The organism is Sphingomonas sp. (assembly GCF_042095875.1).
Classification (GTDB): Bacteria; Pseudomonadota; Alphaproteobacteria; order Sphingomonadales; family Sphingomonadaceae; genus Sphingomonas.
Window position 1 is genome coordinate 1 of record NZ_JBELMJ010000010.1, and the last position, 56,517, is coordinate 56,517.

At 69.4% G+C, this 56,517-nt stretch carries 51 protein-coding genes (1 of these 51 only partly in view); 30 read left to right on the forward strand and 21 right to left on the reverse strand.

Features of this window, described 5'->3' with window-relative positions; all coding sequences use genetic code 11:
- From ACFDS6_RS05485 to ACFDS6_RS05495, 3 genes are all read left to right on the forward strand, one after another.
- The coding region (locus tag ACFDS6_RS05485) for a F0F1 ATP synthase subunit gamma (RefSeq protein WP_375271109.1) at nt 1-839 on the forward strand (839 nt) is incomplete at its 5' end.
- A 24-nt stretch (nt 840-863) separates the two neighbouring features.
- Nucleotides 864-2,351 (forward strand): F0F1 ATP synthase subunit beta, encoded by a 1,488-nt coding sequence (gene atpD / locus ACFDS6_RS05490; protein WP_375271110.1) that lies wholly within the window; start codon nt 864-866, stop codon nt 2,349-2,351.
- A complete protein-coding gene (locus ACFDS6_RS05495; protein ID WP_375271111.1) occupies nt 2,351-2,605 on the forward strand; it encodes an ATP synthase F1 subunit epsilon in 255 nt (84 codons plus the stop codon). The genes atpD and ACFDS6_RS05495 overlap by 1 nt, the downstream gene beginning before the upstream one ends.
- 203 nt (nt 2,606-2,808) lie before the next feature.
- Here ACFDS6_RS05495 and ACFDS6_RS05500 read toward each other — a convergent pair whose 3' ends face one another.
- Together ACFDS6_RS05500 and ACFDS6_RS05505 are read right to left on the reverse strand one after the other, a co-directional pair.
- Nucleotides 2,809-3,708 (reverse strand): tyrosine recombinase XerC, encoded by a 900-nt coding sequence (locus tag ACFDS6_RS05500; protein ID WP_375271112.1) that lies wholly within the window; start codon nt 3,706-3,708, stop codon nt 2,809-2,811.
- A gap of 20 nt (nt 3,709-3,728) precedes the next feature.
- Nucleotides 3,729-4,445 carry a DUF4197 domain-containing protein gene (locus tag ACFDS6_RS05505; RefSeq protein WP_375271113.1) on the reverse strand — a complete coding sequence of 239 codons (717 nt, stop codon included), beginning with the start codon at nt 4,443-4,445 and terminating at the stop codon, nt 3,729-3,731.
- A gap of 107 nt (nt 4,446-4,552) precedes the next feature.
- Between ACFDS6_RS05505 and ACFDS6_RS05510 the strand changes: the two genes are divergently transcribed.
- Nucleotides 4,553-6,718 carry a primosomal protein N' gene (locus ACFDS6_RS05510; protein WP_375271191.1) on the forward strand — a complete coding sequence of 722 codons (2,166 nt, stop codon included), beginning with the start codon at nt 4,553-4,555 and terminating at the stop codon, nt 6,716-6,718.
- Between the two features lie 859 nt (nt 6,719-7,577).
- Here ACFDS6_RS05510 and ACFDS6_RS05515 read toward each other — a convergent pair.
- The 5 genes from ACFDS6_RS05515 to rsmI form a co-directional block, all read right to left on the reverse strand.
- Nucleotides 7,578-8,180, reverse strand: coding sequence for a DedA family protein (locus ACFDS6_RS05515; protein ID WP_375271114.1), 603 nt, complete (start codon nt 8,178-8,180; stop codon nt 7,578-7,580).
- 58 nt (nt 8,181-8,238) lie between these two features.
- Nucleotides 8,239-9,204: a glutathione synthase gene (gene gshB / locus ACFDS6_RS05520; RefSeq protein WP_375271115.1), complete on the reverse strand. Its 966-nt coding sequence runs from the start codon at nt 9,202-9,204 to the stop codon at nt 8,239-8,241.
- 543 nt (nt 9,205-9,747) lie between these two features.
- Nucleotides 9,748-10,128, reverse strand: coding sequence for a YraN family protein (locus ACFDS6_RS05525; RefSeq protein WP_375271116.1), 381 nt, complete (start codon nt 10,126-10,128; stop codon nt 9,748-9,750).
- Between the two features lie 79 nt (nt 10,129-10,207).
- Entirely contained in the window at nt 10,208-11,266 is a 1,059-nt protein-coding gene (locus ACFDS6_RS05530) for a serine hydrolase domain-containing protein (RefSeq protein WP_375271117.1), read from the reverse strand.
- Nucleotides 11,267-11,329: 63 nt separating this feature from the next.
- On the reverse strand, nt 11,330-12,178 hold the full coding sequence (gene rsmI / locus ACFDS6_RS05535) for a 16S rRNA (cytidine(1402)-2'-O)-methyltransferase (protein WP_375271118.1): 849 nt from the start codon (nt 12,176-12,178) through the stop codon (nt 11,330-11,332).
- On the opposite strand from rsmI, the gene ACFDS6_RS05540 reads away from it, so the two are divergent.
- Nucleotides 12,177-13,382, forward strand: coding sequence for a penicillin-binding protein activator (locus tag ACFDS6_RS05540; RefSeq protein WP_375271119.1), 1,206 nt, complete (start codon nt 12,177-12,179; stop codon nt 13,380-13,382). The genes rsmI and ACFDS6_RS05540 overlap by 2 nt on opposite strands.
- Before the next feature lie 52 nt (nt 13,383-13,434).
- Here the strand turns inward: ACFDS6_RS05540 and hemW are convergent, their stop codons facing one another.
- A complete protein-coding gene (hemW, locus tag ACFDS6_RS05545) occupies nt 13,435-14,625 on the reverse strand; it encodes a radical SAM family heme chaperone HemW (protein WP_375271120.1) in 1,191 nt (396 codons plus the stop codon).
- A gap of 20 nt (nt 14,626-14,645) precedes the next feature.
- Here hemW and ACFDS6_RS05550 point away from each other — a divergent pair, with 20 nt between their 5' ends.
- Together ACFDS6_RS05550 and ACFDS6_RS05555 are read left to right on the forward strand one after the other, a co-directional pair.
- The gene (locus ACFDS6_RS05550) at nt 14,646-15,203 is read left to right on the forward strand and encodes a CAP domain-containing protein (RefSeq protein ID WP_375271121.1); all 558 of its coding nucleotides are present in this window, start codon (nt 14,646-14,648) and stop codon (nt 15,201-15,203) included.
- 62 nt (nt 15,204-15,265) lie between these two features.
- Nucleotides 15,266-16,753 (forward strand): aminotransferase class I/II-fold pyridoxal phosphate-dependent enzyme, encoded by a 1,488-nt coding sequence (locus ACFDS6_RS05555; protein ID WP_375271122.1) that lies wholly within the window; start codon nt 15,266-15,268, stop codon nt 16,751-16,753.
- A gap of 668 nt (nt 16,754-17,421) precedes the next feature.
- Here the strand turns inward: ACFDS6_RS05555 and ACFDS6_RS05560 are convergent.
- The 4 genes from ACFDS6_RS05560 to rph all read right to left on the reverse strand — a co-directional run bounded on the left by ACFDS6_RS05560 (nt 17,422) and on the right by rph (nt 19,572).
- Entirely contained in the window at nt 17,422-17,781 is a 360-nt protein-coding gene (locus ACFDS6_RS05560; RefSeq protein ID WP_375271123.1) for a hypothetical protein, read from the reverse strand.
- Between the two features lie 58 nt (nt 17,782-17,839).
- Complete coding sequence (locus ACFDS6_RS05565) at nt 17,840-18,124, reverse strand: hypothetical protein (RefSeq protein WP_375271124.1); 285 nt, start codon at nt 18,122-18,124, stop codon at nt 17,840-17,842.
- A 111-nt stretch (nt 18,125-18,235) separates the two neighbouring features.
- Nucleotides 18,236-18,862 carry an RdgB/HAM1 family non-canonical purine NTP pyrophosphatase gene (rdgB, locus tag ACFDS6_RS05570; protein ID WP_375271125.1) on the reverse strand — a complete coding sequence of 209 codons (627 nt, stop codon included), beginning with the start codon at nt 18,860-18,862 and terminating at the stop codon, nt 18,236-18,238.
- A complete protein-coding gene (gene rph / locus ACFDS6_RS05575; protein ID WP_375271126.1) occupies nt 18,859-19,572 on the reverse strand; it encodes a ribonuclease PH in 714 nt (237 codons plus the stop codon). Before rph ends, rdgB begins: the two co-directional genes overlap by 4 nt.
- A gap of 141 nt (nt 19,573-19,713) precedes the next feature.
- Here rph and ACFDS6_RS05580 point away from each other — a divergent pair, with 141 nt between their 5' ends.
- The 5 genes from ACFDS6_RS05580 (at nt 19,714) to ACFDS6_RS05600 (ending at nt 25,104) form a co-directional block, all read left to right on the forward strand.
- Entirely contained in the window at nt 19,714-20,214 is a 501-nt protein-coding gene (locus ACFDS6_RS05580) for a DUF6438 domain-containing protein (protein ID WP_375271127.1), read from the forward strand.
- Between the two features lie 52 nt (nt 20,215-20,266).
- The gene (gene hrcA / locus ACFDS6_RS05585) at nt 20,267-21,310 is read left to right on the forward strand and encodes a heat-inducible transcriptional repressor HrcA (protein ID WP_375271128.1); all 1,044 of its coding nucleotides are present in this window, start codon (nt 20,267-20,269) and stop codon (nt 21,308-21,310) included.
- 30 nt (nt 21,311-21,340) lie between these two features.
- Complete coding sequence (gene grpE, locus ACFDS6_RS05590) at nt 21,341-21,889, forward strand: nucleotide exchange factor GrpE (protein ID WP_375271129.1); 549 nt, start codon at nt 21,341-21,343, stop codon at nt 21,887-21,889.
- Between the two features lie 109 nt (nt 21,890-21,998).
- Complete coding sequence (locus ACFDS6_RS05595) at nt 21,999-23,222, forward strand: threonine synthase (protein WP_375271130.1); 1,224 nt, start codon at nt 21,999-22,001, stop codon at nt 23,220-23,222.
- Between the two features lie 82 nt (nt 23,223-23,304).
- On the forward strand, nt 23,305-25,104 hold the full coding sequence (locus ACFDS6_RS05600) for an aspartyl protease family protein (protein WP_375271131.1): 1,800 nt from the start codon (nt 23,305-23,307) through the stop codon (nt 25,102-25,104).
- A gap of 47 nt (nt 25,105-25,151) precedes the next feature.
- On the opposite strand, the gene ACFDS6_RS05605 is transcribed toward ACFDS6_RS05600, so the two are convergent.
- On the reverse strand, nt 25,152-26,165 hold the full coding sequence (locus ACFDS6_RS05605; RefSeq protein ID WP_375271132.1) for a Gfo/Idh/MocA family protein: 1,014 nt from the start codon (nt 26,163-26,165) through the stop codon (nt 25,152-25,154).
- Entirely contained in the window at nt 26,158-27,123 is a 966-nt protein-coding gene (locus ACFDS6_RS05610) for a zinc-binding dehydrogenase (RefSeq protein WP_375271133.1), read from the reverse strand. Before ACFDS6_RS05610 ends, ACFDS6_RS05605 begins: the two co-directional genes overlap by 8 nt.
- A gap of 261 nt (nt 27,124-27,384) precedes the next feature.
- Here ACFDS6_RS05610 and ACFDS6_RS05615 point away from each other — a divergent pair, with 261 nt between their 5' ends.
- From ACFDS6_RS05615 to ACFDS6_RS05625, 3 genes are all read left to right on the forward strand, one after another.
- Nucleotides 27,385-28,491 (forward strand): PAS domain-containing protein, encoded by a 1,107-nt coding sequence (locus ACFDS6_RS05615; RefSeq protein WP_375271134.1) that lies wholly within the window; start codon nt 27,385-27,387, stop codon nt 28,489-28,491.
- Nucleotides 28,488-28,940 carry a response regulator gene (locus ACFDS6_RS05620; RefSeq protein ID WP_375271135.1) on the forward strand — a complete coding sequence of 151 codons (453 nt, stop codon included), beginning with the start codon at nt 28,488-28,490 and terminating at the stop codon, nt 28,938-28,940. Before ACFDS6_RS05615 ends, ACFDS6_RS05620 begins: the two co-directional genes overlap by 4 nt.
- A 122-nt stretch (nt 28,941-29,062) precedes the next feature.
- Nucleotides 29,063-29,356, forward strand: coding sequence for a CsbD family protein (locus ACFDS6_RS05625; protein WP_375271136.1), 294 nt, complete (start codon nt 29,063-29,065; stop codon nt 29,354-29,356).
- A gap of 39 nt (nt 29,357-29,395) precedes the next feature.
- Here the strand turns inward: ACFDS6_RS05625 and ACFDS6_RS05630 are convergent, their stop codons facing one another.
- Both ACFDS6_RS05630 and ACFDS6_RS05635 read right to left on the reverse strand, forming a co-directional pair.
- Nucleotides 29,396-29,947, reverse strand: coding sequence for a PRC-barrel domain containing protein (locus ACFDS6_RS05630; protein WP_375271137.1), 552 nt, complete (start codon nt 29,945-29,947; stop codon nt 29,396-29,398).
- 12 nt (nt 29,948-29,959) lie between these two features.
- A complete protein-coding gene (locus tag ACFDS6_RS05635; protein ID WP_375271138.1) occupies nt 29,960-31,837 on the reverse strand; it encodes a YhjD/YihY/BrkB family envelope integrity protein in 1,878 nt (625 codons plus the stop codon).
- A gap of 171 nt (nt 31,838-32,008) precedes the next feature.
- Here ACFDS6_RS05635 and ACFDS6_RS05640 point away from each other — a divergent pair, with 171 nt between their 5' ends.
- The 3 genes from ACFDS6_RS05640 (at nt 32,009) to ACFDS6_RS05650 (ending at nt 32,846) form a co-directional block, all read left to right on the forward strand.
- Nucleotides 32,009-32,293, forward strand: coding sequence for a hypothetical protein (locus ACFDS6_RS05640; RefSeq protein ID WP_375271139.1), 285 nt, complete (start codon nt 32,009-32,011; stop codon nt 32,291-32,293).
- A gap of 71 nt (nt 32,294-32,364) precedes the next feature.
- Nucleotides 32,365-32,637 (forward strand): hypothetical protein, encoded by a 273-nt coding sequence (locus ACFDS6_RS05645; protein WP_375271140.1) that lies wholly within the window; start codon nt 32,365-32,367, stop codon nt 32,635-32,637.
- Nucleotides 32,638-32,681: 44 nt separating this feature from the next.
- Nucleotides 32,682-32,846 (forward strand): hypothetical protein, encoded by a 165-nt coding sequence (locus ACFDS6_RS05650; protein ID WP_375271141.1) that lies wholly within the window; start codon nt 32,682-32,684, stop codon nt 32,844-32,846.
- 112 nt (nt 32,847-32,958) lie between these two features.
- On the opposite strand, the gene ACFDS6_RS05655 is transcribed toward ACFDS6_RS05650, so the two are convergent.
- Nucleotides 32,959-33,132 carry a hypothetical protein gene (locus tag ACFDS6_RS05655; protein ID WP_375271142.1) on the reverse strand — a complete coding sequence of 58 codons (174 nt, stop codon included), beginning with the start codon at nt 33,130-33,132 and terminating at the stop codon, nt 32,959-32,961.
- Between the two features lie 157 nt (nt 33,133-33,289).
- Between ACFDS6_RS05655 and ACFDS6_RS05660 the strand changes: the two genes are divergently transcribed.
- The 4 genes from ACFDS6_RS05660 (at nt 33,290) to ACFDS6_RS05675 (ending at nt 40,741) form a co-directional block, all read left to right on the forward strand.
- Nucleotides 33,290-33,865 (forward strand): GDSL-type esterase/lipase family protein, encoded by a 576-nt coding sequence (locus ACFDS6_RS05660; protein ID WP_375271143.1) that lies wholly within the window; start codon nt 33,290-33,292, stop codon nt 33,863-33,865.
- Between the two features lie 88 nt (nt 33,866-33,953).
- Nucleotides 33,954-36,383, forward strand: a complete 2,430-nt coding sequence (locus ACFDS6_RS05665; protein WP_375271144.1) for a DUF3772 domain-containing protein — start codon at nt 33,954-33,956, stop codon at nt 36,381-36,383.
- A gap of 35 nt (nt 36,384-36,418) precedes the next feature.
- On the forward strand, nt 36,419-39,859 hold the full coding sequence (locus tag ACFDS6_RS05670; RefSeq protein WP_375271145.1) for an amidohydrolase family protein: 3,441 nt from the start codon (nt 36,419-36,421) through the stop codon (nt 39,857-39,859).
- 66 nt (nt 39,860-39,925) lie between these two features.
- The gene (locus ACFDS6_RS05675) at nt 39,926-40,741 is read left to right on the forward strand and encodes a rhodanese-related sulfurtransferase (RefSeq protein WP_375271146.1); all 816 of its coding nucleotides are present in this window, start codon (nt 39,926-39,928) and stop codon (nt 40,739-40,741) included.
- Nucleotides 40,742-40,874: 133 nt separating this feature from the next.
- Here ACFDS6_RS05675 and ACFDS6_RS05680 read toward each other — a convergent pair whose 3' ends face one another.
- The 3 genes from ACFDS6_RS05680 to ACFDS6_RS05690 form a co-directional block, all read right to left on the reverse strand.
- Nucleotides 40,875-41,495 (reverse strand): glutathione S-transferase family protein, encoded by a 621-nt coding sequence (locus ACFDS6_RS05680; protein WP_375271147.1) that lies wholly within the window; start codon nt 41,493-41,495, stop codon nt 40,875-40,877.
- Nucleotides 41,492-42,367, reverse strand: a complete 876-nt coding sequence (gene yghU / locus ACFDS6_RS05685; protein WP_375271148.1) for a glutathione-dependent disulfide-bond oxidoreductase — start codon at nt 42,365-42,367, stop codon at nt 41,492-41,494. The genes ACFDS6_RS05680 and yghU overlap by 4 nt, the downstream gene beginning before the upstream one ends.
- Nucleotides 42,368-42,767: 400 nt before the next feature.
- Nucleotides 42,768-44,630, reverse strand: coding sequence for an ABC-F family ATP-binding cassette domain-containing protein (locus ACFDS6_RS05690; protein ID WP_375271149.1), 1,863 nt, complete (start codon nt 44,628-44,630; stop codon nt 42,768-42,770).
- Nucleotides 44,631-44,817: 187 nt separating this feature from the next.
- Between ACFDS6_RS05690 and uvrC the strand changes: the two genes are divergently transcribed.
- The 6 genes from uvrC (at nt 44,818) to leuB (ending at nt 53,460) form a co-directional block, all read left to right on the forward strand.
- Nucleotides 44,818-46,734 carry an excinuclease ABC subunit UvrC gene (gene uvrC / locus ACFDS6_RS05695; protein WP_375271150.1) on the forward strand — a complete coding sequence of 639 codons (1,917 nt, stop codon included), beginning with the start codon at nt 44,818-44,820 and terminating at the stop codon, nt 46,732-46,734.
- An 81-nt stretch (nt 46,735-46,815) separates the two neighbouring features.
- A complete protein-coding gene (locus ACFDS6_RS05700; RefSeq protein ID WP_375271151.1) occupies nt 46,816-49,614 on the forward strand; it encodes a DUF3857 domain-containing protein in 2,799 nt (932 codons plus the stop codon).
- An 81-nt stretch (nt 49,615-49,695) separates the two neighbouring features.
- Complete coding sequence (locus ACFDS6_RS05705) at nt 49,696-50,649, forward strand: polysaccharide deacetylase (protein ID WP_375271152.1); 954 nt, start codon at nt 49,696-49,698, stop codon at nt 50,647-50,649.
- Entirely contained in the window at nt 50,646-51,527 is an 882-nt protein-coding gene (locus ACFDS6_RS05710; RefSeq protein WP_375271153.1) for a GNAT family N-acetyltransferase, read from the forward strand. The genes ACFDS6_RS05705 and ACFDS6_RS05710 overlap by 4 nt, the downstream gene beginning before the upstream one ends.
- A 123-nt stretch (nt 51,528-51,650) precedes the next feature.
- Nucleotides 51,651-52,382, forward strand: a complete 732-nt coding sequence (recO, locus tag ACFDS6_RS05715) for a DNA repair protein RecO (protein WP_375271154.1) — start codon at nt 51,651-51,653, stop codon at nt 52,380-52,382.
- A 28-nt stretch (nt 52,383-52,410) separates the two neighbouring features.
- Nucleotides 52,411-53,460: a 3-isopropylmalate dehydrogenase gene (gene leuB / locus ACFDS6_RS05720; RefSeq protein WP_375271155.1), complete on the forward strand. Its 1,050-nt coding sequence runs from the start codon at nt 52,411-52,413 to the stop codon at nt 53,458-53,460.
- 276 nt (nt 53,461-53,736) lie between these two features.
- On the opposite strand, the gene ACFDS6_RS05725 is transcribed toward leuB, so the two are convergent.
- On the reverse strand, nt 53,737-54,984 hold the full coding sequence (locus ACFDS6_RS05725) for a glycosyltransferase family 39 protein (protein ID WP_375271156.1): 1,248 nt from the start codon (nt 54,982-54,984) through the stop codon (nt 53,737-53,739).
- 238 nt (nt 54,985-55,222) lie between these two features.
- Between ACFDS6_RS05725 and ACFDS6_RS05730 the strand changes: the two genes are divergently transcribed.
- Nucleotides 55,223-56,428 carry a trans-sulfuration enzyme family protein gene (locus ACFDS6_RS05730; RefSeq protein WP_375271157.1) on the forward strand — a complete coding sequence of 402 codons (1,206 nt, stop codon included), beginning with the start codon at nt 55,223-55,225 and terminating at the stop codon, nt 56,426-56,428.
- A 20-nt stretch (nt 56,429-56,448) separates the two neighbouring features.
- Nucleotides 56,449-56,517 carry the 5' end (the start) of a Co2+/Mg2+ efflux protein ApaG gene (apaG, locus tag ACFDS6_RS05735; protein WP_375271192.1) on the forward strand. 321 nt of this gene lie beyond the right edge of the window, so the window shows 69 of its 390 coding nt (coding positions 1-69); its start codon is at nt 56,449-56,451; its stop codon lies beyond the right edge, outside the window.

Consider the following 56,517-nt stretch of genomic DNA (forward strand, 5'->3'; position numbering starts at 1 on the left):
AGAAGATCACCAAGGCGATGAAGATGGTCGCCGCCGCCAAGCTGCGCCGCGCGCAAGAAGCGGCGATGGCCGGTCGCCCCTATGCCGAGCGGATCGAGAGCGTGGTCGCCAGCCTTGCCGCGCGTGCTGGCGGTGAGGGTGCCTCGCCGTTGCTCGCGGGCACCGGCCGCGATCAGGTCCACATGCTGGTGGTCGTCACCTCCGAGCGTGGCCTGGCTGGCGCATTCAACACCAACATCGTCCGCGCCGCGCGTCGCAAGGCCGAGGAGCTGGAAGCGGCGGGCAAGACCGTCCGCTTCTACACGGTTGGCCGCAAGGGTCGCGTGATCAAGCGCTTCTACCCGACCGGCGTCGTCGCCGACCACGACCTGTCGACGATGAAGGTCGCGCGCTTCGATGAGGCAAAGGCGATCGCCGACGATCTGCTCGCGCGCTACGAGGCCGGCGAGTTCGACGTCGCGCACCTGTTCTACGCCAAGTTCCAGTCGGCGCTGGTGCAGATCCCAACCGCGCAGCAGATCATCCCCGTGTCGGTCCCGACGCGCGATCCCAAGCTCGCCCCCACGCTGTCGAACGACGGCGACGCCGCGGTCGAGTATGAGCCGGGCGAGGAGCAGATCCTCGCTGATCTCCTGCCGCGCAACGTCGCGGTGCAGGTGTTCCGCGCGCTGCTGGAGAACGCCGCGTCGGAGCAGGGCAGCCGCATGAACGCGATGGACAATGCGACCCGCAACGCCGGCGACATGATCAATCGCCTATCGATCCAGTACAACCGCACGCGCCAGGCCGCGATCACGACCGAGCTGGTCGAGATCATCTCCGGCGCCGAAGCGCTCTAAGCATTCAGAAGCAGGAACCAGAACATGGCAACCGTCCCCGACGCCAACATCTTTGATGATCGCCCCAACGTGTCGGGCAGCAACAATGTGGGTCGCATCAGCCAGGTGATCGGCGCCGTCGTCGACGTGTCGTTCGACAACCACCTGCCCGCGATCCTCTCGGCGCTCGAAACCGACAATAACGGCAACCGCCTCGTACTCGAGGTCGCGCAGCACCTGGGCGAGAACACCGTCCGCACGATCGCGATGGACTCGACGGAAGGGCTGACCCGCGGTCAGAACGTGACCGACACGGGCAACCAGATCACCGTGCCGGTCGGCCCGATGACGCTCGGCCGCATCCTGAACGTTGTCGGCGAGCCGATCGACGAGCGCGGGCCGGTGCAGACTGACCTGCGCGCGCCGATCCACGCCTCCGCCCCGCTGTTCGTCGACCAGTCGACCGAGAGCGCGATCTTGGTCACCGGCATCAAGGTCATCGACCTGCTGGCTCCTTACGCGAAGGGCGGCAAGATCGGCCTGTTCGGCGGCGCCGGCGTCGGCAAGACCGTGCTGATCCAGGAGCTGATCAACAACATCGCCAAGGGGCATGGCGGCACCTCGGTGTTCGCGGGCGTGGGTGAGCGTACCCGCGAGGGCAACGATCTCTACCACGAATTTCTCGACGCGGGGGTCATCGCCAAGGACGAGGCGGGCAACGCGATCAGCGAGGGCTCGAAGGTCGCGCTGGTGTACGGCCAGATGAACGAGCCCCCTGGGGCACGCGCTCGCGTGGCCCTTTCCGGTCTCGCCATCGCCGAGTATTTCCGCGACCAGGAGGGCCAGGACGTGCTTTTCTTCGTCGACAACATCTTCCGCTTCACGCAGGCGGGCGCAGAGGTGTCGGCGCTGCTCGGCCGTATTCCGTCGGCGGTGGGTTACCAGCCGACGCTGTCGACCGACATGGGCGCGCTGCAGGAGCGGATCACCTCGACCAACAAGGGGTCGATCACCTCGGTGCAGGCCGTGTACGTGCCCGCGGACGATCTGACCGATCCGGCGCCGGCGACCTCGTTCGCGCACTTGGACGCGACCACCGTGCTCAACCGCGCGATCTCGGAGCTGGGCATCTACCCGGCGGTCGATCCGCTCGACTCGACCAGCCGCGTGCTCGAGCCGCGCACGGTCGGCCAGGATCACTACGAGACCGCCCGCGCGGTGCAGGCGACGCTGCAGAAGTACAAGTCGCTGCAGGACATCATCGCCATCCTCGGCATGGACGAGCTGTCCGAAGAGGATAAGCTGACCGTCAGCCGCGCGCGCAAGATCCAGCGCTTCCTCAGCCAGCCGTTCCACGTCGCCGAGGTGTTCACCAACATACCCGGCAAGTTCGTCCAGCTCGACGACACGATCCGCAGCTTTAAGGCGGTGGTGAACGGCGAGTACGATCACCTGCCCGAGGCGGCGTTCTACATGGTCGGCGGCATCGACGAGGTCGTCGCCAAGGCCGAGAAGCTGGCGCAGGACGCGTAATGGCGCTGCACTTCGAACTGGTCACGCCCGAGCGCCTCGTGCGCTCGGACGAGGTCTATATGGTGACCGTGCCGGGCACCGAGGGCGACTTCGCGGTGCTCGAAGGCCACGCGCCGCTGATGGCGACGATCCGCGACGGCAACGTGCTGGTGCAGAAGAGTGCCGGCGCCGCGCCCGAGACGATCGCGATCCGCGGCGGTCTGGCCGAAGTCAACGCGCGCGGTCTGACCGTCCTCGCCGAGCACGCCGACTGATCGCCATTGCAGCGGAGCCGCCGCGACGTGCTCCGCTGCGACGTGTTCGTGCGCCATCTACGAGGCCCGGCCTGTCCTACCCGGAACGCGGTCGCTAGCGAAGCGGGATGACCAGGCACTGCCCTCGCACACGCATGTGGAAAACATGCGTGTGAACCTCCACTTCCTCCACTTCGCAAGTTTGCAACTGTTGCGCTCGCGCGTCAGGCGCGCGGATGCGCGTTGCGATACACGTCCAGCAGGTGCGCGGTGTCCACCTGCGTGTAGATCTGCGTCGAGCTGAGGCTCGCGTGGCCGAGCAGCTCCTGCAACGCGCGCAGGTCCGCCCCGCGCCCGAGCAGGTGCGTCGCGAAACTGTGGCGCAGCGCGTGCGGCGTGGTGCGGTCGGACAAGCCCAGTCGGCCGCGCGCGCGCTGCACCTTGACCCGCACGACGCCCGCCGCCAGCGCACCGCCGCGCACCCCGCGGAACAGCGGCTGCTCGCGCGCCACCGGCCAGGGCACGCGCGCGACGTAATCCTCGATCGCCGCGCGCAGCTCGGGCAGCAGCGGTACCACCCGCGTCTTCGCGCGCTTGCCGGTGACGACCAGCGTCTCGCCCAGCGGCAGGGCAGCGCCGGTCAGCGCCAGTGCCTCGCCGATGCGCAGCCCCGCGCCGTACAGCAGCAGCAACACCGCCCAGTCGCGCGCGGCGACCCACGGCTCGTCGCTCTCCTCCGCCACCTCGTTGGCCAGCGACACGGCCTCCGCGGGTGCGACCGGGCGCGGCAGCCCTTTCTTGACGCGCGGCCCTTTAAGGGTCGGGGCGGCTCCGGCACCGTTCGCCCATTCCAGGAACGCCCGCACCGCGGAGAGTTCGCGCGCTGCCGACGCGTTGGTCAGTCCGCTCCCGCTCGCTACGACCCCGCGGCGCCGCGCCAGATAGGCGCGCAGGTCCGATGCCGCGACCCGCGCGAGCGCCGCGCGGTCCACCGGCGCTCCCCAATGCTCGGCGAGGAAGTGCGTGAAGCGCTCGGCCGTGGTGCGATAGGCGCGAACCGTGTGGACCGAGCGGCGCCGCTGCTGCGCGAGGTAAAGGCTGAAGGCGAGAGCCGGTTCGTCCATGCGCTCACCTCTAGCGGGTGTCAGCCGAGCAGGCGACCGGCCGCGAACACCGACTCGACCAGCGGATCGCGCGCCGACTGCGGATCGGCGCGGATCGCCGACTCCTCGCGCCCGATCGCGCGCCACAAACCGCGTGCCGCCTGCGTCGTCACGACCCGCTGCAATCCGACGACGTTGACGCCCGTCGCGGCACCGATCACCGGGCCGAGCACGCCGTCGCTGCCGAAGCTGCGCAGCGTCTCGCCGACTTCGGGCAGCATCGCGTCGATGATCCGCGGGCCGATCGCGCGCTCGAGATAGTCGGTGCCCGCGGTAGGACCGCCCCGCGCGATCCCGACCGCGTCGGAGAAGCTCAGGTCGCGGATCGAATCGAGGATCACCGGCGCGGCGCGGTCGGCCGCCTCACCCGCGGCGTCGTTGACCAGCCGGAGCATTTGGTCCTGCACCGTCCGCGAGCGCAGCAGCGCGCCGAGCACCGCGCCCGATCGATGCCCTGGTGTCTCAGGGATGGTGACGCGCGCGAGCGCGTCGTTCAGGTAGCCGTTGTCCTGCACCAGCCGTGTCACCGCGCGCTGCGTCGAGATCGTCAGCAGGCGGCGCAGCGCCTCGTCGAGCCCGCCGCTCGTCCCGATCGTCGCGCAACCGGCCAGCAACGCGGCCGAGCCGAGCACCGCACCGACCACGAACCCGCGCCGGCTCGCCGTCGCCGTGTCGCACTCCAGAGCCATCGGAGTCATCGAACATCTCCCTGTACCAGGCCGCGTCATCGCGCTGTTCCAGCTAACGGCGGCTGAACGAGTTCGCGGTTTCGCGAGTCGTCGGCACTTCCTACATGACCGTCGCCATGTCGCGCGCCCGTGTCCTCGTTCTGAACTCCGCGCTAGGCCCGCTCGACTACCGCGTGCCGTACGGCATGTCGGTCGAGCCGGGCTCGATCGTGGTCGCGCCGCTCGGCCCTCGTCAGTTGATGGGGGTAGTGTGGGAGGCGGAGCGGCTGCCGTCCGACGCGGAAGTCGGCGACAACCGCTTGCGCAACCTGCTCGGCGTCGCCGACGTGCCCGCGATCAGGGCGCCGCTCAGGCGATTGGTCGAGTGGACCGCGGACTATTACCTCGCGCCACCCGCCGCGGTGGTGCGGATGGCGCTGTCCTCGACCGCGCTGGAGGGATCGCGCACCGCGACCGAGTATCGCGCGACCGGCGACGTGCCCGACCGGCTGACACCGCAGCGCGCGCAGGCGCTGGAGCGGATCGGCGAGCGACAGGGGCTCATCCGCGAACTCGCCAGCATCGCCGAAGTGAGCGACGCGGTGATCCGCGGGCTGGTCAAGGCGGGCGCGATCGAGGCGGTGGAGATCGATATTGACAGCGCCTATCCCGAGCCCGACCCGATGCACGCGCCGCCCGATCTATCGGAGGAGCAGGCTGGCGCCGCGGCGCGGCTCGTCGGCGACGTGGCGGCGCGCGCCTTCGCGCCGACGCTACTCGACGGGGTGACGGGATCGGGCAAGACCGAGGTCTATTTCGAAGCGGTGGCCGAGGCGATCCGGCAGGGGCGGCAGGCATTGGTGCTGCTGCCCGAGATCGCGCTCACCGAACCGTTCCTGAAGCGCTTTCACGATCGCTTCGGCTGCGAGCCGGTCGCGTGGCACTCGGGCCTGCGTGCCACGCAGCGCCGCCGCGCGTGGCGCGCGATTGCCGGCGGCGAGGCGCGCGTGACGGTGGGCGCGCGCTCAGCCTTGTTCCTGCCCTACGCCGATCTCGCGCTGATCGTCGTCGACGAGGCGCACGAGACGAGCTTCAAGCAGGAGGACGGCGTCCACTATCACGCGCGCGACGTCGCCGTGATGCGGGCCAAGTTCGAGGGCTGCCCGGTGATCCTCGCCTCTGCCACGCCCGCGATCGAGACGCAGCAGCAGGTCGAGCGCGGACTCTACGCCGAGGTCAGGCTGCCGCAGCGGTTCGGTCCGGCGCAGATGCCCGCTATCGAGGCCATCGACCTGATCGCCGAGCAACCGCCGCGCGGGCGCTGGCTCGCCCCCAAGCTTGTCGCGGCGATCGACGAGACGCTCGCGAAGGGCGAGCAATCGCTGCTGTTCCTCAACCGCCGCGGCTACGCGCCTCTGACCCTGTGCCGGACCTGCGGCCACCGCTTCCAGTGTCCGAACTGCACCGCCTGGATGGTCGAGCACCGGTTGACGCGACGGCTCGCCTGCCATCACTGCGGCCACGTCGAGCCGGTGCCGCGGTTATGCCCCGAGTGTCACAACGAGGACACATTGGTCGCGTGCGGTCCCGGCGTCGAGCGGATCGCCGACGAGGTCGCGGCACTCTGGCCGGAGGCGCGCACGGCGCTGGTCACGTCCGACACGATCTGGTCGCCCGCGAAGGCGGCGGAGTTCGTCGGGCGGATGGAGGCGGGCGCGATCGACATCGTCGTCGGCACGCAACTCGTCACCAAGGGCTATCATTTTCCGAACCTGACCCTGGTCGGGATCATCGACGCCGACCTGGGGCTTGAGGGTGGCGATCTGCGCGCGTCCGAGCGGACGTTTCAGCAGATACGCCAGGTGTCAGGCCGCGCGGGGCGAGGGGAGAAGCCCGGGCGCGTCTTCATCCAGACGCACAATCCGGGCGCGCAGGTCATGCAGGCGCTGGTCACCGGCGACGCCGACGCCTTCTACGCCGCCGAGGTCGAGGCACGTCGCGACGCGGGCGCCCCGCCGTTCGGCCGCTACGCCGCAATCATCGTATCGAGCGAAGACAAGGGTGCTGCGCACGATACCGCTGTCTCGATTGGTCGCGCCGCGCCCGAGGTGGAGGGCATGCACGTCTACGGTCCCGCACCCGCGCCGCTCGCCATGCTGCGCGGCCGGCACCGCTTTCGCCTGCTCGTGCACGCGAGGCGAACGTTGGACGTACAGGACGTGATTCGCGCGTGGTTGGGGGCGCTTACCTGGTCGGCGAAGGTGCGGGTGGCTGTCGATGTCGATCCGTACAGCTTTGTTTAGCTGACGCGGTGGTGGATCGCAGCGTACGTTGCGTACTGCTGAAGCACTTAGCTGCACCACCAGCCTAGTGACTTTGGCAATCGTGTCGAATGTCGTGGTGATTGTAAGAACCGTGAGGCTGTTACTCTACCAAGCGTGAGAGCGCACCGCTGTTTAGCCGATTAAGTGTGTGGGTTGGCGTTAACTCGATCCATTCTGAACACAATCAGAAATGCGGACTTGCCAGAACGAGTTAGGAACGGGCAGTGAACAATCCGCGTACAACCTCTTTTCAGCTACTCGTAGAAGGTGCTGCTGCCTGCTTCCGTAGACCGGAGTTCACGCAGGATTTTATCTCGTACGACATCATGCCACCCTTTGCGCCAAGCGCATACTAAACTCCTTATATCTGCCGCACGGCGAGGATTGGCTCGTCCGCTACATTGAGGTCTTGAAGCCGATACGGTTCAGACAGGATTGATTAGGTGGCACCCGTCAGGAACGCCGAGCACTGGTGCTTGAGCACGTGCAATATGTCATCGCTGCCAATCTTGTCGGGGCGATCCATGTCGCCGACCATCAGCTCTAGTTCGCCGAGGCGACTGCCGCCAGTCCGTCTGTGCGCCTTGGCTTGGCGAGCTTCCCCGGCACGGTTCGCCTGCTCCAAGAAAACGATTGGGAAAATCAGGCATTCATGCCCGTAAATGCATGACCTTGGTTGGATGTTATTTGAAATATGTAATCCAGAGACGAATCTACCTAGCTTCTTCCGCGCGCAACTGCGCAATGGGCGGGTCGATCTGTCTGATGATCTACTAATTGCTGTTTGACTAACGCGAGCGTGCGGGTTTCTATTGAAACAAATAGCGGTACGTAGATATCAATTATCGCGGGGACGCCACGTGATCACGCGGTAGCCGTAAAGGAGCATTGCGGCGATCATCAGCAAAAGCCCAACTGGGCCGATGTACTTATCTAGTTCGGCGAAGCGGGTGCCGAGGTAGTAGCCGGCGCCGCCTAGGACCATGTTCCAGATCGTTGAGCCTGCGAAGGTCCAGAGCATGAAGCGCCACAACGGCATGCACGTCATGCCGGCAGGGAGCGAGATCATGGTGCGGAACGTCGGCATGAAGCGGAACACGAACACGACCCAGCCACCCTGCCGTTGGAAGAAGGTGTGTATCCGTTCCACGTCGTCCCACTCGAGCGTCAGCCAGCGGCCGTGGCGCTCGACGAAGGGGCGGAAGCGGGCATAGCCGAGGCGGCGGCCGACTTCGTACCAGAACAGATTGCCGATCGTCGTGCCGGCCGTGCCCCACAGGACGAGCGGGATCATGTCCATCTGCCCGCGCGCGACCGCGATGCCGCCCAGGCCCATGATGACCTCGGATGGGATCGGCGGGAAGATGTTCTCCAGCGCCATGAGCAGGAAGATGCCGAGATAGCCGCCCCAGGCGATCCAATCGACGATGAAGTCGGTCACGGGAGCGTCCGGTCGATCAGCGCAGAGGTCACGGTGACGGGCAGCGGCGGCGGGTTCGTCAGCGCGCTGCCACGCGACGCTCGATCGCATCCCAGATGAGCGCGGCGACGTCGGTGCCGTCGAATTGCTCGATCGCGACGATGCCCGTCGGCGAGGTGACGTTGATCTCGGTCAGCCACTCGCCGCCGATCACGTCGATGCCGACGAAGATCAGCCCGCGGCGCTTCAGCTCGGGGCCGAGTGTGTCGCAGATCTCGCGCTCGCGCGGCGTGAGCTCTGTCTTCTCGGCCGAGCCGCCGACCGCGAGGTTGGAGCGGATCTCGCCCGCGCCGGGCAGCCGGTTGATCGCGCCGGCGACCACGCCGTCGACCAGCACGATGCGCTTGTCGCCCTTCGCCACGTCGGGGAGGAAGGCCTGCACCATGTGCGGTTCGCGCCAGGTCTGGTTGAAGACCTCGAACAGCGCGGACAGGTTGAGGCCGTTCTCCTCGACCTTGAAGATCGCCTTGCCGCCATTGCCGTGGAGCGGCTTGACGACGATCTGACCGTGCTCGGCAAGGAAGGCGCGCGCTTCGTCCAGGCCGCGGGTGACGAGCGTCGGCGGCATGAAGCGCGCGTAGTCGAGGACGAACACCTTCTCCGGTGCGTTGCGGACCTGGGCGGGATCGTTGACGACGAGCGTGCGGTCGGCGATCCGTTCGAGCAGGTGGGTGGCGGTGATGTAGCCGAGGTCGAACGGCGGGTCCTGGCGCATCAGCACCACGTCGGCCGTGTCGCCGAGGTCGAGGCTGACGGGATCGCCGAAACGGAAGTGATCGCGGGCACTCGCGCTGGTCGGGGGCTGCACGGTGACCGGGTGCGCCCTGGCCCAGAGGCGACCGTCGGACCAGTTGAGGTCTTCGGCACCGTAGTGGAACAGCCGGTGGCCGCGTGCCTGCGCGGAGAGCATCAGCGCGAAGGTCGAATCGCCCGCGACGTTGATCTGGTCGAGCGGGTCCATCTGGACGGCGACGGTGAGCGACATGGTTCCTCCGGGCAGGCTTGGTTCGCTGACCTAGGCGGGGGCGGCGCGATTGTCACCCGCTCGGCGGACAAGCGGAAAGTGAGGCGAAGGTGAGACCAAGGCGACCCGCGACGCCGGAAGGTGAGGCTAAGGTGAGGCCAAGACGCGGCGATCGATCCGGTGTTCAGGCCGGCGCGACGCTGCTGCGCGTCGTCGCCGGACGCGAGCGAGCGACGCGAGCGCGACGATGGTAAGCGGCACGCGAGGCTGGTTCCGTTCGCGACCGAGCCGGGCGTGGGGAGGGTAGCGGCGATGAGAAAGGGCGACCTGGTCGTCTATCCGGTGCTGGGACATGTAGGACAGCGGCTCGTCACCGTGCTGGTCCGAGTCCGGTGCTGCGGTGAGAAGCCGTGGCCGCACGGGTTTGGCTAACGAGCACGAGCAGCGCGATCAGAAGATGGTGGTGAGTGGAGGGTCGATAACGAGCACGATTTACGCGCGTTGATTTGGTCGATTGGCGGTGCGTGATCCGCTTCAAGCGCGACGCCTCGATCGGCTCATCTTTCACCCTATCCAAGCATTCTCGATGTGGCGCGGGCGGGTGCCGGGGGCGAGGAGGAGCACGTCGACGCGGATGTCGTCGCCGGCGAGCGCGTAGCGCGGCATCAGCAGTTCGGCCGCGGCGGCGACGCGGGCGAGGCGGCGCTGGTCGATCGCGTGGTCGAGTTCGGCGGCGGTGCGGCGCAGCTTGACCTCGACGAAGGCGACGAGGTTGCCGCGGCGCGCCACCAGATCGACCTCGCCCGCGGGCGTGCGGACGCGGCGGTCGAGGATGCGCCAGCCCTTGAGCCGCAGCCACCAAGCGGCGAGCCGCTCACCGCGGCGCCCGCTCGTCTCCGCGGCGCGGCGCTGTTCGGGGGAGCGGTCGGATGTGGGGCGGGGCATCGGGCGAGGGTGCGCGCGGGTCGCGATGCCGGCAAGCCGAAAAGCGCGGCGCGCTATCAGGCGCGATCGATGGATCGGGTCAAGCGCGTGCGATCGCCTCGATCCAGTGGCCGATCGCCTGCTGGTCCATGTCGCTGGTGTTGAAGACGACGATCGTCTCACCCCGGCCGATCCGATGCGCGACATGGGCGCGGTAGCCGCCGACCTTGCCCGTTTCCCAGCCCCATCGCTCGCCGTCGATCAGGTGAACGCGCCCGCCGAGCGCGTAATCCTGCTCGGGCCAGCGCACCGTCGCCAGCGCCTGGCGCGACGCGGCGGACAGGAAGCGTTGATCGAATATGCCCTGCGCGGCGCGAACCGCGTCGGCGAGCGTCGTTGCGACGTTCCCGGTCGCGGCAACGAAGGCTGGTGCCGCGGGCATCTTGCGCGTGGGCGGAGCGGTGTTCGCGTAAGCGGCGGCGAGGCGCGGCATCGCGGCGGAACCGAGTTGCGCGAAGCCGGTGTCCGCCATGCCGAGCGGACGAAAGACTAGGGAGGCGACCGCGTCGGCGAAGGGGCGGCCGGTCACGCGTTCGACGATCGCGGCGACGATCACCCAATTGAGTGCGGCATAGTCCCAGCCGGTGCCGGGCGCGAAGGCGAGGTCGCCGCCGGCGAAGCGCGCGACGATGGCCGCCGGGATCGCGGCCGCGCGGCGCAATTCGGGCTCGACGGCGAGCTGCCGGGTGAGCAGGTCGGGGATGCCGCTGGTGTTCGACAAGAGGTGAAGCAAGGTGACCTGCGCGCCCGTGTCGCCGCGGAAATCGGGCAGGTAGGTCGTGATCGGCACGCCGAGCGAGAGGCGATGCTGGTCGACGAGGCGGAGCACGGCCGCGCTGCTCAGCCATTTGGAAGCCGAGCCGCACTTGAACTGCGTCGCGGGCGTAATCGCCACATCGTTCTCGCTGTCGGCCATGCCGACGCAACGGATATGCTCGATCCTACCCGAACGCCCGTAGCCGATCGCGCCGCGGAAGTCGGCGGGAAGCGCCAGCGCGTCGATCGCGGCGCGCCTGGGATCGCGCGCGGTGCCGGCGTACCCGTAGGAGGGGAGCGCGAGCGCCATTCCGCCGCCGACCAACGCGCGCCTGCTCAACATTTCCGTGCCTCCCGGTTCTCGCCTGATTGCCGCCGCGACCTCGTCACCCGCGCGCGGCGGCGGTCAACGCTCGCCCTTCAGTTCCAGCGCGCGGGCGTAGAGCGTGCGGCGGTCGAGGCCGAGCGCGCGGGCGACCTCGCCGGCGGCCTTGGCGGCGGGGAGGCGGGTGAGCGCCTCGGTGAGCGCGGTGTCGGCGTCGGCGTCGCTCGCGGGGGCGGCGGGTTCGGGCGGGGCGACGACGACGACGATCTCGCCCCTGGGCGGCGCGTCGGCGTAGCGCGCGGCGAGGGTGGAGAGGCGGCCGGTGACGGCTTCCTCGAACTTCTTGGTGATCTCGCGCGCGACCGCCGCCTCCCGGTCGCCCAGGCCATCGGCGAGCGCGGACAGGCAGGCGGACAGGCGCGGGCCGCTCTCGTACATGACCAGCGTGGCGCGGACGGCGGCGACCTCGGCGATCGCCTCGGCGCGGGCGTGCTGTTTCGACGGCAGGAAGCCGAGGAAGAAGAAGCGATCGGTCGGCAGCGCGGCGAGCGTCAGCGCGGCGATCGCGGCGCACGGGCCGGGGATGGTCACCACCGCGTGGCCGGCGGCGCGGGCGTCGCGCACGAGCTTGTAGCCCGGATCGGAGATGAGCGGGGTGCCCGCGTCGGAGACGAGCGCGATCGCCTCTGTGCCCATGCGGGCGATCAGCCCGGGGCGCATCCCTTCCGCATTGTGGTCGTGATAGGGAAGCATCGGGCGCTTGACGCCGATGTGGCGCAGGAGGCCGGCGGTGACGCGCGTGTCCTCCACCGCGACCGCGTCGGCGCGCGACAGGATGTCGGCCGCGCGCGGCGATAGGTCAGCGAGATTGCCGATCGGCGTCGCGACGATGTACAGACCGGGGGATAGAGGTTCCACGAGGGGTGTCATGGCAGAATCGAAGCGGGGGCCGCAACTCGCACGCGCGGTGTCGAAGGCTTTAGCGCTCGCGGGGGCGGTGCTGCTGTCCGCCTGCGCCACGGTGGTGCCGCGCGGGCCGGCGCCCGCACCCGATCGCCCGACCGCCGAGCGCCCGCGTCCGTCGCGCGGCGACGCGGGTGGCGTGATCGCGGGCGTGCCGCAGGACGCGGCGCGCAACCGCGTCGCGCTGCTGGTACCGCTGTCGGGCGGCAACGCGGGCGTCGGGCGCAGCATCGCCAACGCGACGCAGCTGGCACTGCTCGACGCGCGCAGCCAGCAGGTGCGGATCACCAACTACGACACCGCGACCGGCGCGGCGGCGGCGGCGAACCGCGCGATCGCGGAGGGCGCGCAGCTGATCCTGGGGCCGCTGCTGGCCGACGACGTGCGCGCGGTGACGCCGATCGCCAGGCGCGCGGGCGTGCCGGTGATCTCCTTCTCCAACGACGTCACGCTGGGCGGCAACGGCACGTTCGTGCTCGGCTACGCGCCGAGCCAGTCGGTCGAGCGCGTAGTCAAGTTCGCGCGCAGCCAGGGGGTGACGAACTTCGGCGGGCTGGTGCCGAACGCACTTTACGGATCGCGCGCGTCGAGCGTGTTCCTGCGCGCGGTGGAGCAGGCGGGCGGGCGCGTGGTGTCGCTCCAGACGTTCGACCGCGCGCCTGCGGCGGTCGCGCAGGCGGTGACGCGGATGAACAAGGACGCGCCGTTCGACGCGGTGCTGGTGGCGGACGGCAGCGCGACAGCGGCGACGGCGGCTCCGCTGCTGCGACGTGCGAGCCCGTCGACGCGGCTGCTGGGGACCGAATTATGGAATTCGGACCGCGCGGTGGCGACGCAGGCGGCGCTGAACGGCGCGTGGTTCGCGAGCGTGCCGGACAATCTGTACCGCCAGTACGCGCAGAACTATCGCGCGCGCTTCAACGTGGCGCCGTACCGACTGTCGAGCCTTGGGTACGACGCGGTGCTGCTGGTGGTGCGGATCTCGCGCGACTGGCGTGTCGGCAGCGCGTTTCCGCAGAGCCGATTGCGCGACGCGGACGGGTTCGCGGGGATCGACGGCGCGTTCCGGTTCGGGCGCGACGGGGTCGCGGAGCGCGCGCTGGAGGTGCAGGAGGTGCGCGGCGGGACGACCGTGACGGTGTCGCCCGCGCCGACGCGGTTCGAGGACTGAGCGCGGCGCGGCGGCTGGCCCGACGGGAACGGTCGCCGGGGGCGGGCGGGGATCAGGCCGCCGCCAGCTCGTCGGCGCGGACGACGCGCGGCAGGATCGCGTCAAGCAGCAGCATGCCTGCGGGCGTCACGGTCAGGTGATCGCCGTCGAGGTGGATCAGCTCTGGCAGCTGCGCGACCGCGCGGCGGTCGATCAGCTGGTCGGTGGCGAGCCCGGTGCGGCGGGTGACTCGGGCGAGGTCGACGCCTTCGGCCAGGCGCAACCCCATCAGCAGCGCCTCCGACGCGCGCAGGGGCGGGGCGAGCGGCTCCTCCACCTCGATGCCGTGGCGATTACGGTCGACCGCGGCGAGCCAGTTCTCGGGCTTGCGGCGGCGCTGCGTCGCGTGGGCGTGACGGCGGCCGTGCGCGCCGGGACCGATGCCGGCATAGTCGCGGTATCGCCAATAGGCGAGGTTGTGGCGGCTCTGCGCGCCGGCGCGCGCGTGGTTCGATACCTCGTAGGCGGGGATGCCGGCGGCGGCGGTGACCGCGCGGGTGAGCTCGAACAGGTCGGCGGCGGTGTCCGCGTCGGGGATGACGAGGCGACCGGCGGCGGCCTCGGTCGCGAAGCGGGTGCCGGGCTCGATCGTCAGCTGGTAGAGCGAGAGGTGCTCGGTGCCGAACGACAGCGCGCGGCGCAGCTCCGCCTCCCACGCGTCGATCGGCTGGCCGGGGCGGGCGTAGATCAGGTCGAAGCTGACGCGGGCGAAGGCGCGTTGCGCGGTGTCGAGCGCGCCCAGCCCTTCGGTCACGTCGTGCGCGCGACCGAGGAAGTGGAGCGCGCGGTCGTCGAGCGCCTGTAGACCGAGCGAGACGCGGTTGACCCCGGCGGCGGCGAGGTCGGCGAAGCGCGCGGCCTCGACCGAGGAGGGGTTCGCCTCCAGCGTGATCTCCAGGTCGTCGGTCGGCGACCAGGCGGCGGTCGCGGCCGCGATGATCGCGGCGACGGTCGCGGGCGGCATCAACGAGGGCGTGCCGCCGCCGAAGAAGATCGAGCCGAGCCGGCGACCGGGGAGCGCCGCGACCTCGTGCGCGAGATCGAGCAGCAATGCGTCGCGCCAGCGCGCCTGATCCACCTGCTCGCGCACGTGGCTGTTGAAGTCGCAGTACGGGCATTTGGAGACGCAGAACGGCCAGTGGACGTAGAGCGCGAGCGGCTCGTCCTCGATCGGCGTCGATGTGGCGGGATTGTCGGGCGTCATGCCGCGCCCATATGGCGGCGATGACGCCGAAACGCCACGCCGCGCTGCTCGCCCTGCTGCTGTCGGCGTGCTCCGTCGGGACCGGCGCGCCCACGCCCGAGCGCGTGGTGGAGCCGCGGACCAGCGCGGCTCCGGCCGAGCGGGGGCAGGCGTTGCTGAAACGCGTCATGCTGGCGCGGCACAATCAGGCGCGGGTGGGGCTGGGGCTGGCGGCGCTCAGGTGGGATGACGCGCTGGCCAAGGACGTGCGCGGATATGCCGAACAGATGGCGGCGAGCGGCCGGTTCGCGCACGCGGCGCAGCATGGGCAGGGCGAGAATCTGTTCACCGGCACGCGCGGCGCCTATTCCTACGCCGAGATGATCGACCTGTGGCTGGACGAGCGGCGCGACTTCGTCAACGCGGCGACGCCGGGGTTCAGCCGCACCGGGCGCGCGGGCGACGTGGCGCATTACACGCAGATCGTGTGGCGGGCGACGCGCGCGGTCGGCTGCGCGATGGCCAGCAACGCGCGCGACGACTTCCTGGTATGCCGCTACTCGCCGCCCGGCAACGTGGTCGGCGAGCGCGCTTACTGATTTATTTTCATATCCTAAGCGAAACGGTGGGACACGCCGCAACAGGGCAGCGTTCCTGCCGCATGGATCAGACCAAGGCTCCCATTCTCGACGCGCTGCAGGTGATCGAGCGCAACAAGGTTCACGGTTTCGGCGCGCCGGGCCACCATCAAGGCGTCGCGGTGCCGCGCGACCTCGCCAAGGCGCTGGGCAAGCGCGTGTTCGAGGCCGACGTGATCACGCCCAAGGGGCTCGACGACCGCACGGAGGGTGCGCACGTGCTCCAGCGCGCGCACGAGATCGCGGCGGAGGCGTGGCAGGCGGATTTCTGCCGCTTCGTGACCGGCGGGTCGACGCAGAGCCTGCACACCGCGCTCGCCGCGGTGGCGGGGCCGGGCGACACGGTGCTGCTCGCCGCCAACGTCCACAAGGCGGAGCGCGCGCACGCGCTGGCGGTGGGGTTGAAGGCGCAGATCGTGCCGGTGATGATCGATGAAGCGTTCGACATCGAGCACGGAGTCGCGCCGGAGGCGCTGACCGCGGCGCTCGACCAGCACCCGGACGCCAAGGCGTTCGTGGTCGTGTCGCCGACCTATTTCGGCGTCACCAGCGACATCGCCGCCTTGGCCGCGATCTGCCACGCGCGCGGCGTGCCGCTGATCTGCGACGCGGCCTGGGGCGGGGCGTTCGCGTTCTGCGAGGGGCTGCCCGACGACGCGCTGACCAAGGACGCCGATGTCGCGGTGTACAGCGTCCACAAGACGATGGGCGCGCTGACGCAGGGGTCGGCGCTTCTGGCGCGGGGCGAGCTGGTCGACCGGCAAAGGTTGTGGATGGCGTACGAGCTGTTCGAGACGACGAGCCCGTCGGTGCCGATCCTCGCCAGCCTTGACGTGGCGCGGCGCGAGCACGTGCTGCACGGCGAGGCGCTGTGGGGCAAGACGCTGGCGCGCGCGGCGGACCTCCGGCGCCGGTTAGGCAAGATCAAGGGCGTGCGCGTGTTCGGGCGCGAGGACCTGCCCGCGGATGCGGACCTGGACGAGACCAAGGTGCTGATCGACGTCGCCGGGCTGGGCGCGTCGGGCTACGCGATCGACGACTGGTTGAACCAGGAATATCGCGTGAGCGTCGGTCTGTCGGACGCTCGGCACCTGCTGGCGATCGTCGCGCCGGGGACGACGGCGAGCGACGTGCGCGCGCTGGCGCGCGGGCTGGCGGCGTGCGCGAAGGCGCTTCGCAAGGGTACGCTGTCGCTCGCGCCGACCGGCGACGCGCCGCCGATCGGCGCGCTGGGCGTCGACATGGCGATCGACGCGGGCGAGGCGCTGTTCGGCGCGGCGGAGGAGGTGCCGCTCGCGCAGGCCGAGGGCCGGATCGCAGCGGAGATGATCGCGCCGGCGCCGCCGGGCGTGCCGCGGCTGGTGCCGGGACAGCGGATCAGCGCAGGCCACGTCCAGTGGCTGACCGCCAACCGCGACGCGGGCGCGTTCTTCCTCGATCCGATTGATCCCAGCGAGCGGATGCTGCGCGTGGTGGCGGACCAGCCCGCGCAGGCGCTGGCGGCGGAGTGAATGACGGCGCGCGCTCAGCTGTGGGAGGGAGGGATTTCTTAAGCGGTGTGTCGGTCGCGATGCGCGCTGCTTGGAGTAGAACTAGCTTCAAAGCGGATGTCCACTTTCGGTAGTTAGCGGACGTTCAATGGCGAGCAACGTTGCTGTCTCTCGCGCCTTGCCACCAAGTGCAGAGGTCCGGTATGGTCCACCAAATCCGATAAAACGTCGCTTAAATCATCCTGAATGAAGGGATTTCCGGAAGATGTTTGCTTCAAGGTAGCAGCAAACAGTCTCCTATGTCGTCCAACAATAGATATAGTCGACAGTCGCATGATAATACCAGATGACTGCTCGGGTGCTCGTATGGCCTTCATCAGCTTACGAAGATTTGACTGTGAAGGATGCTTGGCATATGCGACGATAGGAAGCCACGCCTCGGCTATATACCGAGGCGAAGTGTTGAGAAGCGCCCGCCGTAAGTTTCTTACTCGTGAACTTCCCGATAAAGTCTCATAAAGAATAAGATATAGCTCATCGGCACTATCGCCGTGCCTATCAATTGTGCGCAATTTTGCGACAGGCAAAGTCCGCCCGTGTAAGAGCGCCGCACTGATGTCGAACCCGTCCATCGGGGCACGATAGGGCATTCGTGAATGTCTGCAATTGGGCGAAAGCAGACCTTCAGCTTAGGCGTTGTAGAGCGTAGAAAACGCAGATCGATCGACTTCTTCGCATGTGTCTGCGTCAATACCAATAATGGAAGCGGCGTGCCTTTCCGACAGCGCCTGCACCTCGCTGACAGCGCGCAAAACTGACGCCTCGGTTCGTTTGATGAGGACCTTCGGGTAAAGAAAGCCTGCGTCCCAGTCGTCAGCGTTCGACCAGTCCGCCGCAGCGAGAGCATCCGCAACGTGCCACAAAGAGCCGGCATCGCCCATGAGATAGAAAGTCAGCCATAGATGCTCGGACGCGCTGAATCGCGGATCGGCATCGAGGCTTCGCAGGTTCGTTCTAACCTGATCGCTTAAAGGTTCGGTTGCGCTCACGCAGGCAGTAGACGCTCAAACGTGTATGTCCGCAATCGGGTGGAAGCAGACATGCCGGCTACTGGGTTCGAAGTACGCTGAGAATCTTCCTATCTGCTTTACGGATTAGGAGACGAAACCCGTCACCTGTCGCGGTAGCGGATGGCCAGATGTGGACATCCCAGATCGCGCCGCAATCGAAAGCGACATGTTCGACCTTCGCGGCTTCCGAAGTCGGGATTTTCTCGGAGGGGTGTTCCTTCCAGTATTCAAGCGCGATGGCGAGCGGTTCCGGATCATCGACGACCTGTGCGTTCGCGCTGGTGCAAGCCAGCGCAAGTGCACCAAGCAGCAACGCAGCCATACCAGGTCTCCCCTCCGATCATGATAGCGGCAAGCGGAACGTCCGCAATTGGGCGAAAGCGGACAGTTCGGTGTCAAACAAGCGCCAGCCTCAAGCAGCGCGACGCCGTTGTCAGAACACCGCCGCGACCATCTGGCGGAAGGCGTCGCCGCGGTGGCTGATCTCGTTCTTGGCGGGCTCGTCCATCTCGCCGAAGGTCTGGTCGTGGCCATCGGGCAGGAACACGGGGTCGTAGCCGTGACCCTTGTCGCCGCGGGGCGGCCAGACGAGCGTGCCGTCGACGCGGCCTTCGAACCATTCGACGTGGCCGTCGGGCCAGGCGAGCGCCAGCGCGCAGACGAAGTGCGCGTCGCGCGGCGCGTCGGGCTGCGCAGACAGCTTATTCTCGACCAGGCGCATCGCATGCGCGAAGTCCTTGTTCTCGCCGCCCCAGCGCGCGGAGAAGATGCCGGGATCGCCGCCGAGCGCATCGACGCACAGCCCGCTGTCGTCGGCGAGCGCGGGCAGGCCGGAGAGGTCGGCGGCGGCGCGCGCCTTCAGTTCCGCGTTCATGACGAAGGTGGTGCCGGTCTCCTCGGGCTCGGGCAGGTCGAGCGCGCCCGCGGAGACGACGTCGAGCCCGCGACCCTCGAGTAGCGCAGCGATCTCGCGCACCTTGCCCGCGTTGTGGCTGGCGATGACGAGCTTGCCGGGCTGGAGCTTGCGGATCGCCTGCGGTTCGTTGCCCTCGCCGCTCATTGCGTGGCGCGGTCCTGCGCGGCGAAGATCTCGGTGCAGCCGATCCGCGCTAGGCGGAGCAGGCGGAGCAACGCTTCCTCGTCGTAGGTGGCGTGCTCGGCGGTCGCCTGCGCCTCGGCGATGTGGCCGTTGCCGAGCAGGACGAAATTGCCGTCGGCGTCGGCGTTCGAATCCTCGAGGTAGTCGAGGTCGAGCACCGGCTGGCCCTGGTAGATGCCGCACGATACCGCGGCGACCTTCTGCGTGATCGGGTCGGCGGTGAGCTTGCCCTGCGCCATCAGCGTGTTGACCGCGAGACGGAGTGCGACCCACGCGCCCGAGATCGCGGCGGTGCGCGTGCCGCCGTCGGCCTGGATCACGTCGCAGTCGAGCGTGATCTGCCGCTCGCCGAGCAGCTTCATGTCGGTGACCGCGCGCAAGGATCGCCCGATCAGCCGCTGGATCTCCTGCGTGCGGCCCGACTGCTTGCCCTTCGCCGCCTCGCGGCTGCCGCGGGTGTGGGTGGCGCGCGGCAGCATGCCGTACTCGGCGGTGACCCAGCCCTGGCCCTTGCCGCGCAGGAAGGGGGGCACGCGCTCCTCGACGCTGGCGGTGACCAGCACGCGCGTGTCGCCGAAGCCGATCAGGACGGACCCTTCCGCGTGGCGGGTGAAATGGGGCTCGATCGTAATGGCGCGCATCTGGTCGGGCGCACGGCCGCTGGGACGCATGGGAACTCCTCGGGTGATTTGTCGCGGCCGTAGCGGGTGCGCGCGCGCGGCGCCAGAGCGCAGGCCCGGAGCGCAGACCTTCGCGCGCAGACCCGTGCGCGCGTTCATGGCGGCGACACGGTGGCTGGGGTAGGTGGGCGCATGCGAAACGCTATCCTGCTCGCCGCCGCCGCGATCCCGCTGTCGGCTTGTGTCACTATGCGTGGCGGGGCGGTGGACGCGCCTGCCGCGGCGACCGCGGCGCGCATCACCTACGATACGGCGGCGTGTTTCGGCACGTGTCCGGTCTACTCGGTCGAGGTCGACCTGGCGAGCGGGGCGGGCGTGTTCATGGGCAGGCAGCATACCGCCACGGTCGGCGCGGCCCGGTTCCAGGCGACGCAGGCGCAGGTGCGAGCGTTCGGTGCGGCGGTGGCCGAATTGCGCGGCGTCGACGGCGAGGGCGTAACGATCGACGGCACGCGCTGCGCGAGCTACGCGACCGACCTGCCGGGCGTGACGGTGACGTGGATCGGGGCGGATGGCACGCGGACGGTTAAGCGCGCGTATTTCGGATGCGGGGTGGACGCGAACCGCGCGCTGTTCGCGTCGCTGCGCTCGGTGCCCGACGTGCTGCCGATCACGCCGCTGATCGGGAAGTGAGCGGGGGCCGCACGGCTTGTCGCGGGGCGGCGGGCGTGCCTACATCGGCATCATGAGCGCGACCCCGCCGATCGCCGAACTGTCCGACCGCGCGCGCGACATCTTTCGCCGCGTGGTCGACGGCTACCTGCACGACGGGCAGCCGGTGGGGTCGAAGACGCTGGCGCAGGCGGGGCTCAACCTGTCGCCTGCGTCCATTCGCGGCGTGCTGGCGCAATTGGAGGCGATGGGGCTGCTCGCCGCGCCGCACACCAGCGCGGGGCGGATGCCGACCGAGCGGGGGCTGCGGCTGTTCGTCGACGGGATGATGCAGTCGCTTGAGCCGAGCGCGGAGGAGCGCGCGCAGATCGAGGCGCGCGCCGCCAATCGCGGGCCGGTCGAGGAAGCGCTGGCGGCGACGACCGCGGCGCTGTCGGGGCTGTCGGCGTGCGCGGGGCTGGTGATGGTGCCCAAGCGCGAGGCGGTACTGCGCTCGATCGGGTTCGTGCCGTTAGGTCAGGCACAGGCGCTGGCGGTGCTGGTGGCGGAGGACGGCGGGGTCGAGAACCGCGTCGTCGACCTGCCGCCGGGCGTCGCGGCGTCGGCACTGGTCGAGGCGGGCAATTACATGACCGCGACGCTCGGCGGACTGACGCTGGCGGAGGCGCGCGCGCGGATCGAACGCGAGCTGGGCGAGGGGCAGAGCGCGCTGGACGCCGCGGCACGCGCGCTGGTCGAGCGTGGGCTGGCGGTATGGAGCGAGGATGGTGCCAGGCGATCGGTGTTGATCGTGCGCGGGCAGGGACGGTTGCTCGACGACGCGGCGGCGGCGGACCTGGAGCGGGTGCGCGAGCTGCTCGACGACCTGGAGGGCAAGCAGGAGGTGGCGGCGCTGCTGGGGGCGGCGAGTGCAGGCGACGCGACGCGCATCTTCATCGGCGCGGAGAACAAGCTGTTCGCGCTGTCGGGATCGTCGGTGATCGCCAAGCCGTTCCGCGGCCATGATGGGCGCGTGGTCGGCGTCGTGGGGGTGATCGGGCCTACGCGGTTGAACTACGCGCGGATCGTGCCGATAGTGGATTTCACCGCGGCGACGCTCGCCCGCCTGATGGGTTGAGCGGCGCCACCACCTATTCTTACAGGGGCAATGATGGCCGACGAGACGACCGAAGACCTGCGCGAACAGACCGCGGAAGCAGCACCCGAGCTGGCCGAGCACGACGGCCAGGCGGCGCGCATCGCCGAACTGGAGGAGCAGCTCGCCGCCGCGCAGCAGGAAACGCTGTATGCGCGCGCCGACATCCAGAACGTGCGCCGCCGCGCGGAGAAGGACGCCGCCGACGCGCGCGCCTATGCCGCGACCAATTTCGCGCGCGACGTGCTGTCGGTCGCGGACAACCTGGAGCGCGGGCTCGCCGCGATCCCGGCGGAGCTGCGCGGCGACGACAAGTTCAAGGGGCTGGTAACCGGGCTCGAGGCGACCGGGCGCGAGCTGGAGAAGGTGTTCGAGCGCAACGGCATCACGCGCATCGCCGCGATGGGCGAACCGCTCGACCCCAACAAGCACCAGGCGATGATGGAGATGCCGAGCGACCAGGTGCCGGGCACGATCGTGCAGGAGATGCAGTCGGGTTGGATGATCAAGGACCGGCTGCTGCGCCCCGCGCTGGTCGCGGTGGCGAAGAAGCCGGACTGAGCGGCCTAAATCTCGATTGGATGACGAGGGCGGGGGTGCGAGCCTCCGCCCTTCGTCGTTTCGGCGGCGGGCATTGTGTCGGGCCGCGGTGGCGATAGAACACGCGCGCATGAACGAAAATCTCTCCGCCGATCGCCCGACCTTCGTCACCCACCTCGAATGTTCGATGACGGGGGAGCGGTACGAGGCGGACCAGCTCCACAATTTGTCGCGGGTAGGGCGGCCGCTGCTGGTGCGCTACGATCTGGACGGCGTCGGTGCGGCGATCTCGCGCGATCAGCTCGCCGCGCGCGAGACCGACCTGTGGCGCTGGCGCGAGCTGCTGCCGGTCAGGCACACGCGCGACATCGTCAGCCTGGGCGAGATCGAGACGCCGCTGATCCCGGTGCCCAAGAGCGGCGGCGCCAACGTGCTGGTCAAGGACGAGGGGCGATTGCCGACCGGCAGCTTCAAGGCGCGCGGGCTCGTCATGGCGGTGGCGATGGCGAAGGAACTGGGCGTCAAGCGGATCGCGATGCCGACCAACGGCAACGCGGGCGCGGCGCTGGCGGCGTACGCCACGCGCTGCGGAATCGAGACGATCGTGTTTTGCCCGGAGGACACGCCCGAGATCAACGTGCGCGAGATACAGGCGCAGGGCGCGCGGGTGTGGCGCGTCAACGGGTTGATCGACGATTGCGGCGCAATCGTGGGGAAGGGCGCGGCGGAGGGGCGCTGGTTCGATTTCTCGACGCTCAAGGAGCCGTACCGGATAGAGGGCAAGAAGACGATGGGGCTGGAGCTCGCCGCGCAGCTGGGCTGGCGGTTGCCCAAGGCTATCTTCTATCCCACCGGCGGCGGCACCGGGCTGATCGGCATGTGGAAGGCGTTCGACGAGCTGGAGCGGCTGGGCTGGATCGGCGCCGAGCGCCCGCGGATGTACGCGGTGCAGGCGTCGGGCTGCGCACCGATCGTGCGCGCGTTCGAGGCGGGCGAGGAGCATGCCGAGCGCTGGGAGGACGCGCACACGGTCGCGGCGGGCATCCGCGTGCCGCGCGCGGTGGGCGACTTCCTGATCCTGCGCGCGGTGCGCGAGAGCGGTGGCAAGGCGCTGGGCGTCGGCGATCCGGCGATCCTCAAGGCGGTCGACGAGTGCGCGCGGCGCGACGGGTTGCTGCTGTGCCCGGAAGGCGGCGCGACGCTGGCGGCGTACAAGCAGGCGCTGAAGGACGGCGAGGTGGACGAGGACGAGGAGGTGGTGCTGTTCAACTGCGCCACCGGGCTCAAATACCCGATGCCGGAAGCGCCCAACTGGCTCGACCGGCACGCACCGATCGACTTCGACCAATTGTAAATTAGCGCGGTTTGCGCCCGCGTCCCTGCGGTTCTACGCTGCTGCACGCCGTGCTGGGGAGCGCGGGCGTGGGGGAGTGTTGATGCGTAAGGTCTTGATCGTAGCGGCGATGCTGGCGGGATCGGTGCCGGCGAACGCGTGGGCGGCGGACAAGTGCGAGGTGCGCGTCGCGGCGACGCTGCCGGTGACGATGGCGGGCAGCAGGCCGATGGTGTCGGCCAAGTTCGGCGACAAGACCGCGCACTTCATTCTCGACAGCGGCGCCTTCTACAGCACGCTGTCGCGCGCGTCGGCGCAGGAATTCGGGTTGCAGATCCGGGCCATCAACGATTTCTACATCTCAGGCGTCGGCGGCAACGTGGCGGCGGGCGTCACGACGGCGCGGGATTTCTCGCTCGCCGGCATTCCGATCCCCAAGGTCGATTTCGTTGTCGCTGGCAGCGACACCGGCACCGCCGGGCTGATCGGGCAGAACATTCTGGGGTTGATGGACGTCGAGTACGACCTGCCACACGGGGTCGTCCGCCTGATGAAGGTGACCGGGTGCAAGGGCGGCAATCTGGCGTACTGGGCGGAGGGGCGACCGTTCAGCATGGTCGAGCTGATCCGCCCGTCGGACACCCTGTTCAAGCCGCACACGGTCGCGCCGATCCTGATCGACGGGCAGCGGGTGAAGGCGATGTTCGACACGGGCGCGGACGAATCTTTGCTGTCGAGCACGGTGGCCAAGCGGCTGGGCGCGGTGCCGGGCGGCGCGGGCGTGACCGAGGAGGGCTATAGCCGAGGGCTCGGGCTCCGCCACGTGCAGACCTATCGCGCGACCTTCAAGCAGATCGAGGTCGGCGGCGAGGCGCTGAAGAAACCGAGCATCCAGTTCGCCGACATGGGTGCGACCGACACGCAGATGCTGGTCGGCGTCGACTTCTTCCTGACGCATCGCATCTTCGTCGCCAATTCGCAGCGGGTGATGTTCTTCACCTACGAGGGCGGGCCGCTGTTCGGGCTCAATCCCCGGCGCGCGGTGAGCGCGGACGGGACGGTGATCGCGCTCACCGACAAGACGCCGCAGCCGACCGACGCCGCCGGGTACAGCCGCCGCGGCGCGGCGGCGGCGTCGAACAAGCGCTACGCCGAGGCGATCGCCGATTTTCACAAGGCGATCGCGATGGCGCCGGGCGAGGGGCATTATCGCTACCAGCGCGCGATGGCGCATTTCTCGATCGCCTATGACAAGCGCGGCAAGGAGCCGACCGAGGCGGAGAAAGCGGCGGAGAAGACGGGCGCCGCCGAACTCGATCGCGCGATCGAGCTGACGCCGAACGACGTCGATGCGCGGCTGCTGCGTGCCAGCCGGCGCTTGCGCGACGAGGACCGCGCGGGCGCGGGCGTCGACCTGCGCGCCGCCGATGCCGCGCTCGCGCCGCAGTCCGATCGGCGGCTGAGCGTCGGCGCAATGCTGACCGAGATCGGCGATTACGACCGCGCGATCGCCAATTACGATTCGTGGTTCAAGGCGCACCCGGAGGACAGCAGCCGCGCGAGCGCGTTCAACAGCCGGTGCTGGACGCGCGCGCTCGCCGGGCGTGAGCTCGACAAGGCACTGGACGACTGCAACGCCGCGCTGCGGCTGAGGAAGGGCGACCCCAGCACGCTCGACAGTCGCGCGCTGGTGCGGTTGCGCTGGGGGCAGTGGAAGCAGGCGGTGGCGGACTATGACGCGGCGTTGAAGGTCGACCCCGACAATGCCTGGTCGCGCTACGCCCGCGGGGTCGCGTTGACGCGTGGCGGGGACGCGACGCGCGGGAGCGAGGACCGGGCGGCGGCTATCAAGCTCGACGAGAAGATCGAGGAGCGCGCCAAGCGGTACAACCTGACCTATTGAGTCACGCGCCCGCCGCGCGCCGATGGGCTGCGGCGGCGCGTCGCCGTTCACGCGCCCGCGTAGATGCGGTCGAGCGCGCGCGCGGTGGCGACGAACTCCTCCGCTCGCGCGTCGAAGCGCGGGTCGGCGGCGAGGCGGCGCGCCCAGTCGGCGGCGACGCGGCCGCCCCATGCCTCCGGCGGCTGCGCGATCGTGGTCGCCTGCGTGCCGTTGTTGTGCGTCGTGGTGAAATCGTAGAACGAGCCGCCGACGTTGCGCATCGTGGCACCGCCGTTCGTGCCGTAGAAGCTCGCCTCGATCACCGCGTCCTGTCCGGCGTGGAGTCGCCACGAGCAGGCGAGCCGGACCGCGACATGGTTGTCGAGCGTCAGGGTGGCGACGGCGTAATCCTCCACCGTGTCGCGTTCGGCCAGCGGCTCGCCACCGGCGAACAGCGACGACGAGACCGACTTGACGTCCTGCCCGGTCAGCCACATCGCGAGGTCGACGAGGTGGATGCCGAGATCCATGACGCAGCCGCCGCCCGATTGCGCGCGGTCGTAGAACCACGGCTTGTCGGGTCCGTAGGCGTTGTGGAACACCAGATCGATCGCGAACAGTCGGCCGAGCGCGCCCGCGCGCACCAGTTCGGCGATCTTCTCCATGCCCGCGGTGAAGCGGTACGACAGGTCGACGCCGAGCAGCCGGTCGGCGGCGCGCGCGGCGGCGACCACCGCCTGCGTCTCGGCGGCGTCGCGGCCGAGCGGTTTCTGGCAGAACACCGCCTTGCCCGCCTGCAGCGCCTGGATCGACTGCGCGGCGTGGAGCGCGCTGGGGCTGGCGATGACGACCCCGTCCAAATTCAGGCCATTGGGGTCGAGCGCGAGCATCGCGTCGAGGTCGTCCACCACCTGCGCATCTGGCGCGAGCAGGGCGGCGTCGCGGATCATGTCGGGCGAGGGGTCGCTGATCGCGGCGGCCTCGACCAGGCCGGTGGTGAGCATCGCCTCCATGCGGTGACGCCCGATCCAGCCGACGCCGAGGAAGCCGAGGCGCAATTTGCGGGAACCGGGCTCACTCATAGGTCACCAGTGCCTTGACGAAGCCCTGCGGCTTGTCGCGGGTGGCGCGGATCGCGTCGGACACCTGGCGCAGAGAATAGCGGTGGGTGAGCAGCGCGGCGAGGTCGATCTGCCCGGAGGCGACCGCGTCGATCGCCTCCTCCACGCCGCGGCACTGTACCGCTGGGTCGCGCTCGTGCGCGTTGACGACGTCGATCCCCTTCCAGTTCCAATCCTGCATGTTGACCTGGCGCGGGCCGTCCTGGTGATAGCCCGCGACCACCAGCCGCCCGCCGAAGCCGATCAGCGCGGTGGCGAGGTCGAGCGGCCATTGCTTGCCGACCGCCTCGATCACGCGCTCGCACATCGCTTCGCCGGTCAGGCGCTTGACCTCCTCGATGATCGCCCAGTGATCGTGCATCGGGATCGTCTCGGCCGCGCCGAAGCGGCGGGCGAGGTCGAGCGATTCCTCGCGGCGCGAGATCGCGATCACGCGCGCGCCGGCGTCGGTCGCGAGTTTGGTGAGCACTGCGCCGAGGAAGCCGATGCCGATGATCGCGACCGTCTGTCCGGCGCGGATGTCGGAGCGGCGGAAGATGTTCATTGCGCAGCCGAGCGGCTCGCCGGGGAAGGGTTGATCGCCGAGCGCGGCGGGCAGCTTCACCACCATGTCGGCGGGCGCGACGTCGTAGTGCGCGAAGCTGTGCCCGGCGAGGAACGCGACGCGGTCGCCGGGCGCGAGGTCGGAAACGCCGTCACCCAGCGCGTCGATCACGCCCCAGCCCTCGTGCCCCATGCCGCCGGGCGCGCCGGGGAAGGTCGACCAGGGTTGGCCCTCGAACGGCTCGACGTTGGACGCGCAGACGCCGCAGCCCTCCAGCCGGATACGCACCTCGCCCGCGGCCGGGGCGGGCAGGTCGACGTCGGTGATCGTCATTTCTCCGGGCGCGGTCAGCACCGCGGCCTGCATCGTCGTCATTCGGGTCTCCTCGCGCGCGCGGCGCCAACTGGCGCGCCCGATGCCCGCTATGACGCGCGGCGTCCAGCCGGCGCGGGGGGCGCGTCCTCTATATTCGGCTTGTGCGATGCAATTGCGTGCGAGAGGGAGCGATCGGCAGCAGCCAAGCATTGTGTGCGCGCTGCTTGGCGGGGACGGCTAGATATCGCATAGCGGCGCGGTAACATAGGTTGCTCGCCGGCGGGCGGCGCATCAGGTCGCGTGGGCGGGACTAAGAGAAACATGGATCAACGCGACGACTGGCACCTGACCGACATGATCGAGCACGAGACCGGGCGCGGCGATCCGTTCGCGGCGGCGGTGCGCGCGACGCGGATGCCGATGATCGTCACCGATCCCCGGCAGGACGACAATCCGATCATCTTCTGCAACGAAGCGTTCCAGAAGCTGTCGGGGTACGACCGCGCGGAGATCATCGGCACCAACTGCCGCTTCCTGCAGGGACCGGATACCGATCGCGAGAAGGTCGCCGAGGTTCGCGCCGCGGTGGAGGCGGGCACCGACGTGGCGGTCGACCTGCTCAACTACCGCAAGGACGGCTCGACCTTCTGGAACGCGTTGTACGTCAGTCCGGTGCGCAACAAGGACGGCGAGATCGAGTTCTTCTTCGCCTCGCAGATGGACGTCAGCGGGCGCGTCGAGGCGCAGGAAGCGATCGCGCGGCAGAAGGCGGAGGTCGAGCGCGAGGTGGAAGCGCGTACCGCCGACCTGAAGGCGGCGCTGGACGACAAGACGCTGCTGCTCCACGAGGTCGATCACCGGGTGAAGAACAACCTGACCATGATCGGGTCGTTGCTGCGGTTGCAGGCGCGCGGCATCGCCGATCCGGCGATCCTCGCGCGGCTCGACGCGATGCTGGAGCGGGTCGACGCGCTGGCGAGCGTGCACCGGCGCTTGTACCAGTCGGACGACGTGACGCGGTTCGACGCCGGCGGCTTCGCGGTCAATTTGGCCAACGACGTGGTGGCGTCGAGCGGGCGGACCGAGATCGCGGTCGAGGCGGACGTGGTGCCGCTCGACATCGCGTCGACCAACGCGTCGGCGTTGGGTCTGGTGTTGAACGAGATCGTGACGAACGCGGTCAAGCACGGGTACGCCGACGGGCGCGCGGGCACGCTGCGCGTGGTCGCGCGGCGCGAGGGCGATCAGGGCGTGATCAGCGTCGCCGACGACGGCCCCGGTTTCGACGCTGAGACGATGTCGGAGGAGGGGCTGGGTCGCGTGCTGATCACGCGATTGTCGCGGCAGATCGGTGCGAGCGTCTCCTGGAGCTCCGCCGCACCGGGCGCGCGCGTGACGATCCGGTTCGCGATGGAGCAGGGCGCGTGATCCGGCTGACGAGTCCGTTCCGCGTGCTGATCGTCGAGGACGAGGCATTGCTGGCGATGGACATCGAGGCGCTGGTGGAGGACGCCGGGCACCAGGTGGTCGGCGAGGCGGCATCGGTGCACGAGTTGGAGGCGCTGCCGCTATCGGCCGAACCCGACCTCGCCTTCGTCGACCTGCAACTGGCGCTGGGGACCAACGGGCTGGACGCGGCGAAGTTGATCCGCGAACGGTGGGCGCGCGCGGCGGTTATCTTCGTGACGGCCAACCCGAAGAAGATACCGGAGGATTTCGCGGGCGCGCACGGCGTGATCCCCAAGCCGTTCTCACGCGCGGGGCTGACTTCGGCGTTGCGCTACATCGAGGAAGGGTTGACCACGCCGCCGCCGACCAGTCCGCTGCCGGCGAGCTTCATCGCGTCGCCCGCGTTCGCCGCGAGCTGGGGAGCATGATCGCGCACCGGTCGCATAGTTCCATCCGGCGGGGATGAACCGAACCGCGCCCTCATCGTTACCAGCAGTCCACGGCGCGTCGGCGCCAGTATCTTCTCACCACGTGGATTAGGAGCGTAACGATGAACAGCGATCAGCTGAAGGGCACCGGGAACGACGTCAAAGGTCAGGTCAAGGAAGCGGTGGGCAACGCGACCGGCGACACGCAGACGCAAGGGTCGGGCATCGCCGACCAGGTGACCGGTTCGGTGCAGAAGACGGTCGGCGCGGCGAAGGAAGCGGTGACCGAGAATGTCGCGCCGCTCGCCGGACAGGCGAAGGGTTTCGCCAAGCAGCGCCCGTTCGCGACCGCCGCACTGGTCGGCGTGGTCGGCCTGGCGCTGATCAACACGCTGCGCGGCAAGAAGAGCGCCTGAACGATCGATCGGACGCGCGGGCGATCGCGCGCGCGTCCCTTACTGCACCTCGACCAGCGGCAGGCGCGATAGCGCGGCCGGGTCGAGCGAAGTTTCCAGCGCGGCGTCGCGTACCCGCACCTGGTCCTTCGGTAAGCGCCGCAGCGTCTCGCCGACACCGGCGACCCCGCCCTCCCGCACGATGAAGAAGTCGATCGTCCCGCCCGCGCAGGTGGCCAGCGCGTCGACGCTGTGCGCGATCACCTGCCCGTCGCTGCCGGTCACCGGCAGTCCGTCGATCCGGGAGATCGAGAACAACCGCTCGCGCGCCAGTTCCGTGCTGCGCGCTTGCTCCACCTCGGCCGCGTCGCTGAACTTGGCGCGGCGGCCCAGCCAGCGCCAGATGCCGAACACGTCGACGACGCCGAGGAACACGTTCGACCACAGGAGCTGCGTCTGGCCGCTCTCCAGCCCCACCACAATCCACGCGACCGCGCCGATCGTGAACACGACGAAGCCCCAGCCGGTGACACGCGCGCCCAGGTTGGACGCGGTCATCAGCGCCGCGACGCAGGTCGCCGCGAGCGCGATCCATCCGGCGACGTCCTGCATGCTGGTATTCCTTTAGCGCGCGAGTGGTGAGCGGCTGTAGTCGTCGAGCAGCGCGGCGACGTCGTCGTAGATCGCGCCCGCGCCGGCGCGGTGCAGGCTTCGGTCGGAGAAGCCGCCCGAGCGCACGGCAACGGTCGTGGTGCCCGCGCGCGCCGCGGCGACCACGTCGTACGGCGTGTCGCCGACGATCCGCGCCGCGCCGGGCGCGACGCCGAGCCGTTTCAGTGCCGCGGCGAAGATATCGGGGGCGGGCTTGGTCGTGTCCGCGTCGTCCTTGCTGGTCGCGGCCGACACGATGTCACCGACGCCGAGCAGGTCGACGTAATGGTCGAGCTCGTCCTTGCTCGCCGAGGATGCGAGCGCGACCTTCTGCCCCTGCGCGGCGACGTGGCGCAGCAGGTCGGCGGCGTGGGGGAAGGGTTGAACGCGGGAAAGGTAGCGCTCCGCGAAGATCTCGCCGTGGCGCGTCGACAGCGCCTTCGCCTCGTCCTCGCTCGCGTCGGGGATAAGGGCGGGCACCAGCAGGTCGCCGCCCTTGCCGATCTGATCGTGGATGTCCGCGGGCGTGATCTCGTAGCCGCGCTCGCGAAAGGCGTGCTGCCACGCCCAGACGTGGTAATCGTTGCTGTCGACCAACGTGCCGTCGATGTCGAAGATGATCGCCTGCGGCGATGCCTGGCGCGGCGCACGGCGCGAGGACCAGGCGAGCAGGCCGGTGGCGGCGAGCAGCACGGCGCCGGGCAGCGCGCGCCCTTCGCGTCGCAAGAGCGACAGGCCGAGCGTCGCGCCGAGCGTCTCGGTCATGCGCAGCTTCTCGAGCCCGACCAGCCGCGTGACCTGCGTCGCGACGCGGCCGGTGGCGTAGGCGTTCAGCCCGCCTTTGTCGTCGCTGGGGGCAGCCGGCGCGGCCGGCTGGTTCGAGGCAAGATTCGGGGTCGCGGCAGGCGCCGGGTCGCCTGCGACGTGGTCGGCCACCCAGGCGCCCCGCTCGCCCAACGGCCGGTTGCCGCGGGTGGTGTCCTGCGCGGTCTGGTGTTCGAGCTCGGAGTTGAGCTCTGCGCCGAACAGCAGGATATAGCTCGACAGGTACATCCAGGTGAGCAGCACGATCACGGTGCCGAGCGAGCCGTAGGTGGCGTCGTAATTGCCGAAATTGGCGACGTAGATGCCGAACCCGATCGTCAGCACCAGCCACAACAATGCCGCTAGGAGCGAGCCCGGGGTCAGCCAGGTCCAGCGCGCGTTGCGGCGGTCGGGACCGTAGCGGTAGAGCGTCGCTGCGCCGGTCGCACCCGCCACCGCGAGCAGCAGGTAGACGACGACCTTGCCGAGCACCGCGACCGGGCCGGGTAGCGTGGGGAGCAAAGTCTGCAGGAAGCCGAGCACGGTGACGGCGACCATCGCGACGATCGCGACCAGGACGGCGCAGGCGGTGATCGCGAGCGCCAGCAACGTCACGCGGACGAAGCCGCGCGTCTCCTCCTCCTCGTAGGCGACGTTCAGCGCGGTGATGACCGCGCCCGCGGCGTTGCGCGCGCCGAACAAGGCGATGCCGAGCGCGACCAGCAGGCCGAACCCCTTCTTTCCGTCCGACGTCTGCACCACGGTGAGCAACTGCTCGCCGATCAGGCGTGCGACCTGCTGCGGCAGGACGGAGGTGAGCGTGTCCATGTTGCTGGTGACGGTGTTGGCGTCGGCGACGAGCCCGTAGGTGAGGACTATCGCGCCGAGCAGCGGGACGAGCGCGAGAAAACCGTAGAATGCGACGCCGGCGGCGATAAGGCCGATGTTGTCGTTGCCCGTCTCCGCCCAGGTCCGCTTGGCGACCGCTTTCCAGGCGGGCAGGGGCATGGTCCACGGTGATCGCGCGTCGGTTCCGTTCTGCTGCACGTCGTGGTCGCCCCCTTTGCGATTATACCGTGACAAACAGACGCTCACCGCGGTCGTTCCGACGTTGATCCGTATCAGGCGATTGGCAACGCGCGCATTCGCGGCGTGCGGCAGCGGGGAACCGGCGTGCCGACGCGCGCGCTTGAGGATGGAACAGGAAAGGATGATCCGATGGTCGAGGCGAGTTGGAGCGGGGGCGAGACCGGCGCGATCGCGTGGACGATGAGCGCGTCGCTGGAGGATGTGCCGCGCGGCGGCGAGCAGGTGCCCGAGGTGACCAGCCTGGAGCGCGCGGTGCGCGCGTGGCGCGAACTCTCACCCGATCAGCGGGCAAGTGCCGTGTTGACGGCCGAGCGTCCCGTCACGCTCGCCGACGAGCCGCCGGTCGACCGGTTCGTGGGCGACGCGATCGGGCGGTTGGCGGAGCACCTGCCAGACAACGACGCGGGCGGCTGACGCCGCGGCGGAACACCGGCGCGTCACGAGGCTTGTAGCATCCGCTGAGCAGATAGAAGAGGTTCTGAGACATGGCATCCAGCCAGATGGAGATCGATCACTCGACCATCCTCGACAACATCGAGGGCGAGCAGGTCGAGTTCACCGCCGAGGTGGACGCGGAAGAATATGAATTCGCGGTCCAGTACGACGTGCTGGAAGCGCTGAGCGGCGATCGCCCCGACGGCGACGGCGCCGAGATGTTCCAGCGGTTCATCGACCCGATCACCGATGCCGCGCTGTCCGCGCTGGCACGCAACTCCGACCAGGCGATCATCATCGTAAGCGAGAACGATCTCGAATGACGACGAGGGAAACCCAAACCACGATAACACGAGAGGACGAAGCGATGACCGACCAGCCTTCGAAGGAAAACCAGTCCGACTCATTCTCCGACGCGGCGAAGCGCAGCCAGGATGCGGGCATCGCGGACGAGAGCGCGGCGTATCAGAATGCGACGGTGCCTACCGAGGGTGGAAAGCCAGCCGAGGACAGCGAAGCTCATCCGAGCTGAGGGTTAGCTGAACACGACTTGGCGTTGCCCACTACGCGGCGACGCCGGTCGGACGGCCGAAGTCGAAGGCCTAGAATAGCATCAGCAGCGGGAATGTGGCGGACGCCGACGATCAGCGACGCGCGTGGCTATCACTCACGGCCACTGCCTCCACCCGATCGAGCCGGCGGAGCAGGTCGGCGAACACGTCGTCCCGCGGCACGGGGAAGTGACGCGAGAAGCTGGTGCCCAGCACGTCGAGGTCGCGCTGAGTCAATAGTCCTGCCGAGACGATCCTGTCAGTCACAGTGTTTCTCCTGCGGTCTGAACGGCTCCGGACGTGATTGGTGCCGCACGAATGTTCGACGCAGCGAGAAAAGCACGAAAGCTCATTTACTTAAGCCGCGGCGACGGACGCATGCCGCGCTGCGGAACGCCTCGCGCGCCCTTATCTCTGCGCAACCATGACGAATGATTATCCGATTATCCTCGCGCTCGGCGACAGTCTGGTCGCGGGCTATGGTCTGGCGCAGGACGAGGGGCTGGTGGCGATGCTGCAGCGGCGGCTGGCGGTACGGTGGCCGCGTGCCTCGGTCATCAACGCGGGCGTGTCGGGCGACACCAGCGCCGACGTCTACAGGCGACTGCCGCGACTGCTGACCAGCCTGTCGCATCGACCCGATCTCGCGCTGGTTCAGGTCGGGCCGAACGACCTGCTGCGCGGTGTCGCGCCGGCCGAGCTGCGCGCCAACCTGTCGGCGATCGTGCGCAACCTGTCGGCGTGCGGCATCCCCGTGCTGCTGACGCGGGTGGAGCCGCCGCCGATCCTGCGCGCGCGTGCCGCGCCGTATCAGGCGATTCACGCCGACGTAGCGCGCGACACGGGCGCCGCCTTGTGCACGTTCTTCCCCGCCGGCGTGCTGGGGCACCCGGACATGGTGCTGGGCGACCGCGTCCATCCCCAACGCGCGCGCGATCGCGGCGGTCGCCGACCACCTGCTGCTGCACGTCGAGGCCGCGCTGCGGCAGGCTCGCGATAATGCGCCGTGATTGGGAGCGATATCGGCACGAGGGCGGAAGCAGCGGGGCCCTTCACAAGTCGGTCGCGGCTTGGGTAGTGGCGAGCGGATGTCGGCTATCCTGATCGCCCGATGGCTGCGCGCGTGGCTGCTCGCGCTGCTGTTGCTCGCCGCGCCCGCGGCGGCGCAGACCGCGTCGGTCGCGGCGCTGACCGCGCAGTTGGCGCAGGCGGAGCGCGACGTGCTGGCGGTCGACCGCGCGCTCGACGCGCGCGTCGACGAGGAGAAGCGCCAGTTGCTTCGCTCCAGGGCGCTGGCGGCACAGGATGCCGCCATCGACGCGGCGGGGCAGTTGCAGGAACGGCTCACACTGGTCGATGCCAAGGTCGCGCAGCTCGGGACCCCCGCGGCGGGGACGAGCGAGGCGCCGGACATTCGCGCGCAACGCGCCGACCTGGCGCGGCAGCACGCGGCGCTCGACTCGGCGGTCAAGCGAGGGCGCCTGCTGGGCGTCACCGCGCAGCAGCTGATCGACGAGATCGCGCAGGGTCAGGCGGCGCAGTTCGGCGAGCGATTGTGGGCGCACAGCCCGTCGCCGCTGTCGCCCACGTTCTGGCGCGCGGTGCTGTTGTCGGCGCCGCGCGACCTGCGCCGCGTTTCCACGTTCGTGACGAGCGGCATCGTGCAGGCACGCGCGCAGTCGCGCGGCAGCGTGCCGTGGCAGGCGCTGCTGGGCGTGATCGTCTTCGTCGCGGTGCTGGGACCGGGGCGGCTGGCGCTGTGGCGGGTCGGGCAGCGCTTGCTGATCGAGGGCGCGCCGGGACACCGGGTCAGGCGATCGGGCTACGCGATCTGGCGCATAACGGTTGGCACGCTGACGCCGCTGCTGGCGAGCTTCTCGCTGGTGCAGGGTTTGCGCTGGGCGCGGCTGGAGGCGGCGAGCTGGAGCCCAATGCTCGACGGGCTGATCGCCGCGACGACCTTTGCCGGATTGACCGCGTCGGCGAGCGGCGCGCTGTTGATGCGCAGCCAGCCGTCGTGGCGGGTCGCGTCGATCGGCGACGCCACGGCGACGCGGCTGCGGCCGTTCTCGCTGATCCTGGCCGGGCTGTCGTTCGCGACGATTACCGTCGACGTGTTCAATCGCGCGGTGAATGCGAGCGTCGCGGCGCGAGTGGCGTCGCAGGTAGCGGAAGCGTCGCTCCACCTGCTGCTGCTCGCCGCGACGCTGCTGGCGGTCGGGCGACTGCGCGCGGAGCAGGCGAGCGACGCGACCGGCGAGACCACGCGCGCCGGACTGGGCGCGGTGACGCTGCTCGCCTGGCTCGTCGCCGTCGCGGCGGCGCTGGCGCTGCTGGTCGGCTATGTCGGGCTCAGCCTGTTCCTGGTGCAGCTGGTCGCGTGGGGCACGGTGCTGGGGTCGGCCACCTACCTGCTGATGGCGGCGATCGACGACGTGTCGACCAGCCTGTTCAGGCGCAGCAGCGCGACCGGGCGTACGCTGGTGCGCGCGCTGGGGCTGCGCGGGAGCAGCATCGACCAGTTCGGCGTGTTGCTGTCGGGGTGCTTGCGCGTGGTGGTGGCGCTGACCGCGCTCGGGCTGCTGTTGTCGCCGTTCGGCGCGGGCAACGGCGTGTCGGCGCTGTTCGGCCGGCTGGGTACGTTGTCGCAGGGCGTCGAGGTCGGCGGCGTGCCGGTGTCCCCGGGCACGATCGTGCGCGGGTTGGTGGTGCTACTCGTCGGACTGGCGCTGGTGCGCGCGTTTCGGGGCTGGCTGGAGGGGCGCTACCTGCCCGCGACCGACCTGGACGTGTCCGGGCGCAATTCGGTCAGCCTGGTCGCGCGCTACGTCGGGGTCGCGCTGGCGGTGATCTGGTCGCTCGCCTCGCTCGGCATCGGGGTGGAGCGGATCGCGCTGCTGCTGTCCGCGCTGTCGGTCGGCATCGGGTTCGGGTTGCAGGCGATCACGTCCAATTTCGTGTCGGGGCTGATCCTGCTGGCCGAGCGGCCGATCAAGATCGGCGACCTGGTGCGCGTCGGCACCGACGAGGGCGACGTCAAGCGGATCAGCGTGCGCTCGACCGAGATCGAGCTGGCGGACCATTCTACGCTGATCGTGCCCAATTCGGAGCTGATCACCAAGACGGTGCTCAACAAGACGCTGGCGAGCCCGCTCGGGCGTATCCAGATCCAGTTCGCGGTGCCGCTGGGCAGCGACGCGGTACGGGTGCGCGCGATGGTGCTGGAGAGTTTCGCGGCCGAGCCGGCCGTGCTGGCCGACCCCGCGCCGTCGGCGTTCGTCGACTCGATCGCGGACGGGCGCATCCTGTTCAACTGTTTCGCGCACGTCGAGACGCCGCGCGCGGCCTATGGCGCGCGATCTGCCGTGTTCATGGCGCTGCTGGCGCGCTTTCGCGACGAGGGGATCGACATCGGCACGGTGCCGCAGCGGCTGGAGATGGTGGCCGCGCCGATGCGACAGGAGGCGGCGGATCGCCGTGACGGAGACGCAGCGGAAAAGGGTGACGCGCGCGATTGATCGGCTAAACAAGCGGCAAAAGAGGGGACATCTGCATGACCTACCGTGCCGCCACCGCCATCGCTTTGTGCCTGATGGCGGCCCAGCTATCCGCCCCAGGAACGGCGCAAGTCGCGCCGACCAACGCGCCGACGCCGGTCGAGCAAACGCAGGCGCCGGAGAACCAGATCACCCAGCCCAATCCCGAGGTTGTGACCGACCGGCCGATGGTCGCACCGCCCGCGACGCCCGCGCCCAACGCCAACGCGCGCACCGTCGCCACCGCTCCGGCGAAGGCGCCGAAGTGGGACGTGAGCGCGCCGCCGGGACTGCGCACGCGCGAGGTCGCGATCAACACCGATAACGGCAGCTGGATGAACGTCGACGTCTCCCCCGACGGGCGGCTGGTCGCGTTCGACATGCTCGGCGACATCTACACGATGGCAATCGCGGGCGGGACGCCGACGCGCATCGCGCAAGGATTGGCGTACGAGCATCAGCCGCGCTTCTCGCCCGACGGGCGGCGGATCGCCTTCACGTCGGATCGCGGCGGCGGCGACAACATCTGGGTGATGAACGTCGACGGCAGCGACAAGCGTCAGGTGACGAAGGAGGAGTTCCGCCTGCTCAACCAGCCGTCGTGGAGCCCCGACGGGCGCTTCATCGTGGCGAAAAAGCATTTCACCACCGGCCGCTCGCTCGGCACCGGCGAGGTGTGGCTGTACCATGTTTCGGGCGGCGGCGGCGTGCAGCTGGTCAAGCGCAAGAGCGAGCAGCTGCAGAAGGAACTGGGCGAGCCGATCTACGCGCCCGACGGCAAGAGCATCTTCTACACGCGCAACGTCACGCCGGGCCCGATCTTCGAATATGCGCAGAATTCGCGCACCGACCTGTTCAACATCGAGCGCTATGACATCGACTCTGGCGAGGTCACGACCGCGGTGTCGGGGGTCGGCGGATCGGTGCGCCCGACGCCGTCGCGCGACGGCAAGCGGATCGCGTTCGTGCGGCGCGAGAACAACCAGACCAAGCTGTGGGTCAAGGAGCTGGCGACCGGCGTCGAGCGCGTCATCTACGGCGATCTCGACCGCGACGTGCAGGAAACCTGGGCGGTGACGGGCGTGTACCCCAACATGGCGTGGACGCCCGACGATGCGGCGATCCTGATCTGGGCGGGCGGGCATATCCAGCGCGTCGCGGTCGACGGCTCGGACGCGCGGGTGGTGCCGTTCCGCGTCAACGACACGCGCGTGGTGATCGACGCGACGCACCCGCAGGTCGAGGTCGCGCCCGATCGCATCCAGACGAAGATGCCGCGCTGGGCGAGCGTGTCGCCCGACGGGCGCCAGGTCGTGTTCGAGACGTTGGGTAAGTTGTACGTCAAGCCGATGACGGGCGGCACCGCGCGGCGGCTGACCCGCGCGACCGACGAGTTCGAACTCTGGCCGAGCTGGTCGCGCGACGGCAAGCAGATCGTGTTCGTCGGCTGGACCGATGCGGGGCTGGGACAGATCAAGACGGTCGCGGCGGGGGGTGGCTCGGCCAAGGTCGTGACGACCGCAGCGGGGTTGTATCGCCGGCCGCATTTCTCACCCGACGCCAAGGTGATCGTGTTCGAGCAGGGCGAGGGCGGCGGGCTGACCGCGGCGCGCGGGTCGGGCGGGTCTGGCGCGTACCGCGTCGCGGCGGCGGGCGGCGCGCCGGTCAGGATCGCGGAGGGCGCGTTCGAGCCGCAGTTCGGCGACCGGAACGACCGCGTGTTCCTGCTGACCAGCGAAAAGGACAAGCGCCAGCTCGTCAGCACCGACCTGAACGGCGAGGCCCGCCGCGTCCACGCGCAGGGCGAGCTGGTCAGCGACTATCAGGTGTCGCCGACGGGCGAGTTCGTCGCGTTCAAGCAGAATTACCAGGCGTTCGTAATGCCGCTGATGCCCGGCACGCAGGGGGTCGAGACCGACAAGAAGGCGGGGCCGCTGCCCGTCACGCAGGTGAGCGCGGACGGGGCGGACTTCATCAACTGGTCGAACGACGGCCAGGCGCTGCACTGGAGCACCGGGCCGACGCTCTACACCGCGCAGGTGAACGCGCTGTTCCGGCAGGCGCCTGCGGGCGAGAATGCGCCGAAGTTTGCCGCGCCGCGCACCGGCGTGTCGCTGTCGATGGACGTGCCCGCGGCGAAGCCTACGGGCACGGTCGCGCTGACCGGCGCGCGCGTCGTGACGATGGCGCGCGGGGACGGCGGGATCATCGACGATGCCACGATCCTGATCCGCGGCGACCGCATCGTCGCGGTGGGCCCGCGCGCCTCGGTCGCGATCCCGGCGGGGACGAAGACGATTGACGTCGCGGGCAAGACGATCATCCCCGGGCTGGTCGACGCGCACGCGCACGGGCCACAGGGCGACGACGAGTTGGTGCCGCAGCAGAACTGGAACGCGATGGCGAACCTCGCGCTCGGCACGACGACGATCCACGATCCGTCGTCGCGGTCGGCCGAGATCTTTCCCGCCGCCGAGATGCAGCGCGCGGGGCTGATCCTGGCGCCACGCATCTTCTCCACCGGCGAGATCATCTACGGCGCGAAGTCACCCGACGTGTACGCGGAGATCAACAGCTACGACGACGCGCTCGCCGACGTGCGGCGGTTGAAGGCGCAGGGCGCGCACAGCGTCAAGAACTACAACCAGCCGCGGCGCGAGCAGCGCCAGATGGTCGTCGCCGCCGCGCAGGCCGAGGGGATGGAGGTCGTGCCCGAGGGCGGGTCGCTGTTCACGCAGGACGTGACGCTGATCCAGGACGGTAACTCGACCGTCGAGCACAACGTGCCGCTGGAGCATTTCTACGACGACCTGATCCAGCTGTGGACGCAGACCAAGGTCAATTACACGCCGACGCTGGTGGTGACCTACGGCGGGCCGGCGGGCGATCCGTACTGGCGCGCGCACAGCGACGTGTGGCGCCACCCGATCCTGTCGCGCCACGCGCCGCCCGCGCTGCTCGCGGCGCAGAACGCGCGGCGCGAGCTGGCGCCCGAGGAGGATTACGTCGACGACGAGAGCGCGCGCGAGGCGAAGAAGCTCGCCGACAAGGGCGTGCAGGTGTCGATTGGCGCGCACGGGCAGCAGGCGGGGCTGGGCGCGCACTGGGAGATGTGGAGCTTCGCGCGCGGCGGCTGGTCGCCGATCGAGGCGCTGCGTGCGGGCACGATCGCGGCGGCGACCTCGCTCGGATATGAAAAGGATGTCGGCTCGCTGGAGCCCGGCAAGCTCGCCGATCTGGTGGTGCTCGACGCCGATCCGACGGTGAATATCCGCAACAGCGACAAGGTCAGTCGCGTGATGCTGGGCGGGCATTTGTACGACGCGGCGACGCTCAACGAGGTCGAGACCGGCACCCGCCAGCGGATGCCCTATTGGTTCGAGGGCGCGAACGGGGGCGGAGGCACGGGCACGCGAATGACGACCGGGCACGGTTACGGCGACGCGGACCAGGATTGACCTGACGCTAGCGGAGGCGATCTGCTAGGGGCGCGCGGTCGTCAGCGTGCCCCCAAGTGGATGAGAATGACCGAGACTTCGCCCCTCCCGCCGATCCTCGTCGCGGCGCTGTACCAGTTCACGCAGTTGGACGACGTGGCCGCGGTCAGGGCGGCGCTGCTGCCGGTGTGCGAGGCGGCGGCGGTGCGCGGATCGCTGCTGCTCGCGCGCGAGGGCATCAACGGCACAATCGCGGGCAGCGACAACGGGATCGCGGCGGTGCTGGCGCATCTGCGTGCGCTGCCGGGATGCGCGGGGCTGGAGGTCAAATACTCGCGTACCGGCGCTTTGCCGTTCGGGCGGATGAAGGTGCGGCTGAAGCGCGAGATCGTGACCATGGGGCAGCCCGACCTCGACCCGGTCGACGGCGTCGGCGCGTACGTCGAGCCCGAGGACTGGAACGCGCTGATCGACGATCCCGACACGATCGTGATCGACACGCGCAACGACTACGAGGTCGCGCTCGGCAGCTTCGCGGGGGCGATCGATCCGGGGACGCGGAGCTTTCGCGACTTTCCGGCGTGGTTTCGTTCGCGGCGCGCGGAGATGGTGGGGGAGGGGCGCGCGCCGAAGATCGCGATGTTCTGCACCGGCGGTATCCGCTGCGAGAAGGCGACCGCGTTCGTGCGGGGCGAGGGCATCGAGGAGGTATTCCACTTGAAGGGCGGCATCCTCAACTACCTGGAGCAGGTGCCGGAGGCGGAGACGCGCTGGCAGGGCGAGTGTTTCGTGTTCGACGAGCGGGTCAGCGTGACGCACGACCTGACGCCGACGCACCGGGCGATGTGCAAGGCTTGCCAGCGGCCGGTGGACGACGAGCGCGGGTGTGGGTGCAGGGGGTAGGCAGGGTGGGTGCATGGCGCCACGGCGTCCTCGCTCATTATTCCGGCCTTGAGCCGGGAACCCGCTGCCGTGGCCGCTGAACGGCAGCGGGATCCCGGATCAGGTCCGGGGTGACGGGAAGAAGGTGTAGCAGCTACACGCCCGCGCTCGCCGCCGGGCGGTTGCGCATCGCGCCCATCCAGCGCGCGACGTGGACGTGTTCGGGCGCGGGGGCGAACTTGACCATGCGCGCGAAATCGATGCCGGCGATCGCGACGACGTCGGCGATGGTGACCCGGTCGGCGGCGATGAATTCGCTCTCGGCCAGGCGGCGGTCGAATACCTTGATCGCGCGGGTCGCGGCGGCGGCGTTGCTCTCGGCGATCGCGGGTATCTGCGTCTCGATCGCGGCGAGCGCGGGATGGCCGTGGCGGACCGACATCATCAAGGGCGTGGCGAGCAGCATCTCGGCGCGGCGCATCCACATCTCGATCACCGCGGTCTCGCGCGGGTCGGTGCCGAACATGTTGGGTTCGGGATAGACGCTCTCGAGGTAGCGGCAGATCGCGATCGACTCGGTGATCGTCGTCTCGGCGTCGATTTCCAACGCGGGGACGTTGGCGAGCCCGGCGCGCGCGACATAGTCGGGGGCGCGGTGCTCGCCCTTGAGGATGTCTGTCTGGACGATCTCGATATCCTCGATCCCCTTCTCCGCCATGACCCAGCGGACACGGCGCGGGTTGGGCGCGCGGCGGCTGTCGTAAAGGCGCATCATGCCTTCTCCCCCGCGCCGATCTTGTCCTGCGTCTTCGTCTCGAAGTCGCTGGCGTCGTGGCGCTCGTGGAGCTGGCTGGCGGGGTCGCCCATCACGCGGTTGACCATGCGGCCGCGCTTCACCGCCGGGCGATCGGCGATCCGGTCGGTCCAGCGCAGGACGTTCTCGTAGTCGGCTACCTGGAGAAAGGTGCCCGCGTCGTAGACCAGCCCCTTCACCAGCGCGCCGTACCACGGCCAGATCGCCATGTCGGCGATCGTATAGTCCGCGCCGGCGATGTACTCGCTCTCCGCCAGGCGACGGTCGAGCACGTCGAGCTGGCGCTTCACCTCCATCGCGTAGCGGTCGATCGCATACTCGATCTTGGTGGGGGCGTAGGCGTAGAAATGGCCGAAGCCGCCGCCGAGCAGCGGGCCCGCGCCCATCTGCCAGAACAGCCACGACAAGCATTCCGCGCGCGCGGCGGGTTCGGTGGGGAGGAAGGCGCCGAACTTTTCCGCCAGATAGACGAGGATCGAGCCCGACTCGAACACGCGGACGGGCGTGTCGTCGCTGCGGTCGACCAGCGCCGGAATCTTCGAGTTCGGATTGGCGGCGACGAAGCCGCTGGAGAATTGGTCGCCCTCGTTGATGCGGATCAGCCAGGCGTCGTACTCGGCGCCCGCGTGGCCGGCGGCGAGCAGTTCCTCCAGCATCACCGTCACCTTGACCCCGTTGGGCGTGGCGAGCGAGTAGAGTTGCAGCGGGTGGCGCCCGACCGGCAGCTCCTTGTCGTGCGTCGCGCCCGCGGTCGGGCGGTTGATGTTGGCGAAGCGCCCGCCGTTATCCTTGTTCCAGGTCCAGACCTCGGGCGGCGTATAGGTGTCGGTCACGGCTGCATCCTCTCAGGCGGCGATCGGCCGAGCCTAGCCGCGCACGCGGCGCGGGTCCAATCGGCCGCGCTCGTGGGTAACAGCGAGGCGGCGAAGTGGAGGAAGTTGAGGTTCACGCGCACGTTCTCGTTTCCGACATTTCTCGCCCGGTTCGGGATTGAGCGGGTCAGCGGAGGACGTGGCGTATCGTGGCGCCGTAGGACAGCGGCGAGCGGTGTTTCTCTGCGGTGAGAGGTGATTGCCGATACTGCAAGTGGAGGAAGTGGAGGAAGTGGAGGCTCGCGCGCGAGTCTCCACTTCGACCTTTTCCCAGTCGTGAAGGATTGCTGCGGGCGTGAGGTTGGCTGGTCGCAGCCGGGTAGGACAGGCCGGTCGAGCACCGGCCTGTGACCGGGGTGAACTAGGCGGCGATCGCCTCCAGCTGCTCGCTCAGTTCGAGCCAGCTCTGCTCGGACGCGTCGATCTGCTCCTGCACGCTGGCGCGGCGCTTCATCAGCTCGGTCATGCTGAGCTTGGCGAGCGGACCCTGTGCGGTCGAGGGGTCGAACATCGCGCGGTCGAGCGCGCTGCGCTGCTCGGTGAGTTTCGCTAGCGCAGCCTCGGCGTCGCGCGCCTGCTTGCGCAGTAGCTTGTCCTGCTCGCGCTGCTCGGCCAGCTTGCGCGCGTCGGCCTTCGCCTTGGCCTTGGACTGCTTGCCCGAGCCGTCGCCCGACAGGATCAGCTTGATGTAATCCTCGATCGCGCCGTCGAAGTCGCGCGCGGTGCCCCCGTCGACCAGCACGAGGCGGTCGGCGGTCATCTCCAGCATGTGGCGGTCGTGGCTGACGATCACGACCGCGCCAGTGTAGCCGTTCAATGCCTGGATCAGCGCCTCGCGCGCGTCGACGTCCAAGTGGTTGGTCGGCTCGTCGAGGATCAGCAGGTGCGGCGCGTCGCGGGTGATGAGCGCGAGTGCGAGCCGCGCGCGCTCGCCGCCCGACAGCTTGCCGACCTTGGTGATCGCCTTGTCGCCCTGGAACCCGAAGCGGCCTAGCTGCGCGCGCACCGCGGACGGGGTCGACCCTTCCATCAGCGACGACATGTGCTGGAGCGGCGTCTCGTCGCGGTCGAGCTCCTCGACCTGATACTGGGTGAAATAGCCGACGCGCATCTTGCCGCTCGCCTGCATCGCGCCCTCCATCGGGGTGAGCTGCGCGGCGAGCAGGCGCGCGAGCGTGGTCTTGCCGTTGCCGTTGCGGCCGAGCAAGGCGACGCGCTCGTCGGGGTCGATGCGCAGGTTCAGGCGCTTCAAGATCGGCGTCTCGTTGTAGCCGACGGTGGCGAGGTCGAGCGTGATGAGCGGGGGGCGGAGCGCGGTCGGATCGGGGAAGTCGAACGACAAGGACGGATCGTCCATCACCTCGGCGATCGGCTGCATGCGGGCGAGCGCCTTGACGCGCGACTGCGCCTGCTTGGCGGTGGAGGCGCGGGCGGAGTTGCGCGCGACGAACTCCTTCAATTTCTCGCGCTCGGCCATCTGCTTCTCGCGCGCGGCGGCCTGCTGCGCCTGGCGCTCGGCGCGCTGGCGCTCGAACGCGTCGTAGCCGCCGGGGTAGAGCGTCAGCTTGCCGCGATCGAGGTGAAGGATGTGGTCGACGACGTTGTTGAGGAAGTCGCGCTCGTGGCTGACGACGACGATCGTCGCCTGGTATGACTTGAGGAAGTCCTCTAGCCACAGCACCGCTTCGAGGTCGAGGTGGTTCGACGGCTCGTCGAGCAGCAGCAGGTCGGGGGCGGAGAACAGCAAGGAGGCGAGCGCGACGCGCATCCGCCAGCCGCCCGAGAAGCTCTCCAGCGGGCGGTTCTGCATCTCCTCGTCGAAGCCGAGCCCGACGAGGATACGCGACGCGCGCGCGGGCGCCGACCAGGCGTCGATCGCCATCAACCGCTCGTGAATGTCGCCGAGCCGGTCCATGTCCTCCATGTTCTCGCTCTCGGCGAGGAGCGCGGTACGCTCGACGTCGGCGGCGAGCACGGTGTCGATCGGGGTGGAGTCGCCGCCCGGTGCCTCCTGCGCGATGTATCCCAGACGCGCGCCGCGCGGCATGTCGGCGCTGCCGGTGTCGGGCTCCAGCATGCCCGCGATCACGCGCACCAGCGTCGACTTGCCCGCGCCGTTGCGGCCGATCAGCCCGATACGCCCGCGCGGCGGTAGCGCGGCGGTGGCGCGATCGAGGATCGTCCGGCCGCCGAGGCGAACGGTGATGTCGGAAAGATTAAGCATGCGCGCGCGCTTAGCAGATGCAGCGGAGAAGTTCGATCGGGTTGTTCGAGCGCTTCGTCACCCCGGAGCCGATCCGGGGTCCCGATTTTTCTCCGATGGCGGAAGAAGGTAGCGGGATCCCGGGTCGAGCCCGGGATGACGGCGGGAGCAGGTTGCCCGCGACTCCGCTGCTTCCTAAGTGGACGCTATGCCAGGCTACGGCCCCCCCGAACGATTCAACGAAGAAGCCGCCACCTTCACGATCCGCGGCAGCGACGCGCCCGATCTGGCCGCGGGCGTGGCGGCGATCCGCAACGTGCTGAAAACGCTGCCGCTCAAGCCCGGCGTCTATCGGATGCAGGATGCCAAGGGCGAGGTGTTGTACGTCGGCAAGGCGCGCGCGCTGAAGAACCGTGTCGGCAATTACGTCCAGATCGAGCGGCTGTCTAAGCGCATCCAGCGGATGGTGTCGCAGACGCGGTCGATGACGATCGTCACGACCAACAACGAGGCGGAGGCGCTGCTGCTGGAGGCGCAGCTGATCAAGCGCTATCGCCCGGCGTACAACGTGCTGCTGCGCGACGACAAGTCGTTCCCGTTCATCCTGCTGCGCGCCGACCACGATTTCCCGCGGGTGCAGAAGCACCGCGGCGCGCGCAAGGCGAAGGGCGATTACTACGGCCCGTTCGCGAGCGCGGGGAGCGTCAACAACACGCTGAACGCACTCCAGAAGCTGTTCCTGCTGCGGAGCTGCACCGACGGGTTCTTCAAGACGCGCGACCGGCCGTGCCTGTTGTACCAGATCAAGCGCTGTTCCGCGCCGTGCGTCGGGCGGATCGACGGCGAGGGCTATCGCGAGCTGGTCGGCGATGCGAAGAAGTTCCTGGCGGGCAAGACCACCGACGTGCAGGCGAAGCTCGGCGCGCAGATGCAGGCGGCGGCGGAGAACATGGACTTCGAACTGGCCGCGGTGCTGCGCGACCGGTTGAAGGCGCTGACCTTCATCCAGGGGACGCAGTTCATCAACGCGGAAGGCGTGGGCGACGCGGACATCTTCGCGCTGGCGTGCCTGGAAGGCGTGATCGGCATCCAGGCGTTCTTCATCCGCGGCGGGCAGAATTGGGGTCACCGCAGCTTCTTCCCGTCGCACACCGCCGAGGTGAGCGAGGAAGAGGTGCTGCAGCTGTTCCTGATGCAATTCTACGAGGAAGTGCCGCCGGCGCGGACGATCTTCGTCGACCGCGAGCTGCCCGAGGCGGCGCTGCTGATGGAGGCATTGTCGGAGCAGGCGAAGCGCAAGGTCGAGATCACGGTGCCGCAGCGCGGCACGCGGCGGCGGTTGCTCGACCAGGCGTCACGCAACGCCAAGGAAGCGCTGGAGCGGCGGCTGGCGGAGAGCACGACGCAGACGCGGCTCAACCGCGAGGTCGCCGAGCTGTTCGAATTGGCCGAGCCGCCCGAGCGGATCGAGGTGTACGACAACAGCCACATCCAAGGGACGAACGCGGTCGGCGCGATGGTGGTCGCGGGACCTGAGGGCTTCCGCAAGGGCCAGTATCGCAAGTTCAACATCAAGCAGGCGGCGACCGACGACGATTTCGCGATGATGCGCGAGGTGCTGACCCGGCGGTTCGCGCGCGCGCTGCAGGAGGACCCCGACCGCGACTCGGGCGAGTGGCCCGATCTGGTGCTGCTCGACGGCGGGCGTGGGCAGTTGAACGCGGCCAAGGCGGTGCTGGAGGACCTCGGCATCGAGGACGTGTGCCTGGTCGGCGTCGCCAAGGGGCCGCACCACGGGCGCGAGGGGCGCGAGGTGTTCCACCTGATGGACGGGCGCGAGTTGACGCTGCCGGTCAACGCGCCGGTGCTGTTCTACCTGCAGCGCCTGCGCGACGAGGTGCACCGCTACGTCATCGGCGCACATCGTGCGAAGCGTGCAAAGGCGATCGGCGCCAGCCCGCTCGACGAGGTGCCGGGCATTGGTCCTGCACGCAAGAAGGCGCTGTTGATGCATTTCGGCACCGGCCGCGCGGTTAGAAACGCGAGCCTGGAGGATCTGCAAAAGGCGCCCGGTGTGTCGGCGAGCGTCGCGCAGACGGTATACGACTTCTACCACGCGCATTGAGCCGAATTGTAAATTCCGGTCGCTTGTTCGGTGCCGTGCCTCGTTTAAGCTGTTCCCAGGGGTTGTTTCGGGGGATTGGTCATGCGGCGCTCGCCGTTGTTTTTCGCGTGTCTGTGCACGGCCGGGGTGGCGCACGCCGGTGACAAGCCGTTGTACCAGCCCGCGCCGACGTGGATCGCACCCGCGCCGCCGATCGACGCGACCAAGCTGACCGATGCCTCCCCCGCGCTCGTGCTGCTCGACAACCAGCAGCGGGTCGAGAACGGGCAGGTGTGGTCGTACTTCGACACCGCGACGCGCGCGTCGTCGGCGCAGGTGCTGAGCGAGATCGGCGACGTGAAGCTGCAATGGCAGCCCGCGCAGGGCGACCTGGTGATCCACCGCGCCGAGATCGTCCGGGGCGCGCAGCGCATCGACCTGCTCAAGGGCGGCCAGCCGTTCACCGTGCTGCGGCGCGAGGAGCAGCTCGACCAGCGGCAGCTCGACGGCGCGCTGACCGCGATGATGAACGCCGAGGGGTTGAGCGCCGGCGACGTGCTGCACGTGTCGTTCTCGACCACGCGGCGCGACCCGACGTTGAAGGGCGACGCGCAATTGTTTGCCGGATTGGTAACCGCGCCGGCCCAGATCGGGTTCGGGCGCGTGCGGCTGGTATGGCCGGAGAAGACCGAGCTGAAGTGGCGCAGCTACGCCGAGGGCGTGAACACGACGCCGGTGGTCAAGGATGGCTGGCGCGAACTGACGGTGCCGCTGCCGCTCGCCAAGCAGCCCGAGATGCCCGACGACGCGCCCGCGCGGTTCAAGCGAATGCCGATGCTGGAAGCGACGACCTTCGCCGACTGGGCCGCGGTGTCGAAGGTGATGGCGCCGCTCTACGCGACCGACGGTGCGATCGCGCCCGGCAGCCCGCTCGCCGCCGAAGTGGCGCGGATCAAGGCGGCGCAGGCGCAGCCGCTCGCGCGGGCGGCGTTGGCGTTGCAGTCGGTGCAGGACAACATCCGCTACCTCGTGCTCGGCATGGACACGGGCAATTACGTGCCACAGCCGGCCGCGCAGACGTGGGAGCGCCGCTACGGCGACTGCAAGGCGAAGACGCTGCTGCTGCTCGCCATGCTGCACGCGATGGACATCGAGGCGGAGCCGGTGCTGGCGAGCGCGCGGTTGCCGGGCATGGTGGCGGACCGGCTGGCAAGCCCGGGCGCGTTCGACCACGTGCTGGTGCGCGCGACGATCGGCGGCGAGAGCCTGTGGCTCGACGGCACGGGATCGGGCACGCGGCTGGCCGATATCCGCGACACGCCCGCGCTCGGCACCGTGCTGCCGGTGCGAATGGCCGGCGCGACGTTGATGCCGATCGCGCTCCACGCCGACGCGCGGCCGGAGTACGAGGTCGATCTGGCGTTGGATGACAGCGCGGGCGTCGGACTGCCCACCACGTTCAAGTTCGCGATGATCGGACGCGGAGCGGGCGCGGGCGTGCTCGCGGCGGCCAGCGCGCAGGTCGGTGCCAAGGAACGCGAGCAGATCGTCGCAAAGTTGATCATCGACATGCTCGGCGAGGCGCAGATCGTCGACCCGGTCATTAGCTATGACAGCGTCAACGCGCAGGTGCGGATTTCGGCAGAAGGACTTATCACGACGCAGTGGCGGCGCGAAGCGCGGCGGTATCGTACAACGGTCGACCGCGCGATCAACGATGTGTCGTTCGAGCCCGATCGCGCGCGTGCCGCCTGGCGCAATATCCCCGTCGCGCTGTCGGGACCCCAGACGGCGATATTCCGAACCACGGTCAAGCTGCCTGATGGCGGCACCGGCTACACGCTGGAGGGTGATCAGCGGCTCGACGGCAGTGTCGCGGGAGCGCAGGTTAGTCGCAAGGTCGCACTGAGCGGCGACACGTTGACGTTGGAGGACAGGATAGTCCGGGTAGGTGGCGAGATGCCGGCCGACCAGATCCCGATCGCCAAGGCGCGGATTGCACAGGCGCGCAACGGCATGCTGCGGCTGGTCGCACCCGTCACAATGCCTTCGCGGCCGGAAGTGGTACAGCGCGCCAAGGCGAACGGCGCCCTCGCGACGCTGGACCGCCTCTACGCCCGCATCGTTGCCAACGATCCGAAGGAAGCGACCGCCTACACGTCGCGTGCGAGCCTTCGTGCCGGTGTTTACGACCGCGCCGGTGCGATCGCCGACTACACGCAGGCGATCGCGCTCGAGCCGACCAGCGACACCTATTTGAAGCGGGCGGCGCTCTACCGTGCGCTGCGGCAGGACGGAAAGTCGCTTACAGACATCGAGGCGGCACGCACGCTCGAACCGGGCTCGGACACGGCATTGGCGATGCTCGCCTGGCACAAGGTACGGCACGGGGACGCGGCTGCAGGCATGGCGATGATCCAGGAGCGGATCGATGCCGGTGGCAAGGATGCGGCCGACTGGGCATCGATCAAGAGCGACATGCTGGCCTATCAAGGGAAGAACGACGAGGCGCTGGCGCTGCTCGATGCGACGTTGAAGGAACGGGGCGCGGACGCGGACCTGCTCAACGCGCGGTGCTGGCAGAAGGCCACCAGCAACACCGCGCTGGAGAGTGCGCTAAAGGATTGCGCGAAGGCGATCGAATTGAGCGACAGTCCGGCCGGATCGCTCGACAGTCGCGCCTTGGTGTATTTTCGCATGAACCGCCTCGATGATGCGCTGCTCGACCTAGACGCCGCAATCGATGCATCGCCGATGCAGGACGAGAGCCTGTTCATGCGCGGGATCGTCTACGCGCGTCTCGGCAAGCAGGCGGAGGCGAAACGCGACCTGGCGGCCGCGCGCTCGATCAATCCGCTGGTCGACGACGATTACAAGCGGTGGGGCATCGTGGCGCAATAGCAGCGAACGGGGCTGAGGCGTCGCGAGGGGAGACGGGCGCGTAAGCGTCGCGTTTACGTCTGACGAGTATGGAAGGCGGCCATGCCGGCCGTGTTCCTGACCATCGATACCGAGTTCGCGTGGCGGCATCATGCCGCGGGGCTGGATGCGGGGACGATCCACGCGCGCTCGGTCGAGCCGGCGGGCGTGGGTCTGGCGTGGCAGCTGGGCGTGCTGGCGAGGGCCGGGCTGAAGGCGACGTTCTTCGTCGATCCGTTGCCGGCGCTGATCTATGGTGCGCAATGGGCTCGGCGGATGGTGGAGCCGGTGCTGGCGGCGGGGCAGGAAGTGCAGCTGCACTGCCACCCGAACTGGATCGGCGCCGTCGCGGGCGATCGTGGGGCGGCGCACGGCGCGTTCGAGCTGATCGACCTGTCCGCCGACCGGCAGCGCGCGGTGCTGGCGCGCGCGATCGAGCTGCTGGTGGCGGCGGGCGCGCCGCGGCCGGTGGCGTTTCGCGCCGGGAGCTACTCGGCAAACGACGACACCTTGGGTGTGCTCGCAGCATTCGGGATCGCGTACGACAGCAGCCACAACGGCGCGCATCATCCGTGGCCGAGCGCGATCGCGCTCGATCCGGCGCAGATCGCGCCCGTCGTGCGCCGCGGGGTGGTCGAGGTGCCGGTGACGGTGATCGAGGACCGACCGGGCTGTTGGCGCAATTTCCAGATCTGCGCGCTGTCGACGCGCGAGATGCGCGCGGCGATCGACCATGCGGTGGCGCGGGACCACGCCGCGGTGACGATCGTCGGACATAGTTTCGAGCTCGCCAATCGCGCGGGCACCGCGCCCAACCGCGTCCACGTCCACCGGTTCGAGGCGTTGTGCGACATGCTGGCCGAGCGGCGCGACGTGGCGCCGACGTGCCACTTCGCCGATCGTCCGACCCTGCCGCTCGGGTGCGAGGATCGCCCGCTGGCACCCGACGCGCTGCGGCTGCGCTGGCGGCAGGCGGAGCAGCTGTGGTCGACGCTGGTGGCGGAGCGCGCGGCGTGAGCGCGAGCGCGCTGAAGCTGCAGGTCGGCGCGCGGACGCTGGTGAGCTTTCCACGGCGGCTAGTTCGGGTGGCGTGGTCGCTCGAACAGGCGTTGACGGGGCGCGGGCCGGCGATGCCGCTGCTCCAGCCGGCGGACGACGGCTATCTGGTGACCTCGCTGCCCGAGGCGGTGCCGCTCGACGCGGCGGGGCTCAGGTTCGTGCGGCAGCGCTACGTGCGCTACTTCGTCGATCTGGCGGGTGGGCGCGCGGCGTGGGCGGCGGGCCTGTCGGGGCAGGCGCGGTCGGGGTTGAAGCGCAAGGCGAAGAAGGTCGCGGGCGCGAACGGCGGCGTGCTCGACGTGCGACGCTATCGCTCGGCGGACGAGATGGCGGTGTTCCACCCGCTGGCGCGGCGGGTGTCGGCGACGACGTACCAGGAGAGGCTGCTCGGGTCGGGGTTGCCGGAGGATGCGGCGGCACTGATCGCGGCGGCGGCGCAGGACCGCGCGCGCGCGTGGCTGCTGTTCCTGGGCGAGGCGCCGGTCGCGTATCTGTGGTGCGGGGCGGACGGCGACACGCTGCGTTACGATTACGTCGGGCACGATCCCGCACATCAGGCGCTGTCGGTCGGCAGCGTGTTGATGGCGGAAGCGCTGAACGACCTGTTCGCGGATCGCTTCCGCTGGTTCGATTTTACCGAAGGCGAGGGGCAGCACAAGCGCGGGTTGGCGAGCGGCGGCGTCGCGGCCTGCGACGTGCTGCTGCTGCGCGAGACGATCGCCAACCGGGCCGCGGTGGCGGCGGTCGGTGGGTTCGACGCCGCGATGGTGGTGGCCAAGCGGTGGAGCGAGACGCCGGCGCTGCGGCAGATCGCGCGGCGGGTGCGGCGGGTCTAGCGCGGTGTGGGTTGGTCGATGCGAAGTGTTCCGTGTCGGGCCTACCCACCCCCGGCCTCTCTCTATCAGGGAGGGGAGTAAGGGGAGCGTGACCGGCGGCGGCTCGCGTCCTATCTAGCGGGCATGCACCTCGTCGCCGATGCCATCGTCCTGTCCGTGCGCGCGCACGGCGAGCACGGGGCGGTGGTGCGCGCGTTCACGCGGGAGGCGGGGGTGTGGCCGGGCTACGTCCGCGGTGGGCACTCGCGGCGGCTGCGCCCGATCCTGCAGCCGACCAACCTGGTGCGGGGCGAGTGGCGCGCGCGGACGGACGAGCAACTGCCCGCGCTGACCGTCGAGCTGATCCACAGCCGCGCGGCGATGTACGATGCGGCGCTGCCGGCGGCGGCGCTCGAGTGGGTGGCGGCGCTGACCGCCGCTGCGCTGCCCGAGGCGCAATCCTATCCGCGGGTGCACGACGCACTGTCGGGCGTGCTGGACGCGGTGGAGGCGGCGCCGACCGCCAAAGGCTGGGCGGGGGCGCTCGCGCGCTACGAGCTGCTGCTGCTCGCCGAGCTGGGGTTCGGGCTCGATCTGTCGGCGTGCGTAGCGACCGGGGCGGTCGACGACCTCGGGTACGTAAGCCCGAAGAGCGGCGGGGCGGTGAGCCGCGCGGCGGCGGCGGGGTACGAGGCGCGGCTGCTGCGGCTGCCCGCGTTCCTGACCGCGGGCGGCGAGGCCGAGTGGGGTGCGGTGATGGATGCGCTGGCGATCACCGGGCATTTCCTGGAGCGCGACGTGCTGGTCGACCGGCGGCGCGAGGCGCTGGCGGCGCGGGACCGGCTGGTCGACCGGCTGAAAAGGGCGGTTGCCTGACGCGGGCGCACGCGCCATGCGGGCGGGCATGAGCACGCCCCTGATCGCGATCCTCGCCGGCGACGGCATCGGCCCCGAAGTGACCGCGGAGGCGCGGCGCGTGCTGGACGCGCTCGAGCTCGACCTCGCGTTCGAGGAAGCGGCGGTAGGCGGCGCGGCATACCGCGCGAGCGGGCACCCGCTGCCGCCCGAGACGCTGGACCTCGCGCGGCGCGCCGACGCGATCCTGTTCGGCGCGGTCGGCGACCCCGCGTTCGACGCGCTGGAGCGCGCGTTCCGGCCCGAGCAGGCGATCCTGGGGCTGCGCAAGGAACTGGGCACCTTCGCCAATCTGCGCCCGGCCAAGATCTTCGAAGGGCTGGAGGATGCCTCCACGCTCAAGCCCGAGGTGGCGCGCGCGATCGACCTGGTGATCGTGCGCGAGTTGAACGGCGACGTGTATTTCGGCGACAAGGGCCGGCGGACCACGCCCGCGGGGCTGCGCGAGGGACACGACCTGATGCGCTACGACGAGGACGAGGTGCGCCGCATCGCGCGCGTCGGGTTCGAGACCGCGGCGAAGCGTCGCGGCCGGCTGTGCTCGGTCGATAAGGCGAACGTGCTGGAAACCTCGCAATTGTGGCGCGACGTGGTGATTGAGGTGGCGGCCGATTACCCTGAGGTCGAACTCAGCCACATGTACGTCGACAATGCCGCCATGCAGCTGGTGCGCGATCCGGGCGCGTTCGACACGATCGTGACGGGCAATCTGTTCGGCGACATCTTGTCGGATCAGGCGAGCATGTGCGTCGGCTCGATCGGGATGCTGCCGTCGGCGTCGCTGGATGCGAACGGCAAGGGGCTGTACGAGCCGATTCACGGGTCTGCGCCCGACATCGCAGGTGCGGGCAAGGCGAACCCGTGCGCGGCGATCCTGTCGGCGGCGATGATGCTGCGCCACTCGCTGGGCGAGCCGACGGCGGCGGACCGGGTCGAGGCAGCGGTGGCTGCGGCGCTCGCGAGCGGGGTCAGGACGCCCGACCTGGGCGGGGCTGCGTCGACGCGCGCGATGGGCGACGCGGTGCTCGCCGCGCTGTAGACGCGCGAAAGGTGAGGCGAAGGTGAGGCCAACGCGGCGGGTGGTTCGACGGTCGTGGCGGCGAAAGGTGAGGCCAAGGTCACGCCAACGCGCGCCGTCACGGGGACCGATCGGCGCGGAAGGTGAGGCTAAGGTGAGGCCAATGCGCGTCGTCAATGGGTCGGCGGGGGCTAGGCAGCAGGATCAAAGAGCGGGTGCGCGGCCGGGAGAACCGCTTGGGCGACGGCCCATCCGCGGCCTAGCGTGGTGTCGGTCTGTAGGACAGGCCGCCCGCGCTCACACCCAGCTGGCGAACCACGTCCAGCGGCGGAAGGCGCCGGCGTCGGTCAGCGGTTCGGCGCAGAGCACCGGCAGGAAGTAGAGCAGCAGCGCGAAGCAGACGAGCAGGTAGAGCTCGTCCCAGCCGGCGAGCCGATCGCGCCAATGGTCGAGCGCGACCGCGAGCGCGACCGTCAGGAAGATGCCGCTGGGGTAGTAATAGTAATAGAAGCCGAGCGATTTGGGGATCAGCGCCCAGATCAGCAGGCTGGCGAGCCACAGCATCGCCGGGGCGAGCAGCCGCGCCGAATCGGTCTTCGCCCAGGCCCAGAACAGCGCCGCGACCGCGACCAGCCCGCCCCACATGATCGCGGGATTGCCGATCATCCAGATGCCGCGCTGCACCCCGTCGACGGGTTCGTAGAGGTACCAGATCGGACGGCGCATCAGCGGCCAGGTCCACCAGTTCGACTGATAGGTGTGCGGCGGCAGCACCTGCGTCTGACGCGCGTACATGTCGAGCTGAAACGGGATCAGGCGCGACCAGGTCAGCGCGTCCTGCGTGTAGAAGAAGGCGGGCGCGAAGGTGAGGAAATAGGTCGCGACCGAGACGAGGCCGAGCAGCGCGACCGCGACCACGGGGTTCATTCCCGGCCAGCGGTCCGGGCGGCGGTCGCGCAGGCGGAGATAGGCGACGGCGGCGAAGGCGACGTACGGCCCGGCGGTCCACTTGCACGCGGTGGCGAGCCCGAGCAGCGCCGCGCCCGCGCACCAGCGTGCGTAGCCCGGATGGCGCATCGACCAGGCGAGCACCACCACGCCCCACAGCAGGAACGCGGCGAGGAAGGTGTCGAGCATCGCGATGCGCGCCTGCACCAGGATCGTGAACGACATCAGCGCGAGCGCGGCGCCGGTCAGGCTGGCGCGCAGGCGGCCGGTGAGCAGCTGGACGAGCGCGAACACGCCCGCGACCGTCGCCGCGCCCGCCAGCGTCGAGGCGAAGCGCCAGCCGAACGGCTCGTCGCCGAACCACGCGAGCGACAGCGCGATCAGTTCCTTGGCGAGCAGCGGATGCTCGATGTTGGTCGGGCCCGACAGGTCGCGCAGCGCGCGCGCGGCGGGGAGGTAGTGGACCTCGTCGAACACGGGCTTGTCGGGGACGCCCAGGCGGACGAGGAAGATCAGCTCGCTGAACAGCGCGACGAGCGCGCCGATCAGGAGCGGGCGGGCGAGCGGGCGTGTGCGGGGATGATGGGGGGCGGCCACGTCGGGTTCTCTCGCGTGCGGGGCGGTGGCGGGCAAGGGGCAAGATGATGAGCGAGTGGCCGGGCGTTCCGCATCGCTCAGGGACTGCCGTGTGGAGGCGCGATGGATCACCGCCTTCGCGGGGATGACGGAAGGAAAAGAAGATGGCCTGAAGGCAGCGCCGGTGACGGGTGCGAACCCGGCGATCGACGCTGGCGAGGGGTTGAGAAAGCCGGCCCGCGCGGGCATGGCGTGCGCCATGAAGCGTCGCACCGGCCAGGACCGTTCGATCACCCAGAACTGGCGTCCCGCCACCCAGGCGGTCCGCGGCGGCACCGCGCGGTCGGAATGGGGCGAGACGAGCGAGGCGCTGTTTCTCACCTCCGGCTACAGCTACGACCGCGCGGAGGACGCGGCGGCGCGCTTCGCGGGTGAGCAGTCGGGGATGACCTACTCGCGGTTGCAGAACCCGACGGTCGAGATGCTGGAAGAACGCATCGCGCTGCTGGAGGGGGCGGAAGCGTGCCGGACGATGGCGACCGGCATGGCGGCGATGACCGCGGTGCTGCTCTGCCAGCTGGAGCAGGGCGACCACGTCGTCGCGGGGCGCGCGGCGTTCGGGTCGTGCCGCTGGCTGACCGACACGCTGCTGCCGAAGTTCGGGATTGCGACCACGATCGTCGACGCGCGCGACCCACAGCAATTCGTCGACGCGGTGCGCCCCGAGACCAAGGTCTTCTTCTTCGAGACGCCCGCCAACCCGACGATGGACGTGGTCGACCTGCGCGCGGTGTGTGCCATCGCGCGCGAGCGCGGCATCCGCAGTGTGGTCGACAATGCGTTCGCGACCCCCGCGCTCCAGCGGCCGATGGATTATGGCGCGGACGTGACCGCCTATTCCGCGACCAAGATGATGGACGGGCAGGGCCGAGTGTTGGCGGGCGCGGTGTGCGGGACCGCCGATTTCATCAACAACACGCTGCTGCCGTTCACGCGCAACACGGGTCCGACCTTGTCGGCGTTCAACGCCTGGGTCGTGCTGAAGGGTCTGGAGACGCTCGACCTGCGCATTCGGCGGCAGTCGGAATCGTCGGTGCAGGTCGGCCGCTTCATGGAAGGGCGCGTGCCGCGCATCCTGCATCCGGGGCTCGCCAGCCACCCGCAGCACGAACTCGCGATGAGCCAGATGGTGGCGGCGGGGTCGATCTTCGCGTTCGAGGTCGCGGACCGCGCGCAGGCGCACGCCCTGCTCAACGCGCTGACGCTGATCGACATATCGAACAACATCGGCGACTCGCGCTCGTTGATGACGCACCCGGCGTCGACGACGCATTACGGGGTCGCGGAGGACAAGCGCATCGAGATGGGCGTGACCGAGGGGTTGATCCGGCTGAACGTCGGGTTGGAGGACCCGCTCGACCTGATCGACGACCTCGACCAGGCGCTCGCCCAGGTGGGGCTGTGACCGCAGCGTTCGTGCAGTCGATGTTCGACGTCGCGGAGACGACGCGCGGGGTGACGGTGCGCGTGTCGGTCAGCTACTTGGCCGAACAG

Coding starts and splice junctions, on each gene's coding strand:
- gshB (WP_375271115.1), bottom strand. CDS start 9,204: ATGTCGCTCACCGTCGCCGTCCAGATGGACCCGCTCGACCAGATCAAC.
- uvrC (WP_375271150.1), top strand. CDS start 44,818: ATGCCAGGCTACGGCCCCCCCGAACGATTCAACGAAGAAGCCGCCACC.
- ACFDS6_RS05600 (WP_375271131.1), top strand. CDS start 23,305: ATGCGTAAGGTCTTGATCGTAGCGGCGATGCTGGCGGGATCGGTGCCG.
- ACFDS6_RS05550 (WP_375271121.1), top strand. CDS start 14,646: ATGACGCCGAAACGCCACGCCGCGCTGCTCGCCCTGCTGCTGTCGGCG.
- ACFDS6_RS05680 (WP_375271147.1), bottom strand. CDS start 41,495: ATGATGCGCCTTTACGACAGCCGCCGCGCGCCCAACCCGCGCCGTGTC.
- ACFDS6_RS05565 (WP_375271124.1), bottom strand. CDS start 18,124: ATGGCTGCGTTGCTGCTTGGTGCACTTGCGCTGGCTTGCACCAGCGCG.
- ACFDS6_RS05525 (WP_375271116.1), bottom strand. CDS start 10,128: ATGCCCCGCCCCACATCCGACCGCTCCCCCGAACAGCGCCGCGCCGCG.
- ACFDS6_RS05690 (WP_375271149.1), bottom strand. CDS start 44,630: ATGCTTAATCTTTCCGACATCACCGTTCGCCTCGGCGGCCGGACGATC.
- ACFDS6_RS05540 (WP_375271119.1), top strand. CDS start 12,177: ATGGCAGAATCGAAGCGGGGGCCGCAACTCGCACGCGCGGTGTCGAAG.
- ACFDS6_RS05645 (WP_375271140.1), top strand. CDS start 32,365: ATGGCATCCAGCCAGATGGAGATCGATCACTCGACCATCCTCGACAAC.
- ACFDS6_RS05660 (WP_375271143.1), top strand. CDS start 33,290: ATGACGAATGATTATCCGATTATCCTCGCGCTCGGCGACAGTCTGGTC.
- atpD (WP_375271110.1), top strand. CDS start 864: ATGGCAACCGTCCCCGACGCCAACATCTTTGATGATCGCCCCAACGTG.
- ACFDS6_RS05580 (WP_375271127.1), top strand. CDS start 19,714: ATGCGAAACGCTATCCTGCTCGCCGCCGCCGCGATCCCGCTGTCGGCT.
- ACFDS6_RS05630 (WP_375271137.1), bottom strand. CDS start 29,947: ATGCAGGACGTCGCCGGATGGATCGCGCTCGCGGCGACCTGCGTCGCG.
- ACFDS6_RS05670 (WP_375271145.1), top strand. CDS start 36,419: ATGACCTACCGTGCCGCCACCGCCATCGCTTTGTGCCTGATGGCGGCC.
- ACFDS6_RS05625 (WP_375271136.1), top strand. CDS start 29,063: ATGAACAGCGATCAGCTGAAGGGCACCGGGAACGACGTCAAAGGTCAG.
- ACFDS6_RS05730 (WP_375271157.1), top strand. CDS start 55,223: ATGAAGCGTCGCACCGGCCAGGACCGTTCGATCACCCAGAACTGGCGT.
- ACFDS6_RS05510 (WP_375271191.1), top strand. CDS start 4,553: ATGTCGCGCGCCCGTGTCCTCGTTCTGAACTCCGCGCTAGGCCCGCTC.
- ACFDS6_RS05530 (WP_375271117.1), bottom strand. CDS start 11,266: ATGTTGAGCAGGCGCGCGTTGGTCGGCGGCGGAATGGCGCTCGCGCTC.
- ACFDS6_RS05505 (WP_375271113.1), bottom strand. CDS start 4,445: ATGACTCCGATGGCTCTGGAGTGCGACACGGCGACGGCGAGCCGGCGC.
- grpE (WP_375271129.1), top strand. CDS start 21,341: ATGATGGCCGACGAGACGACCGAAGACCTGCGCGAACAGACCGCGGAA.
- recO (WP_375271154.1), top strand. CDS start 51,651: ATGCACCTCGTCGCCGATGCCATCGTCCTGTCCGTGCGCGCGCACGGC.
- ACFDS6_RS05615 (WP_375271134.1), top strand. CDS start 27,385: ATGGATCAACGCGACGACTGGCACCTGACCGACATGATCGAGCACGAG.
- ACFDS6_RS05705 (WP_375271152.1), top strand. CDS start 49,696: ATGCCGGCCGTGTTCCTGACCATCGATACCGAGTTCGCGTGGCGGCAT.
- ACFDS6_RS05640 (WP_375271139.1), top strand. CDS start 32,009: ATGGTCGAGGCGAGTTGGAGCGGGGGCGAGACCGGCGCGATCGCGTGG.
- hrcA (WP_375271128.1), top strand. CDS start 20,267: ATGAGCGCGACCCCGCCGATCGCCGAACTGTCCGACCGCGCGCGCGAC.
- ACFDS6_RS05610 (WP_375271133.1), bottom strand. CDS start 27,123: ATGACGACGATGCAGGCCGCGGTGCTGACCGCGCCCGGAGAAATGACG.
- ACFDS6_RS05500 (WP_375271112.1), bottom strand. CDS start 3,708: ATGGACGAACCGGCTCTCGCCTTCAGCCTTTACCTCGCGCAGCAGCGG.
- rph (WP_375271126.1), bottom strand. CDS start 19,572: ATGCGTCCCAGCGGCCGTGCGCCCGACCAGATGCGCGCCATTACGATC.
- ACFDS6_RS05665 (WP_375271144.1), top strand. CDS start 33,954: ATGTCGGCTATCCTGATCGCCCGATGGCTGCGCGCGTGGCTGCTCGCG.
- ACFDS6_RS05495 (WP_375271111.1), top strand. CDS start 2,351: ATGGCGCTGCACTTCGAACTGGTCACGCCCGAGCGCCTCGTGCGCTCG.
- ACFDS6_RS05700 (WP_375271151.1), top strand. CDS start 46,816: ATGCGGCGCTCGCCGTTGTTTTTCGCGTGTCTGTGCACGGCCGGGGTG.
- ACFDS6_RS05555 (WP_375271122.1), top strand. CDS start 15,266: ATGGATCAGACCAAGGCTCCCATTCTCGACGCGCTGCAGGTGATCGAG.
- ACFDS6_RS05595 (WP_375271130.1), top strand. CDS start 21,999: ATGAACGAAAATCTCTCCGCCGATCGCCCGACCTTCGTCACCCACCTC.
- ACFDS6_RS05605 (WP_375271132.1), bottom strand. CDS start 26,165: ATGAGTGAGCCCGGTTCCCGCAAATTGCGCCTCGGCTTCCTCGGCGTC.
- rsmI (WP_375271118.1), bottom strand. CDS start 12,178: ATGACACCCCTCGTGGAACCTCTATCCCCCGGTCTGTACATCGTCGCG.
- hemW (WP_375271120.1), bottom strand. CDS start 14,625: ATGACGCCCGACAATCCCGCCACATCGACGCCGATCGAGGACGAGCCG.
- rdgB (WP_375271125.1), bottom strand. CDS start 18,862: ATGAGCGGCGAGGGCAACGAACCGCAGGCGATCCGCAAGCTCCAGCCC.
- ACFDS6_RS05675 (WP_375271146.1), top strand. CDS start 39,926: ATGACCGAGACTTCGCCCCTCCCGCCGATCCTCGTCGCGGCGCTGTAC.
- ACFDS6_RS05650 (WP_375271141.1), top strand. CDS start 32,682: ATGACCGACCAGCCTTCGAAGGAAAACCAGTCCGACTCATTCTCCGAC.
- leuB (WP_375271155.1), top strand. CDS start 52,411: ATGAGCACGCCCCTGATCGCGATCCTCGCCGGCGACGGCATCGGCCCC.